Source organism: Endozoicomonas sp. ALB115 (assembly GCF_049310245.1).
Lineage (GTDB): Bacteria > Pseudomonadota > Gammaproteobacteria > Pseudomonadales > Endozoicomonadaceae > Endozoicomonas.
The window spans coordinates 1-57,671 of record NZ_JBLYZG010000025.1 but is presented as its reverse complement, the minus strand read 5'-3'; the positions used below and the strand labels follow the sequence as shown (position 1 = coordinate 57,671).

At 49.8% G+C, this 57,671-nt stretch carries 49 protein-coding genes, 6 tRNA genes and 1 pseudogene (1 of these 56 running past the window's edge); 13 read left to right on the top strand and 43 right to left on the bottom strand.

Annotated elements, in window-relative coordinates; translation table 11 throughout:
* The 17 genes from ACO6VE_RS12760 to ACO6VE_RS12680 form a co-directional block, all read right to left on the bottom strand.
* On the bottom strand, positions 1 to 561 hold the 5' end (the start) of the coding sequence (locus ACO6VE_RS12760; protein WP_422461615.1) for a hypothetical protein. Its footprint begins 984 nt before the window's first position; the window shows 561 of its 1,545 coding nt (coding positions 1-561); its start codon is at positions 559 to 561; its stop codon lies off the left edge, out of view.
* A 171-nt stretch (positions 562 to 732) separates the two neighbouring features.
* The gene (locus ACO6VE_RS12755; protein ID WP_422450307.1) at positions 733 to 2,592 is read right to left on the bottom strand and encodes a V-type ATP synthase subunit A; all 1,860 of its coding nucleotides are present in this window, start codon (positions 2,590 to 2,592) and stop codon (positions 733 to 735) included.
* A gap of 18 nt (positions 2,593 to 2,610) precedes the next feature.
* The gene (locus tag ACO6VE_RS12750; protein WP_101747255.1) at positions 2,611 to 3,300 is read right to left on the bottom strand and encodes a DUF2764 family protein; all 690 of its coding nucleotides are present in this window, start codon (positions 3,298 to 3,300) and stop codon (positions 2,611 to 2,613) included.
* Between the two features lie 242 nt (positions 3,301 to 3,542).
* Positions 3,543 to 4,235, bottom strand: a complete 693-nt coding sequence (locus tag ACO6VE_RS12745) for a hypothetical protein (protein ID WP_422461613.1) — start codon at positions 4,233 to 4,235, stop codon at positions 3,543 to 3,545.
* Positions 4,236 to 4,336: 101 nt separating this feature from the next.
* Positions 4,337 to 4,786 (bottom strand): ATP synthase subunit C, encoded by a 450-nt coding sequence (locus tag ACO6VE_RS12740; protein ID WP_209200523.1) that lies wholly within the window; start codon positions 4,784 to 4,786, stop codon positions 4,337 to 4,339.
* A 2-nt stretch (positions 4,787 to 4,788) separates the two neighbouring features.
* The gene (locus ACO6VE_RS12735; RefSeq protein ID WP_422461611.1) at positions 4,789 to 6,636 is read right to left on the bottom strand and encodes a V-type ATP synthase subunit I; all 1,848 of its coding nucleotides are present in this window, start codon (positions 6,634 to 6,636) and stop codon (positions 4,789 to 4,791) included.
* Positions 6,637 to 6,670: 34 nt separating this feature from the next.
* Positions 6,671 to 7,297 carry a V-type ATP synthase subunit D gene (locus tag ACO6VE_RS12730; protein ID WP_163369725.1) on the bottom strand — a complete coding sequence of 209 codons (627 nt, stop codon included), beginning with the start codon at positions 7,295 to 7,297 and terminating at the stop codon, positions 6,671 to 6,673.
* A 5-nt stretch (positions 7,298 to 7,302) separates the two neighbouring features.
* Positions 7,303 to 8,706 carry a V-type ATP synthase subunit B gene (locus tag ACO6VE_RS12725; protein ID WP_422450305.1) on the bottom strand — a complete coding sequence of 468 codons (1,404 nt, stop codon included), beginning with the start codon at positions 8,704 to 8,706 and terminating at the stop codon, positions 7,303 to 7,305.
* Between the two features lie 412 nt (positions 8,707 to 9,118).
* Positions 9,119 to 10,126 carry an ornithine carbamoyltransferase gene (argF, locus tag ACO6VE_RS12720; protein ID WP_422450563.1) on the bottom strand — a complete coding sequence of 336 codons (1,008 nt, stop codon included), beginning with the start codon at positions 10,124 to 10,126 and terminating at the stop codon, positions 9,119 to 9,121.
* Between the two features lie 260 nt (positions 10,127 to 10,386).
* The gene (locus tag ACO6VE_RS12715; RefSeq protein ID WP_422450304.1) at positions 10,387 to 12,177 is read right to left on the bottom strand and encodes a hypothetical protein; all 1,791 of its coding nucleotides are present in this window, start codon (positions 12,175 to 12,177) and stop codon (positions 10,387 to 10,389) included.
* Between the two features lie 246 nt (positions 12,178 to 12,423).
* Positions 12,424 to 13,194 (bottom strand): PepSY domain-containing protein, encoded by a 771-nt coding sequence (locus tag ACO6VE_RS12710; protein ID WP_422461609.1) that lies wholly within the window; start codon positions 13,192 to 13,194, stop codon positions 12,424 to 12,426.
* Positions 13,195 to 13,273: 79 nt separating this feature from the next.
* Positions 13,274 to 14,194, bottom strand: coding sequence for a biotin-dependent carboxyltransferase family protein (locus tag ACO6VE_RS12705; protein WP_422461607.1), 921 nt, complete (start codon positions 14,192 to 14,194; stop codon positions 13,274 to 13,276).
* Positions 14,191 to 14,919 carry a 5-oxoprolinase subunit PxpB gene (gene pxpB / locus ACO6VE_RS12700; protein ID WP_422450301.1) on the bottom strand — a complete coding sequence of 243 codons (729 nt, stop codon included), beginning with the start codon at positions 14,917 to 14,919 and terminating at the stop codon, positions 14,191 to 14,193. The genes ACO6VE_RS12705 and pxpB overlap by 4 nt, the downstream gene beginning before the upstream one ends.
* Complete coding sequence (locus ACO6VE_RS12695) at positions 14,916 to 15,659, bottom strand: 5-oxoprolinase subunit PxpA (protein WP_422461605.1); 744 nt, start codon at positions 15,657 to 15,659, stop codon at positions 14,916 to 14,918. The genes pxpB and ACO6VE_RS12695 overlap by 4 nt, the downstream gene beginning before the upstream one ends.
* A 4-nt stretch (positions 15,660 to 15,663) precedes the next feature.
* Positions 15,664 to 16,914 carry a valine--pyruvate transaminase gene (locus ACO6VE_RS12690; RefSeq protein WP_163369720.1) on the bottom strand — a complete coding sequence of 417 codons (1,251 nt, stop codon included), beginning with the start codon at positions 16,912 to 16,914 and terminating at the stop codon, positions 15,664 to 15,666.
* A gap of 130 nt (positions 16,915 to 17,044) precedes the next feature.
* Entirely contained in the window at positions 17,045 to 18,010 is a 966-nt protein-coding gene (locus ACO6VE_RS12685; protein WP_422461603.1) for a P1 family peptidase, read from the bottom strand.
* A gap of 284 nt (positions 18,011 to 18,294) precedes the next feature.
* A tRNA-Glu gene (locus tag ACO6VE_RS12680) sits at positions 18,295 to 18,370 on the bottom strand.
* 152 nt (positions 18,371 to 18,522) lie between these two features.
* On the opposite strand from ACO6VE_RS12680, the gene ACO6VE_RS12675 reads away from it, so the two are divergent.
* Positions 18,523 to 20,859, top strand: coding sequence for an ATP-binding protein (locus ACO6VE_RS12675; RefSeq protein ID WP_422450298.1), 2,337 nt, complete (start codon positions 18,523 to 18,525; stop codon positions 20,857 to 20,859).
* Here ACO6VE_RS12675 and ACO6VE_RS12670 read toward each other — a convergent pair whose 3' ends face one another.
* Positions 20,860 to 22,302, bottom strand: coding sequence for an adenylate/guanylate cyclase domain-containing protein (locus tag ACO6VE_RS12670; RefSeq protein WP_422450297.1), 1,443 nt, complete (start codon positions 22,300 to 22,302; stop codon positions 20,860 to 20,862).
* Positions 22,303 to 22,412: 110 nt separating this feature from the next.
* Between ACO6VE_RS12670 and ACO6VE_RS12665 the strand changes: the two genes are divergently transcribed.
* A complete protein-coding gene (locus ACO6VE_RS12665; RefSeq protein WP_422450296.1) occupies positions 22,413 to 22,979 on the top strand; it encodes a nitroreductase family protein in 567 nt (188 codons plus the stop codon).
* Positions 22,980 to 23,216: 237 nt separating this feature from the next.
* Here ACO6VE_RS12665 and ACO6VE_RS12660 read toward each other — a convergent pair whose 3' ends face one another.
* The 9 genes from ACO6VE_RS12660 to ACO6VE_RS12620 form a co-directional block, all read right to left on the bottom strand.
* A complete protein-coding gene (locus tag ACO6VE_RS12660; RefSeq protein ID WP_422461601.1) occupies positions 23,217 to 24,413 on the bottom strand; it encodes a hypothetical protein in 1,197 nt (398 codons plus the stop codon).
* Between the two features lie 99 nt (positions 24,414 to 24,512).
* Positions 24,513 to 24,962 carry a YcgN family cysteine cluster protein gene (locus ACO6VE_RS12655; RefSeq protein WP_422450294.1) on the bottom strand — a complete coding sequence of 150 codons (450 nt, stop codon included), beginning with the start codon at positions 24,960 to 24,962 and terminating at the stop codon, positions 24,513 to 24,515.
* Positions 24,959 to 25,258 carry a YcgL domain-containing protein gene (locus ACO6VE_RS12650; RefSeq protein WP_163369715.1) on the bottom strand — a complete coding sequence of 100 codons (300 nt, stop codon included), beginning with the start codon at positions 25,256 to 25,258 and terminating at the stop codon, positions 24,959 to 24,961. Before ACO6VE_RS12650 ends, ACO6VE_RS12655 begins: the two co-directional genes overlap by 4 nt.
* A complete protein-coding gene (gene rnd, locus ACO6VE_RS12645; RefSeq protein ID WP_422450293.1) occupies positions 25,259 to 26,410 on the bottom strand; it encodes a ribonuclease D in 1,152 nt (383 codons plus the stop codon).
* Positions 26,411 to 26,614: 204 nt separating this feature from the next.
* Positions 26,615 to 27,505, bottom strand: a complete 891-nt coding sequence (gene htpX / locus ACO6VE_RS12640; RefSeq protein WP_422450292.1) for a protease HtpX — start codon at positions 27,503 to 27,505, stop codon at positions 26,615 to 26,617.
* A 357-nt stretch (positions 27,506 to 27,862) separates the two neighbouring features.
* Positions 27,863 to 28,300: a hypothetical protein gene (locus ACO6VE_RS12635; protein WP_422450291.1), complete on the bottom strand. Its 438-nt coding sequence runs from the start codon at positions 28,298 to 28,300 to the stop codon at positions 27,863 to 27,865.
* 35 nt (positions 28,301 to 28,335) lie between these two features.
* Positions 28,336 to 28,713, bottom strand: a complete 378-nt coding sequence (locus ACO6VE_RS12630; protein ID WP_422450290.1) for a hypothetical protein — start codon at positions 28,711 to 28,713, stop codon at positions 28,336 to 28,338.
* 138 nt (positions 28,714 to 28,851) lie between these two features.
* Complete coding sequence (locus ACO6VE_RS12625) at positions 28,852 to 31,362, bottom strand: hypothetical protein (protein ID WP_422461599.1); 2,511 nt, start codon at positions 31,360 to 31,362, stop codon at positions 28,852 to 28,854.
* A 202-nt stretch (positions 31,363 to 31,564) separates the two neighbouring features.
* A complete protein-coding gene (locus ACO6VE_RS12620) occupies positions 31,565 to 32,779 on the bottom strand; it encodes a pyridoxal phosphate-dependent aminotransferase (protein ID WP_422450562.1) in 1,215 nt (404 codons plus the stop codon).
* Positions 32,780 to 32,937: 158 nt separating this feature from the next.
* Here ACO6VE_RS12620 and msrB point away from each other — a divergent pair, with 158 nt between their 5' ends.
* The 4 genes and pseudogenes from msrB to ACO6VE_RS12600 all read left to right on the top strand — a co-directional run bounded on the left by msrB (position 32,938) and on the right by ACO6VE_RS12600 (position 35,474).
* A complete protein-coding gene (msrB, locus tag ACO6VE_RS12615; protein ID WP_209200597.1) occupies positions 32,938 to 33,327 on the top strand; it encodes a peptide-methionine (R)-S-oxide reductase MsrB in 390 nt (129 codons plus the stop codon).
* A gap of 102 nt (positions 33,328 to 33,429) precedes the next feature.
* A pseudogene (locus ACO6VE_RS12610) lies at positions 33,430 to 33,630 on the top strand (hypothetical protein); the annotation flags it as partial.
* Between the two features lie 39 nt (positions 33,631 to 33,669).
* Positions 33,670 to 35,268, top strand: a complete 1,599-nt coding sequence (locus tag ACO6VE_RS12605) for a tetratricopeptide repeat protein (protein ID WP_422450561.1) — start codon at positions 33,670 to 33,672, stop codon at positions 35,266 to 35,268.
* An 8-nt stretch (positions 35,269 to 35,276) separates the two neighbouring features.
* Entirely contained in the window at positions 35,277 to 35,474 is a 198-nt protein-coding gene (locus ACO6VE_RS12600) for an IS66 family transposase (protein WP_422450288.1), read from the top strand.
* 369 nt (positions 35,475 to 35,843) lie between these two features.
* Here ACO6VE_RS12600 and ACO6VE_RS12595 read toward each other — a convergent pair whose 3' ends face one another.
* A complete protein-coding gene (locus ACO6VE_RS12595; protein WP_422461597.1) occupies positions 35,844 to 35,984 on the bottom strand; it encodes a hypothetical protein in 141 nt (46 codons plus the stop codon).
* Positions 35,985 to 36,053: 69 nt separating this feature from the next.
* Between ACO6VE_RS12595 and ACO6VE_RS12590 the strand changes: the two genes are divergently transcribed.
* Positions 36,054 to 37,385: a hypothetical protein gene (locus tag ACO6VE_RS12590; RefSeq protein ID WP_422461595.1), complete on the top strand. Its 1,332-nt coding sequence runs from the start codon at positions 36,054 to 36,056 to the stop codon at positions 37,383 to 37,385.
* Between the two features lie 46 nt (positions 37,386 to 37,431).
* On the opposite strand, the gene queF is transcribed toward ACO6VE_RS12590, so the two are convergent.
* The 4 genes from queF to ACO6VE_RS12570 all read right to left on the bottom strand — a co-directional run bounded on the left by queF (position 37,432) and on the right by ACO6VE_RS12570 (position 41,114).
* The gene (gene queF / locus ACO6VE_RS12585) at positions 37,432 to 38,283 is read right to left on the bottom strand and encodes an NADPH-dependent 7-cyano-7-deazaguanine reductase QueF (protein ID WP_422450286.1); all 852 of its coding nucleotides are present in this window, start codon (positions 38,281 to 38,283) and stop codon (positions 37,432 to 37,434) included.
* Positions 38,284 to 38,295: 12 nt separating this feature from the next.
* The gene (locus ACO6VE_RS12580) at positions 38,296 to 39,126 is read right to left on the bottom strand and encodes an ABC transporter permease (protein WP_422450285.1); all 831 of its coding nucleotides are present in this window, start codon (positions 39,124 to 39,126) and stop codon (positions 38,296 to 38,298) included.
* Complete coding sequence (locus ACO6VE_RS12575) at positions 39,126 to 40,073, bottom strand: ABC transporter ATP-binding protein (RefSeq protein WP_422461593.1); 948 nt, start codon at positions 40,071 to 40,073, stop codon at positions 39,126 to 39,128. The genes ACO6VE_RS12580 and ACO6VE_RS12575 overlap by 1 nt, the downstream gene beginning before the upstream one ends.
* Before the next feature lie 129 nt (positions 40,074 to 40,202).
* Entirely contained in the window at positions 40,203 to 41,114 is a 912-nt protein-coding gene (locus ACO6VE_RS12570; protein ID WP_422461591.1) for a TIGR01777 family oxidoreductase, read from the bottom strand.
* 584 nt (positions 41,115 to 41,698) lie between these two features.
* Here ACO6VE_RS12570 and ptsG point away from each other — a divergent pair.
* The 3 genes from ptsG to ACO6VE_RS12555 all read left to right on the top strand — a co-directional run bounded on the left by ptsG (position 41,699) and on the right by ACO6VE_RS12555 (position 45,197).
* Positions 41,699 to 43,132 (top strand): PTS glucose transporter subunit IIBC, encoded by a 1,434-nt coding sequence (gene ptsG, locus ACO6VE_RS12565; protein WP_422450282.1) that lies wholly within the window; start codon positions 41,699 to 41,701, stop codon positions 43,130 to 43,132.
* A gap of 109 nt (positions 43,133 to 43,241) precedes the next feature.
* Positions 43,242 to 43,913, top strand: coding sequence for a hypothetical protein (locus ACO6VE_RS12560; protein ID WP_422450281.1), 672 nt, complete (start codon positions 43,242 to 43,244; stop codon positions 43,911 to 43,913).
* Positions 43,914 to 44,588: 675 nt separating this feature from the next.
* Positions 44,589 to 45,197 (top strand): hypothetical protein, encoded by a 609-nt coding sequence (locus ACO6VE_RS12555; RefSeq protein ID WP_422450280.1) that lies wholly within the window; start codon positions 44,589 to 44,591, stop codon positions 45,195 to 45,197.
* Between the two features lie 105 nt (positions 45,198 to 45,302).
* Here ACO6VE_RS12555 and crr read toward each other — a convergent pair whose 3' ends face one another.
* The 4 genes from crr to gap form a co-directional block, all read right to left on the bottom strand.
* The gene (crr, locus tag ACO6VE_RS12550; protein ID WP_422450279.1) at positions 45,303 to 45,809 is read right to left on the bottom strand and encodes a PTS glucose transporter subunit IIA; all 507 of its coding nucleotides are present in this window, start codon (positions 45,807 to 45,809) and stop codon (positions 45,303 to 45,305) included.
* 188 nt (positions 45,810 to 45,997) lie between these two features.
* Positions 45,998 to 46,978 carry a 6-phosphofructokinase gene (gene pfkA / locus ACO6VE_RS12545; RefSeq protein ID WP_422450278.1) on the bottom strand — a complete coding sequence of 327 codons (981 nt, stop codon included), beginning with the start codon at positions 46,976 to 46,978 and terminating at the stop codon, positions 45,998 to 46,000.
* 69 nt (positions 46,979 to 47,047) lie between these two features.
* Positions 47,048 to 48,481 (bottom strand): pyruvate kinase, encoded by a 1,434-nt coding sequence (gene pyk / locus ACO6VE_RS12540; RefSeq protein WP_422450277.1) that lies wholly within the window; start codon positions 48,479 to 48,481, stop codon positions 47,048 to 47,050.
* Between the two features lie 350 nt (positions 48,482 to 48,831).
* Positions 48,832 to 49,842, bottom strand: a complete 1,011-nt coding sequence (gene gap / locus ACO6VE_RS12535) for a type I glyceraldehyde-3-phosphate dehydrogenase (protein WP_209200596.1) — start codon at positions 49,840 to 49,842, stop codon at positions 48,832 to 48,834.
* Positions 49,843 to 51,033: 1,191 nt separating this feature from the next.
* Here gap and ACO6VE_RS12530 point away from each other — a divergent pair.
* Positions 51,034 to 51,327 (top strand): hypothetical protein, encoded by a 294-nt coding sequence (locus ACO6VE_RS12530; RefSeq protein ID WP_422450276.1) that lies wholly within the window; start codon positions 51,034 to 51,036, stop codon positions 51,325 to 51,327.
* 69 nt (positions 51,328 to 51,396) lie between these two features.
* Here the strand turns inward: ACO6VE_RS12530 and adhE are convergent, their stop codons facing one another.
* Together adhE and ACO6VE_RS12520 are read right to left on the bottom strand one after the other, a co-directional pair.
* Entirely contained in the window at positions 51,397 to 54,012 is a 2,616-nt protein-coding gene (gene adhE / locus ACO6VE_RS12525) for a bifunctional acetaldehyde-CoA/alcohol dehydrogenase (protein ID WP_422461590.1), read from the bottom strand.
* Positions 54,013 to 54,060: 48 nt separating this feature from the next.
* Complete coding sequence (locus tag ACO6VE_RS12520) at positions 54,061 to 54,273, bottom strand: hypothetical protein (protein ID WP_422450274.1); 213 nt, start codon at positions 54,271 to 54,273, stop codon at positions 54,061 to 54,063.
* Between the two features lie 746 nt (positions 54,274 to 55,019).
* Between ACO6VE_RS12520 and fbaA the strand changes: the two genes are divergently transcribed.
* Together fbaA and ACO6VE_RS12510 are read left to right on the top strand one after the other, a co-directional pair.
* Complete coding sequence (gene fbaA, locus ACO6VE_RS12515; protein ID WP_422461588.1) at positions 55,020 to 56,093, top strand: class II fructose-bisphosphate aldolase; 1,074 nt, start codon at positions 55,020 to 55,022, stop codon at positions 56,091 to 56,093.
* 400 nt (positions 56,094 to 56,493) lie between these two features.
* Positions 56,494 to 56,715, top strand: a complete 222-nt coding sequence (locus ACO6VE_RS12510; protein WP_422461586.1) for a hypothetical protein — start codon at positions 56,494 to 56,496, stop codon at positions 56,713 to 56,715.
* Positions 56,716 to 56,973: 258 nt separating this feature from the next.
* Here ACO6VE_RS12510 and ACO6VE_RS12505 read toward each other — a convergent pair.
* From ACO6VE_RS12505 to ACO6VE_RS12485, 5 genes are all read right to left on the bottom strand, one after another.
* Positions 56,974 to 57,049, bottom strand: a tRNA-Glu gene (locus tag ACO6VE_RS12505).
* Positions 57,050 to 57,189: 140 nt separating this feature from the next.
* Positions 57,190 to 57,265 (bottom strand) — tRNA-Ala (locus tag ACO6VE_RS12500).
* 58 nt (positions 57,266 to 57,323) lie between these two features.
* Positions 57,324 to 57,399, bottom strand: a tRNA-Glu gene (locus ACO6VE_RS12495).
* Positions 57,400 to 57,446: 47 nt separating this feature from the next.
* Positions 57,447 to 57,535 (bottom strand) — tRNA-Gly (locus ACO6VE_RS12490).
* Positions 57,536 to 57,586: 51 nt separating this feature from the next.
* A tRNA-Glu gene (locus ACO6VE_RS12485) sits at positions 57,587 to 57,662 on the bottom strand.
* Between the last annotated feature and the right edge of the window lie 9 nt (positions 57,663 to 57,671).

The window sequence follows — 57,671 nt, the reverse complement described above, 5'->3', positions numbered from 1 at the left end:
CTTAAGAAGATGATCAGCTGTCGTTTTCCTGGAACTATCCAGCCCGGAAAAAGTGGCTCTTATCAGCTGGAAAAAAACAGTCTTCACCTCAGTGTCTTTTAATACATCACCTGCCAGCTCAAAATCGCTGTCTGTAGCAGATTCTCCTTTTGCCACAAGAGCATCGATCAAAATCCCTGACACAACAGGAAAAAATCTGATAAATCGAGGGGTAAAACTTTTGTCACAGTCAGGATTTGCTGGCTGCACAAATTGCCTGCAAAACTCAATGTCATGTTTCAGGAATGCCTGCAAAGCAGACTGAACCCTGGTTTTCACTTCTATCTTTTGTGCAGAGACTGGTTGAGTAACAGTAGCGATAGCTGAAAACCGCTCAGCCAAACGTCGCATCCTGCCATCTTCCTGCAAATTTGAGCCAGAATCAGCGCCTGAAAGGTCATCATGTTCACAGGGGGTAACATAGTAAGAGCCCATCCTGCCACCCGCACGTTCTTGTTGATAAGAGTGGTAAGTCTGAACAATGCAAGAGTCAGGCAAGCCTGAAATTTTATTGCTATCCATATAACACCAGCAGCTCTTTCCAGTGTTGATATTTAAAAACCCGAAAAGTTCAAACTAAACCAAAGATATTCAGGGGATAATGGACGAAGACGTGGCTGAAAAATTAATGGCTTAAAAAAGTACTGCCGACATCGCCGGCAGACTTGAGCAGTACGTGTTACACAACAGTCATCAGGCAGCTAAAGCACCCATGGCGTACTGGCTGCGAAGCTCCTGAATACGGTGCATATAGTTGTTGTATTCAGGTGATCCGTGATGTGCATAGTGCATGTTCTTGAACAGGCCGGTCAGCTTGATAAAGTAATCACGCACCTCTTCTTTATCGCTGAAGTTGTACTGCTGACGAATCAGGCTCACCACCAGATCAAAGTTTTCCTGCTGACGATGGATTGGACAGGAAGCGTCCACATCGTCAAAAGCGTCCTGCTGCAGATAGACCATGTCCAGCATGTAAGACTTCTGGAAAGTCACGTAGTCTTCCAGGGTAATACCCTCTTCACCGGTTACCTGCATCATCTGGTTGATGCTGTCACCGCGTACCAGCAGTTCCTGCATCTCCCGGACGTTGCTGACCCACTCTGGCGACAGGTTTTTTGAGTACCAGTCTTCCAGCTGATCCAGATAACGGGACCAGGAGATCAGAGGATCAATCGCCGGGTAGAAACGTTTGTAAGCACGATCATAAGACAGCCCAAGGAATGCCTTTACGGTACTCAGGGTGGCTTGGGTAACAGGCTCTTCAAAGTTACCACCGGCAGGTGATACAGAGCCAATCATGGTCAGGGAACCTTCGTCGCCGTCTTCGTTGCGAACCACACCACAACGCTCGTAAACCCCCTTGATGGCAGAGTCCATATAGGCCGGGAAGCCTTCTTCACCGGGAATTTCTTCCAGACGGTTAGAGGTTTCACGCATGGCCTGGGCCCAGCGGGAAGTAGAGTCCGCCAGGGCCAGCACGTTGTAACCCATCTGGCGATAGTACTCACCCAGTGTCAGACCGGTATAGATAGAGGCTTCACGGGCAGCCACCGGCATGGACGACGTATTACAGATAATAACCGTACGGTCGATCAGGGCACCACCGGTCTTGGGGTCCTGCAGGTGCGGGAACTCTTCGATGGTTTCAACCACCTCACCGGCACGCTCACCGCAGGCAGTGACAATAACGATATCCGCATCGCAGTAACGGGAGAAACCGTGCTGCAATACCGTCTTGCCAGAACCGAAAGGTCCGGGGATACAGCCGGTACCACCACGGGCAATCGGGAAGAAGGTATCAACGATGCGAGTGGTGGTGATCAGCGGCTGGTCAGGGTAAAGACGCTCGGTCTTGCCTTTTGCGGCCAGCGTTTCAGCGATTGACTTACGCACCGGCCAGCGCTGGTACATGGTCAGAGGAATTTCTTCACCCTTGTGGTTTTTCACCCGGGCCACGACGGTATCAACAGAGAAGTTACCTTCCTGAATCCAGACCACTTCCACTTCACCCACGGTATCAAACGGAATCATGATTTTGTGGGTAAAGCGACCTTCCGGCACGGTACCAAAGGTTTCACCGGCATGGAGTTTATCGCCGATTTTAGCCACGGCAGTGAATGCCCAGTTATGGGTACGATCCAGGGACTCAACCTGAACACCCCGCTGCAGGAAGCGGCCATGCAGATTCGCCAGTCGCTCCAGCGGGTTCTGCAGACCGTCGTAGATCATGCTGAGAATTCCAGGCCCCAGATCCAAAGACAGCATGTGCCCGGTCTGAATAATCAGGTCACCGACAGCAACACCACGGGTTTCCTCAAACACCTGAATATCCGCCGTGTTACCACGAACACGGAGAATCTCGGCCATCAGCTGCTCTTCCACCGCTTCATTGGCGCGACGGCTTGGCAGTACGTAGACCACCTCGTTCTTAACCAGCGGCTTTTTCGCACCATCTTTGCCACTGATGCTTTCGATGGTGATGATATCACCCATCACCGCTACCACCCGGGCAGAGGTCTGTTGCATCAGATCTGTTTTTGTCTGTTCAGTCATGTGTATAACCGTTGTCGTTTAATCCGGGGAACCCGGCAATTGGTGGGCAAATTCCCCTAATGCCTGCTGGGTCAGCTCATTAAACCGAACCACTGCCTGTTCACCATTGTAGGAGGTCCAGCGTGCCACCAGGTTCCAGCGCAGCAGATAGATCACCACGGCTTCAAAGTCGAAACGGTGTCTGGCACCAAGCTCGTTCAGCTTGTTCCACACCGCCTCCATCACTGTTTTTTCCAGCGTCAGGTAGTCTTTTTTACTCAGGCATTCAACCGCCACGGGAATCCAGGGGAATGCATGCTGCAAACCGAGGGTCGGATGATTCCAGTTGTGGCGGATGTAGGCGTAGCGGCTACCGTAACTCCATTTCGCCGATGTCGGTGCCTGAATACCATTGGCCTTTCGTCGCAAGGCAGCAGCGATGGTTCGCATATCCAGACGCCAGTTCACCAGCTCTTTCAGATCAGGACTGTCCAGCTCCTGCAACAGGCGCTCTGCCAGATTGATCAAATACGCTTCCTTGATCTCTTCGCCCAGATGGCTCCAGTGCACCAGCTGTTCCACCTTAACCAGGGTTTCACGATCTGCCGTGGACAGCATGGCCAGACGACGGTCCAGCTGAATGCGGGAGATAGGCGTAATCTTGCTGTTAAACAGTGAGTCAATATGCGGCAGCGATGTCAGCAGGGTATAGTAGGCATTTTCAGCCATTGTATTCTCCTCGGAAGCAGCCCAGAAACAGGGTCCGATGATGGGGCCTATGTCCGTTCACCCTGAGCACAGTCGAAGGGTGCCTGGCACGATCTATCTCATGGGCCTGGTGTTCATGCCCTTCAACAGACTCAGGAAGATCAGGGTTCGAGGGCCCACAATCACGGAACTTATTCAGGAACTACTCCTTAACATGAGCGTGAGGCAGACATTGAGCTGCCATCACGAACTGACACCGGCAATTATTTAATAATGCCTTCAAGCAGGGCACGGAAACGTGGCTGCAGGTGCTTCAGCAGAACCGCAGCAACGGCTTCATCGGTCAGCTCTACCTGGATATCCTTGTCCTTCAGACGAAACGCAATGCCACTCTGGCCAGCACCACCAACGGTGAACGTGACGCCATCCTGAAGCATCTCACTGGCCCGCTTCATGGCGAACTCCAGCAGACCACCGGCCTTGAGCAGCTCAGGTTTGTCACGCAGTTCATCCACACCAATAACTTTTCTGGGCAGGATCACTTCGATGTTGTTTTCGCCGCGCAGATTGTTCTGGCCAGCCACTTCCAGAATCATCCCTTCCAGCAGCTTGTCGCCTTCCATTGAGTGGCTGACCACTGCACGGATCTGGTCAGAGAATTTTTCCAGCAGATAGTCTTTCAGCTCAAGGACGGCATTTCGCTCAGCCAGTTGCAGCGCTTCTTTGCCTGCCCTGGTAATAAAATCCGCTTCCTCACGGGCCTTGCCAACAATGGCACTGGCGCGTTTTTCGGCATCCGCGATCAGCTCAGCGGCTTTGGCTTCAGCGTCAGAAATAATCTTGCCCGCTTCCTGGCGACCACTGTCGACGCCCTGGTTACGCAGCTTTTCGATCAGTTCCTGAACACCGACGGAAACGGTTTTCCCGATTTGTTTTTCAGGAGTTGCAGTACTCATTATCTAATCCTGTATTTGCTTATGGGCCAGTCAGTTTTTGTCACCACAAAGACACAGAGAAATCTTTTTTGACTTTGTGGTGCCAATCATTCACCCCATCATCAGGCGGCGATGCCCTGACCCATAACCAGTGCGAATACGAAAGCAAATACCGCAAAGCCTTCTACGATCGCCGCAGGCGCAATCGAAAGACCAAACACTTCCGGCTTGTTCTTGGAAGCATTGATGGCCGCTGCAACCGCCTGTCCCTGATAAACGGCAGAGTACATCAGGGCAACACCGGTCAGCAGACCAATACCAAACAGACCAGGAGCGCTGGCCAGAGTGACGCCGATGCCACTCAGGGTAAACATGATGACAATGCCGTAGATAACCTGGGAAGATGGCATGGCTGAGAGACCGACGAACTTACCGTAGCCGCTCTCCACATCCAGCATCGCACCACAGGCAGACTGTCCGGCGACAGAACAGCCGATTGCAGAACCCACTGCACCCAGAGCAACCGGTGCGAAAACACCTACCCAACCCAGTGCGATAATCAGTGCATCCATTGTTAATCCTCTTTACTAAAAGTTGTTTGCTGGTTAAAGGTCGTTCTTTGGTTAAAGACTTTAAATGGGTAGCCTTCGTCAGACAGTCCCCAGTTGACAAATTCAATGACGTTAAGACGCATGCCGTGAACCACACCGCTCATGATGCACAGGGCAAAATTCAGCAGGTGACCCAGCAGCAGAATGATTCCCGCAAACAGCACTCCGGTGACGGGGCTGGAATTAAGAACGTCCATGGCCAGAGAGTTAAACGTCATGGCCAGAGATGCACCGGACAGGCCGAGGGCAAACAGGCGCATGTAACTGAGCACATCACCAAAAGCACTGGTAATGTTGTAGACGGCTTTCAGGCCATCCAGCATTCTCAGAATAAGGTCCTTGAAGGATGTCACTTCACGGCTGCTGGAGAACAGGAAGACCAGCAGGGCACCGACAATCATCAGCCCCGGGCCAATGGTGGATTGAAACGCCGCTGGCAGCGTACCGGTCATCCCCAGCCACAGTGTCAGACCACCGCCCATCAACCCCGCCCAGCCCAGTGGTGCCAGGGCATAACTTGAGCCACGATTGACAATCGCCGTCATGACATTGGCAACGATCAGGTGTGCAACACCGATCACCACCGACAATTTCATCATGGCGTTGTAATCGTTGAGGTCGATAAAGGCCAGGCGGCCAAATAAGCTGCCGCTGTCGGGTGCTGCACCGAAGTAACTGCCGATAAAGACACCCCAGACAATACCCACACCGGACATAAAGTACGCCAGATTCATCAGACGACGACCGGTTTCACTCTGCCGGAGCTTGCCCCTGAGCAGGAAAATGATCAGTCCGAAAATCAGACAGTACATGGCATCGCTCATGATCATCGCAAAGAACAGCGAGAATGAGTAAAACACCACATTACCCGGATCCCAGGCGCGGTAGTTGGGTGTCTGGAAGAAACCAAGGGCATCCGCACCACCACCGGTTCCTGCCGGTTTGTCCAGTAACGTCGGAGGATTGTCGTCTACTTTCGGGTCCTCGAATATTGCCGCAACACCGTGGGCAGCCGTGAAGGCTTCAACATTGGCCTGCTCAGCCACCGGTACCCAGCCCTGCACCAGGAAGAAGCTGTCTTCATCCATAGTGCCACTGGTGGCCTGCTGCAGATCAGCGCTGTCCAGACGGGCGGCAAGCACCTGATCCAGAAGGTAGTGCCAGCGGGTCAGCGCTTCCCGCTCAGCCAGCAGATCCTCGATGGCATCCTCTGCTTCATCCAGCATCTCTTCCAGGCGGGAAAGTGGAATCTTACCCACATGAGAACGATGCACAGGCAGCAGAAAGTCTTCGGGCTCCTTGTCAGAAACCACGATAACGTAACTGTCTTTCTGGCTCTGATGAATCAGTTCCCAGGGCAGCTCGCACTGCTTAAGGGAATCCCTCAGCGCGGGCAGTTCGCCATTGGGCAGAACATAGAACCAGAGCCGTTGACCATTCAGGTCAGACAGGGCAGGAAAAGCAAACTCGCCCCAGGGGCGCACTTCCCGTATCCGTTCCTGCAGCTTGTCGCGAATATCGGACTGCTCACGGAATTTGGACTTGTTGTCCAGAATCTTATGAACAATGTCGTCTACTCGGGCAGCATCCTTGTGTTCACGAACATTGCGAACCTGCCGTCTCTGCTTTGGGCTGCGCTCCAGCCACGCTTTCGCTTCACTGGCTTCCGCCGGCTGCACCTGAACCTCAACTGGTTTATCGGTTAATGGAATCAAATGCAGACAGCCCAGGGATTGCAGCTCTTTCAGAATGCTGCTCTTCTCCTGGCTGGGCCCGTAAAGGGTGATCTTTTTCAGTCGTTTAATAGCCATAATCAATGCTTTCGCAGGTTATACCACCCGGATATCAGCCCACCTGCGAATGACCTCCTTTGGCTTCCTGGGCCAGAACCTTGCCCTTGGAGAGCTTGGCGTTCATGACGCTGGCCCGGTCCTGGTCAGACATATAGATCTGGATTTTCTGGATGTTCTTTCTGGTCTGGGGAATCAGCACCTTGGAGAACAGGTTAACCCGCTGGGAGGTGGTACGTGTCGCCTTGTCCAGCTCCCTGTGGCGCAGCTGACGAACCTGGAGTTCTATTCTCAGGCGAATCATCTGCTGCAGAAGCTCAACCAGGTAATCAACCCAGTGGGGTTTGGCCAGATCACTGTAGGGTGTCAGCGCAATTTCAATGTGCTCGACCAGAGGAACCGATGTACCGACAATATTTTCCTGGGTCAGGCGCACATCCGTTACCTTCACCAGGTTATCCACCGGAACATCCTGTCTTGCCAGCATTGGCAGCTGCTGTCTGACCAGCTGCTCCACCTCCGCCAGATGTTCCCGTGTCTGTGCCAGCGCCTCTTCGGCCTTTTTACGTTCCATCATCAGCTGCTGACGCTTGAGTTCAAGCGCCGGCAGATAACGGTTGTACGTCTTTAAACTGCGCTTCTCTTTGTTTAATGAACTTTTGTTGAGAGCTACCTTGGCCATGATAATTACGCCTCAGCTGCAGCTTCAGAAGCTTCCTCAGTTCTGTGTGAATCACTCTCTGAAGAAAGCTGCTCCGGGTTGGGCCAGTATTTTTCCAGCAGACTCTGTTTCATCAGGGTCTCTTCCGGTCCAAAGCATTCAGCCATGGTCTCCCAGCACTTATCCAGTGCTTCCTCCAGAGACATGGCAGCGTCCAGAGACATAAAGCGTCTTTTGAACAGCTTGCCGAACTTGATGGTTTTCAAGTCATAGCTGGACAGTTCGAAGGCCATGGCCTGTTTCTGGGCGGCGTTCACCGAGTCTGAGTAGAAGCGGATCATGGTGTTCATGATGGCGGGATGGTCTTCGCGGGTTTCTTTACCCTGAACCATCTGCTTCAAACGGGACAGGGAACCAAATGGATCCAGGTGCCCTTCGTGCAGGTAGAACTGACCTTCGGTGATATAACCGGTGTTGTCCGGAACCGGGTGGGTCACGTCATTGCCCGGCATGGTGGTCACCGCCAGAATGGTGACAGAACCGGCACCCTTGTAGTCACAGGCTTTTTCGTAACGACGCGCCAGCTGGGAGTACAGATCCCCCATATAACCACGGTTGGCAGGGATCTTGTCCATGGCCACACCGATCTCTTTCATGGCGTCGGCGTAAGAGGTCATGTCGGTGAGCAGAACCAGTACCTTTTTGGACTCTTCGACGGCGAAGTGTTCCGCCACCGCCAGCGCCATATCCGGCGTCAGCAGACGTTCAACCGTCGGGTCAGACGCCAGGTTGGTGAACATAATGGTACGGGCAGAGACACCGGCTTCTTCAAAGGTAGTGCGGAAGAAGTGGTAATCATCGAAGATCAGACCCATGCCGCCAAACACAACGACATCCGCCTCTGCCTGAATGGCGATACGGGCCAGGAAGCGGTTGTAGGGTTCACCGGCGACGGAGAAGATAGGAATTTTCTGGGACTCAACCAGGGTGTTGAAGACATCGATCATGGGCACATTGGTACGTACCATGCGGGAAGCCAGTACACGACGAACCGGGTTTACCGAAGGTCCGTCGATCTCCACCCTGGGATCCTGTTCCAGGGCAGGACCACCATCAATGGGCTCACCGGCACCGTTGAAGATTCGCCCAAGAATATTGGGGGAGTAGGTGGTCTTCATGGGCTGGCCCAGGAAGCAGACCGACGCTCCGGTGGACAGACCCTTGGTACCGGCAAAAACCTGGAGAGAAACCTCTTCATGGTCAATCTTGATGATCTGCGCCATGGAGTAAGTCTGTCCATCCTGCTCAATCAACGCCAGATCACCATAGTTGGCCTGGGCATTACCCTCAGCCAGGTTAGGAACGTGGACGCGAATGAGGTCACCAACGATGCTGAGAATATTGGTGTATCGCAATAGGCTCTGGGGCATTACTGCTCCTCTATACTGCTGGGAAAAAAGAGAATGGACATGGGCTCAGGAGATCATCAGTCATGCAGGTAACGCTGAGTAAGTGCGATACGCCTCATTGCACACAACATAAGCCAATTGTCGTATGTTTAAGCTAATAAGCCCAAACACTGATCTGTACTGCTGGCTCTATCCAAGCCTCCTGTAAAACAACTTTTTCGCCTCATTAACACAGTCAACTCAGTACTTTCACAGGGAAAGTACTGAGGAACCATTTCGGGTAACGAATGGAAAACGCCAGATTAAACATCTAATAGAGTAGACAATTCTACGGGTTTCGCAGAGTTCCGCCTGAGCAGCAGGTCAGACTTATTGCTTCGTGTCATTCCGGAAGGTAGCCGTCATTGACACGGACTACCGACACTCCATGAGGCTAACGACTGTTACCCAATGTTTCCACCATCACAGCCTTGATGGTATGCATCCGGTTTTCTGCCTGATCAAAGACAATGGAGGCGTCAGACTCGAACACATCCTCAGTGACTTCCAGGCCGTTCATACCAAATTTGTCAGCGACTTCTTTGCCAATCACCGTGTCATCGTTGTGAAAGGCTGGCAGGCAGTGCAGGAAACGGACATTGGCATTGCCTGTTTTTTGCAGCACTGCCTGATTCACCTGATAGGGTTTCATAAGCTTGACCCTTTCATCCCAGGCTTCCATCGGTTCACCCATGGAAACCCAGACGTCGGTGTACAGGAAATCACAACCCGCCACCGCTTCATCCACCGACTCACTGATGGTAATCTTTGCCCCGGTTTCCCGGGCAATTTCCCGACATTGCTCGATAAGCTCAGGGGCAGGGAAGAATTCTGCCGGGGCAGCAATTCTGAAATCCACCCCCATCTTCGCAGAACCCACCATCAGCGAATTAGCCACGTTGTTGCGCCCATCACCGAGATAGCAGAGTTTCATCTCACCCAGTGAACGACCATTGCCGTGTTCCTGCATGGTCAGAAAATCCGCCAGCACCTGGGTTGGATGCCAGTCATCGGTCAGACCGTTCCATACCGGAACCCCTGAATAAGCCGCCAGATCTTCAACGTGCTGCTGCAGATGACCACGAAATTCAATGCCGTCGTACATACGCCCCAGTACCCGGGCAGTATCTTTCACCGTCTCTTTGGCCCCCATTTGCGAGCCACCACCGATATAGGTGACATTGGCTCCCTGATCAAAACAGGCCACCTCAAAGGCACATCGGGTTCGGGTCGAGGCCTTTTCAAAAATCAGGGCAATATTTCGCCCGGTTAAATACTGCTCCTCAGTACCGGATCGCTTTGCCGCTTTCAGCTGTGCTGCACGCTCCAGCAAGTGGCTGATCTCCATTGGGGAGAAGTCCAGTAGCTTGAGAAAATGACGGTTCTGCAAATTCTTCTCGATATCAACAGTCACAACAGTCATATACAGTTTCCTGTGTCAGGTCATTTGTTGTTCTTTACTTACCCAATCCAGCGATCTTTAAGTAGAAAGTGACAATGTCATTACTGCCTACGGTCAGGATTCAGGGAGTCACATCATCCATAGACCGGTTATTTCTGTCCAGCTCCGAATCGAACTTCACTCGGGCATAGACTAGCGCCGGACGATACGGAAGACATTACGTAAAAATACGTTTCCAGACTTTATCCCGCTCCAGGAGGCTATTCAGCGAGACTTTTTTTGGTTTGGATCGGCGCATAAGAGATAATATTTGCCTTCAGGATTTGACAGCCGCTCATAAACACCTGACAGAAGTCACAGATATCATCAATGCTGGACGAACACTGGACAGACACCGACCTGTTTTTCATATTCACCAGGTAGAGTCTGTCGGTATCCAGGACCAGCACCAGAATCTCTTCTCGCAAAGTGGATACCTCTGGCTCAAGCTCAACAAGTATATAGTCCGTTTTGCTAGTTGCTCGCTGGTTATACATCTCTATCAAGACATCGGCTAAATCGTTCTGCAAATTGATCATTTGTCTATTCAGCTCAACATCTATCCCGGGCAGCCCGGGCATCTGCGTGGCAGGCATGTCAAAAATGAGATGTACCCCTCGCTCCTTGCGATAACCAAGCCCCAATATATGGTCAATCACATTTTTGACGGTCAGTTGAGAGTCGCGCAGATTGCCCTCAATCATGTTATTCAGCAGGGTAACCTTTTCAGCATCCTCTTTGCGGATACGCTGCAAGCCAAGACTCTGGGCGGCATAAAGCAGAATCCTCCTGTTATTTTTTGACGGATCCCCCAGTCCGAAATCCCTCGGCGGGTACTGCTGCACAAACGCCTTGACATCGATTTTATCCAGACCTTCGGCATCAGACTCTCCCTTTTTGGTCGGACGAACAAATATAGCCTGGGTTGCCTCACTGACCAGCATAAGAAACTGGAGGTATTTCACTAACTGGGTACCACTGGCAAAACTCCAATAAACCAGGCGCCCAAGGGCACGGCTCGGTACCGGCTCACCGATAGTAAATAGAAATATCAGATGAGGTTCAGTCGGGTGACGAAAAATTCGCACCACTGGTGAGACCGGTTCCGGGCAACCCGTTACCGGATTCTGCCGTGAGCAGGCGAAGGTAACAAAGAACCGGTGTTCCGGTGCCAGCTGATCAAGATGTTGCTGCATAGCGGTAAAGAACGCACGGGCACCACCGGACTTGTCAATATTCATCTGTTTGCCGCAAAGATGATCTTCTTTATCACACATTTGCTGCCATCTGGGCACCACACCGACATCCATCATCTGTCTAAGAAAGCTATACCCTCTTTGCATTGCCAGAGACTGCAGCTCGACTGGCATCCACAGTTGCCCCAAAAGCCGCTCAAATGTCTTGGTCATACTGACCATATTCAGCTTCAGTGAGGGGCGAACGATCGTTTGGGCAACTGTCGGCAGAGCAGGATGAAGATGAGGAGCCCCGGGCGGTACCAGTTCCTGAGCGACCAAATTTTGCTGTACGAAAATACCTGGCTGAGCAAGAGCTCTTTCGGCCTCCTCTACATCGACAACTTGCTGGTTGCGGGTCCCTGATAGCCCAGTTGGTCCTGAAACTGCACCAATCGCTCCAGCTTGTTCACTGACTGCTTCACTATCGAAGGCCTGGATCGGTGCACAGCTACCAGCGGCCGACGCTGGCTCAAAAAGACTCCAGTCGTACTTCTTCACCTCTTCGGCAAAATCAGTATCTCTGGTAAACTCAACAGGTGTTTTTTTACAGACTGAACACTGAGCAACCTCCCGGGTCATCACGACAGTACAGCCATAGTGGTAGTTATGTTCGCAACAACGGGAAGCCATAAAGGGAGGACGCTCAATATACTCTGCACACAGACCACAAAACCGACGCTCGATAATCTCGTTAGTTAGCGGTTGCAACTCTCTGGCCAGGCTGCTTGCACCAAGGCCTGGGATATTTGATAACTGGGCACGGCTTGGATCCACAAAGACTCTCCTCAGTAAACTGTCATCAAGTCTAGCCCGGATATTTCATAAACTGCCCCGATTCTCGCACACAACCACATGGATGTAGGAGATAGGGCGACGCTGGATGCTAAAGCCGAGGACTTTGTCGCTTGTCGCTCTAAGGGATTTTGTGAGGGAGCGCCGTACCGGGGAGTACGGTCGACTGAGCAAAACTCCCTTAGAGCGACAAAGGACAAGCGAGAGCACGTTTATGAAATATCCGGGCTAGATCCATCCGAGCGGCGTAATTCTGTCTTCTATCACTTCCCCGTTAACCGCATTTACCACCATCTTATGTCTTATATGATTGTCATCCAGAAAAATGATTTCCCTGACATTCATATTGTTTTTGACACTGCTTCGGGTTCTCAGCACAACCATCCCACGGTATTTTTTCCGTGCATTTTTGATAATCTGCTCAAGGGATATCCGCTTGCCATCCGGTTTCAGGTCATACGTTACGTCTGTGATCACTCTGCCGGTATAAGCGTCCATCGTTAACTGGCGACGCTTCACTTTAAACTGTTTGTCAGCCAGCTCTATAACATAGACCATATTACCACCCTGCCTCTCCAGCCAGGTTCGAATTCTATTTGCTCCGGGGTACTTACTTTCCACCTTTGACAAGATCTCTTCCATTGGCATGGGTACCTGCATAGGGGCATGATCAATCTGCTTGCCACTGAAAGCACCATAAACAACGCGCTCCAACCGGTTATTGGCATCAATAAAGTCGATAACAAACACCTTCTGATGCTCTTCTTCCTGCAACCGGGCTGAGTATACAACCACGTCAGTAGCCTTGACCCCGAATGTATGCCGGGTTCTCGCTATCAGCTGGTCAAGGGGCACCATGGATCTGAGCTTGCCAGGCTGCTCAAGGTACGCAGGTGTCGCAGGCACAGTACTGCCCGCAGCAAAAACCGCAGATACAGACAAAACTGCACCCGCCAATACGCCTGAAATCATCGGCACAGGGAAACTGAACATATTCATCGAGTCTCACCTCTTTTCAGACAAATGTAGAATTGTTTTGCCATAACGCAAGAACAATACCTGACGGGAAAACGGAAGGTTACAGATTAAAGAAGGAGTAGAAGCTTTTTAATTTTTGTCCTGCTGCCTGAAAAGATATCGGCTGAAAGCGTATCGGGGTTCCCGGCATTGCCTGTGCCAGCCTATTCAAATCCAACTGGGCAACACAGCCGAACTTGGGGTAGCCACCCAGTGTCTGGTGGTCGCGCATCAGAATAATTGGCTGACCATTTTCAGCTATCTGAACAGCCCCCAGGGCGATGCCTTCAGAAATCACCCCGCTGAAGGGGGGCGTAATTTGAGCCCCTGCCAATCGATACCCCATACGGTCGCTATTGGGAGAAAGCGTGAACCGGGACTGATAGAGACTTTTCCGGCTCTGCGCAGAAAAAGCCCGGGCCTGATACGACTCCATCAGATTAAGGCTCAGTGGCCCGGCATATTCCGGGATATACCGGGCTGGCACCATGCGGTTTATGCCGGGTTTAACTACCTCTTGGGAAACGGTCTTGAGATAATCCCCCTGCCTTATCAGACTACCACTGTCTTCCTTCGCAACTCTGACCCCTAACCCACCAATACCATCCCTGACCACGGTCGCCACACTGCCAAAGACGACGGGTGCAGCAAAGCCGCCGGGAATGGCCAGATAGGCTCTCAGCCCTTTTTTGGGAAACTGAAATGATAAGGTATCGCCTTTATTCAGATGCAGGGTCCGCCACCCTTCCACAGCCTGACTATTGACTCTGGCTCCCAGATCAGCCCCGGTTAACGCCAGCGTGATGGCTTGATGCGCTAAAAACCTTGCCTGTCCACCGGTTATCTCCAACTGGGAACAGAACATAGGGTTTCCCAGAAGATAATTTGCCCAGCAATAAGCATGTAAATCCATAGGGCCACCCTGGGCCAGGCCCTGGTAACCCACTCCCGTTCGACCAGTATCCTGAAGCTGCGTCATCATCCCCGGGTCCAGGACTTCCAGTGCGACCACAAAGTACCTCCAAGCGCAAAAAACTCATCCCGTGATATAGGCTGGAACTGCACAGACAAACCCACAGAGAAAGGTGACATGGGTGTTTTGTCAAAATCAATCAAAGAAACCGGACAATTCCCAATTATCTGCCAACCGCCGGGGGAGTCGGATGGATAGACAGCGGTTTGCTGGTCAGCAATCCCGACACTGCCTGCTGGCAGCATTTTTCGGGGCTCGGACTTTCTTGGCGTGGCAATCGCGAAGTCAACTGCCCCCAGGAAAGCAAAACCAGGGCTAAAGCCGATAGCACAAACGACATAAGTCGACTTACTGTGAATCTGGATAACATCTGCCACTGTGCGGTTATGAAACTGTGCAACCTCCGGTAAATCCGGCCCCGTCTCCAGGCTGTAATAAACGGGCAAGGTGATTATCTTGCTGGCCTTCCGGGCACGATCATCTTTATCATTAGACAGAAAAAAAGCATCAACCAGCCCCTGCAGCCGACTTTTTAACGCGATAAAATCCGTTTTCAGCGGGTGGTACTGAATATAGATGGTCGTATAAGAAGGGATAACTTCAATAAGCTCTGACGAACAGCTATCTCTGATATGGTCAGCCAGAGTGCCTGTTTTTATTGCCAGCTGAGTATCAATATGATCACCCAACCGTATGATCAACGCTGATTCTGACACAGGCTGGATATCCATCATGACGCAGCGTCTGGCGACTTTACAATCTGATGAATCTGCTGGATCAGCGCTATGGCGTCAGGATTATCACCATGAACACACAGACTATCGGCGTTCAGCTTCAGCCGCTTTCCGCTGATGGTGCTCACTTCCCCCGAGAGCAAGCCTCTCACCTGCTGAAGAATCGTGGCTGAATCCCGGTGAACAGCCCCTGGCAAGGTTCTTGACACCAGCAGGCCATGATCGTCATAAGCCCTGTCTGCATAGGCTTCATAAATCAGTGGTACTGAATACCTGTCAGCTGTCTTTTTTTGCAACGCATTATTGCTCAGTGCCTGAATCATAAGCGCTGGTTTGATCTCCATATTTGCCGCGGCAATCACAATGGCTTCAAACACATCCGGGTCATTCATCATCCCATGGTAAAGGGCACCATGGGGTTTAATGTACTTTACCCGGGTGCCATGCTGCTGACAGATAGCATCCAGTGCGCCAACCTGGTAAGCCACAAGGGCGGTGATACTTTCAGGGCTGTGAGGAATGGGGCGACGACCAAACCCGGCCTTGTCATGATATCCGGGGTGAGCACCAACCGTGACACCGCACTCCACCGCCTGTTGCACAGTGTCACTCATGGTATCGGGGTCAGAAGCGTGAAAGCCGCAGGCAATATTAGCCATATCAATCCATGGCATCACTGCCTGGTCATTGCCCATTTGCCAGGGGCCAAAACTCTCCCCCATATCACAATTCAGCTGCACGTGTTTACCTGTAAAGTTTGTGTACTTCTTCCGCCAGAATAGTCAGCCCCTGTTCAACGTCCTGATGATCACGGGTATACGTCAGCCTGAGGCATTCATGCTTATGAGGCCAGTCGTCGTCTATGCCCGGAAAGAAGTAATGCCCGGAAACCACCAGCACATTTCTTGCCTTCAGTCGTTCATACAATTCCAGGCTGGAGACAGGCAGGCCTTCAAACCATAACCAGAGGAACATTGCCCCTTCCGGTTTATGAACATGCCAGGGAATATCACCCAGTTTCTCTTTGAGGCAGTTCACAGCAAACTGAGCCTTCTCCTGATAGTAAGGTCGAATCACATTCTCACAAAGAGCGTTAATGCTGTCATCCCGGATCATATCCAGTGCCAGCAGGCTACCCGTACTGTTTGGTGCCAGATTCATAATGGCATTAATACCCGACAGTGCTCTGATAACCTGCTCATTGGCCACCACAATACCGGTTCTGACCGCCGGGAGCCCCAGTTTGGACAGGCTCAGGCAAAGAATGGTGTGTTCGTTCCAGCGGGGAGTCGCTTCGGTAAAGATCAACTTTGGAAACGGCGTGCCGTAGGCACCATCAATGATCATGGGAATATCATGTTGCAGGGCCAGACTGTCGAGCCGCTCAATTTCACTATCTGTCAGTACATTACCGGTTGGATTGGTAGGGCGTGACACACAAATGGCACCAATACTGTCATCAATCACCAGCTCCTGAAAATCCACCCGGTATTTGAAGGTATGCTGATCCAGATGCTCAATTTCAGGCTTATTGGCCGCAAAAAAATCATCACTCAGCCCGGCATCGGCATAACCGATGTATTCCGGTGCCAGCGGTAACTGGATACGCTTGTGCCCGCCATCCCCATAACGTCCGGCAAACATATTGAACAGCATAAAAAAAGCGGCCTGGCTGCCATTAGACAAGGCAATATTGTTTGCCGTCAGCTGCCAGCCAAACTGACGGTTAAGAAAAGCCGCCATCTCACGGACGAAGTCTTTTTCTCCCTGAGGAGGATCATAGGTACCCACCAGCCGGGTAAACTCCGCCTGACTCTCGGTAATTTGCCGCAGTCGCTGCCTGAATACAGCTTCCACTTCGGGGATATGGGCCGGATTACCGCCGCCCATCATAATCATATCTTTACCATCAGCAAGGGCATTACCCAGATCATCCATTAATGAAAGGATGCCGGAATGGCTGGTGAATTTTTCGCCAAAGGCAGAAAGCTTCATGCTTACCCCTGATTTATTCTGGTCATAGGATAGTAAAGGTGCTGTTATATAATGATGAACAGGAGCTGTCCACCATCCAGCCTGCCACGGGCCGGATATACGAGGCAGACTTATTACCAGAAAAGGATTATTATGCCCGTATATCGTGAATCGACGGTAAGCCACCCGCTGCCGATGCGGTGTTAACGGCACGATATATCGCCTGTTCCACAGCCTCCGCCCCCACAATACCCAAAACATTTACATCAGCATCCACTTCGCCGGTTGCTGCACTGAAAATGGTATCACCATCGTACATTGAGTGTGCAGGGCGAATGGCTCGCGACAAACCATCATGCCCCATTTGTGCCATCTTTAAAGCCTGGGCTTTGGTTAATTTCCCGTTAGTCACCACCACGCCGATAGTGGTATTTGCCCCGGGCAGTGCTTGAACGGCCTGGTCATTCATTAAGAGATCCATACCAGAAACAAACTGCTGTCCATCTTCGCTCCTGGTGCCGGCAATAAGCTTATCACCGGCAACAGCATCTCCCCAGGCATTGACAGCCACCACGGCACCGACAACCAACCCTCCTCTCAGCCTGATGGCGTAACAACCGATGCCACTTTTTGTCGCCCGGTCAAACCCGGCAACTTTACCAATTGATGCCCCGGTACCGGCACCGACATTACCTTCTCCAATGTCGCAGCGACTGGCCAACCTGGTGGCTTCATACCCCATTTGCTCACTGGGTCGGGCAGAGGCATCGCCGACCGACTGGTCAAATAGCACCGCACCGGTGACAACCGGAATCCTGACGAAGCCTGTGGGTAACCCAATGCCCTGCTCCTCCAGGTAACGACTGACCCCGTTCATACTTTCCAGACCAAGCGCACTGCCACCACAAAGCACAATGGCATGGACAGAATCCACCAGGTTTTCAGGCCTTAGCAACTCCGTCTCCCTGGTTCCGGGAGCGGCACCGCGCACATCAACACCCGCTGTCACGCCCTGATCAAAGCGCAGCACCGTCACTCCGGTCAACCTTTCGATATCTGATGCATGACCAATGGCCAGGCCGCTAATGGAAAAAAGCTCATGCCGCTGAGTAGTCATCTGCAGACCCTGTGACACGGATAATAAGTGGCTGGCCACCCAGAAGGCTGACCGTTTTTTCATTCGGCAACCGCAAAGATAGTCAAACAGACCAAAGCTTGCCCTGGTTTTGAAATGCATTCCTCATCATTGGAATTGATAGACCATGGAAGATATCGTTGAATACGATGCTGAACAGAAAGGTGCTGAAGAAAATTGAAATCCTGATCAAAAACAAGACGATTTTCTAGTAGATTAGCTTGCGGAGGAGGAGGCAGATAAAAGAGAAGTTTCAGGCAGGAAATTGGCGTCCCCTAGGGGACTCGAACCCCTGTTACCGCCGTGAAAGGGCGGTGTCCTAGGCCACTAGACGAAGGGGACGCAAACCTTCGTGCATTGCTGCAGCGGATGCGTATACTAATCATCACTTACCACAGAGTCAACCCCTCTTTATTTTTTCATCAATGGTTCTTGAAAAACAGCCATTTTAACGATTAGATGGGCCACTTATCGCCCGGGAAAGGCAGAGAAATATGAGGCTTAGGGACAGACTCTCTTTTAAGCAAGTCAAATACACAGTCAGCGTTGCATTTATTCTGGGATTGATTTTCAGTGTCTTCCAGGTAACTCACGATTATAAGACTCAGGACAAGAGCATCGATAGTGCCATTCAGGCTTATCTGGACATCAGCAAGGCACCCGCATCACGTATCGCCTACAACCTGGATGAAGAGCTGGCCATAGAGCTGGTGAATGGACTCATTGAGTCGCCGTTAATTCTCAGTGCAGCAATTATTGACACCGACAACCTGGTTCTGGCCAAAGCCGGAACCGCAAAAAATCCTGACGAACAAAGACAATTTACCGACCTCTTCTTTGGCACCACACGAACTTATCAGCAACAATTGTCAGTGCCTTACGACCTTGAAGAAGAGCTTGGTACTCTGACCATCACCGCTGACACGCGCCCTTCCGGTCAGGAGTTTCTGGATCGCTCAGTACTCACCCTGGTGTTTGGACTGGTCCGGACCTTGCTGCTGGCGCTGGCTCTGCAGGGCATGTTTTATCTGATGCTAACCAAACCACTCTTGAAACTGGCCCGTCACGTAAAGCAGGTTCGAACAGGCTGCGAACATAAAACACTGGCAATCTCCGGGAAACATCAAAAAGATGAAATAGGGCTCCTGACCAGCGCATTTAATGAGTTTCAGGATGATATTGAAAAACAGCTATATCATCTAAGTCTTGCCGAGAATGAGCTTAGAAAACATAGCCATGATCTTGAACTTCGCATTGCTGACAGGACGCAGGAACTGCTGGAAAACAATAACGCGCTATTCAAGGCCAATGCGGAACTTGAGAAAGCCCGGCAGGCCGCACTTCGTTCAGCCAGAATTCGTGGAGAACAGCTTTCTTACCTGAGCCATGAGATTTGCACGCCACTGAATGGCATTTTAGGCATGCTGGAGCTGACCATTAATGAAGAACTGACCGACAAACAATATGAGCGCCTCGATCTGGCTCGTCAGTCAGGCGTTCGACTGGTCCGACTGCTCAATAGCTTGCTCGACCTGGCCAGGCTGGAGTCCGGCAAAGTTGCCATTGAACATACTCATTTCAATTTGCGTGAAATCATTGAAGAATCGGTCGTGTTGTTGAGTCAGAAGAGCTACGAAAAAAATATTCCACTGACCTGTGATATTGACCCAACGCTGCCAACCACTCTGCTTGGTGATCCTACCCGCATCAGTCAGGTCATTAATAACCTTCTGGGTAATGCCATTAAATTCACCCATCAGGGTGAGATCAAACTATCACTGGACTCAAAACCGCTTAGCGAAAACCGTCTTGAACTGATCATTAACATTACCGATACCGGGATTGGCATCCCCAAAAAGGCCCTCGAAGCAATTTTCACCCCTTTTACCCAGGCCAGCAATGCGATCTATGACAGCTACGGGGGCTCCGGTATGGGGCTGGCACTGACCAAGGAGCTGGTGGAAGCAATGGATGGATCCATCAGGGTCATGTCCCGGGAAAAGCAGGGCAGTACTTTTTCGATAAAACTGCCCTTAACACAACCTGAACAGATAACCAGTGAAGCCACCATTACCCTGGAAAACCAGCCGGTATTACTGGCCTGTGAAGAATCCACACAGCAAATCTGTCACCGGTTGCTCAGCTACTGGAATGTACCCTGTCGTATTGTTGAGCCTGACGACAGCGGTCTGAACATTGATTACGACTCAACCGAATCGCTCATTATCACTGATCAACAATCCCTGGCCCTGAATATGGCTCAACACCGTCCTCAATGTAAAACGATCTTTATCAGCTATGAACAGCCCCGTGAAATGCCTGATAATCTGTTATGGCTCTCACTGCCGGTGACTCAGCAAAAGCTCTATAAAAAGTGTGCAGAAGTCATTGGCATTCCCGACAACCGGTCACCAGAAAGCATCAATCACCCACACAATGCAACGGACCATCAACAGCCAGCCTTCAGGAAGAAAAGGATCCTGGTAGTAGAAGACAATGTGATCAACCAGCTGGTGACTGAGGGTATGCTTGAACAGCTGGGGTACAATATAAACCTTGCCAACAACGGTCAGGATTGCATCACAGCTTGCACCACTGAAAAGTTTGACCTGATCCTGATGGACTGCAATATGCCCGTAATGGATGGCTACGCTGCAACAAAACAGCTGCGAAAAATGACGAATACCAGACAGACGCCCATCATCGCACTAACAGCAAACACACTGGAAGAGCACAAAGAACGATGCCGGGACGCAGGGATGAATGGCCACATTGCCAAGCCTTTCAATAAAAAAGCGTTAGATACATTACTGAACCGATGGCTTGAGTAATTACTTTACCAGGGTCTGGACAATTGTTTTTCGTCCCGGTTTTGCCGGGCTCGACAGATCATCTTTCAGTAACTTCTGTGTTGCCTCATCTAACGTCTGAATGATCTTTTTACGCTCGAACTCATCAATACTGTTGGTATCCAGACTGAAGGAAAAGCCTTTGCTGTCGAGTTCAAAATAACTTTTCTGCTGACCAAGATTGCGGCGCAGATCGATCACTTTATAAATAGGCACCGAACGACTGAAGCCTTTTACCTGTATCTCTCCCTTGGACTGACAAAGTACCACATCCTTAACCAGCGACCAGGTTTCATGGGACAGCAGAATCTGGTTGGGTTTTGCTGCGCTTTCCAGCCGACTGGCCAAATTCACCTCACGCCCCAGGAGGGTGTAATCCATACGGGACTCGGCACCGAAATTACCCACCGTACAGTAACCGGTATTGATGCCAATCCTGATTTGAAGTGGGTTCTCGACCCCTTTGGCGATCCATTGCTTGCGCAGTACTTGCATGTGTTTCTGCATTTCAATGGCCATTGAAACAGCGGCCAGGGCATCTTTTTGATAGCCCCGGGTTTTAGGGTCACCAAAGAAAATCATAATACTGTCACCGATAAATTTATCGATGGTTCCCCCATATTTCAGAGCAATACGGGACATGTCGTTCAGGTAAGTGTTCAGCAACTCTGTCAGCACCTCTGGCTCAAGTGCTTCGGCCAGATCAGTAAAGCCTTTGATATCGGAAAAGAAGACCGTCAGTTTTTTTCGCTGGCTCTCCAGTTTGGTATTGCGCTTACCGGAAAAAATGGATTCCCATACCTGGGGAGAAAGGTATTTGGCCAGACTGCTGGCAAGCCTGCTGTAACGTTGCCGCTGTTGCTGGGCACTGAGCTGAATAGCCTGAAAATGCTGCTCTCTGAGCCTGAGGACATAGGCACAGTAGGATATGAAAATAAGCATTCCAAGCAGACTGATAAACACTGCATCCTGCCCGGCTGAAATGGTGAAATCAGGTTCAATAAAGTGATGAATAGATATGGCAGCTGCTGCAGGGGGAATGATGATCATCAGCCCCCTCAGCCCTTGAAGGTAAATCGCCCAGCCTGTCAGCAGAGCCACCAGCAGCATGCCACTGACCATCGGGAAATCGGCAAGGGTGATTAAGGCTCCAACATTCAAAGAATCCAGTAAAAGGGTAACCAGAGGCTTTTTGTTGTCCACTGTCTTTTGATTGCTGGCGCGAAATACCACGTTGATCGCCAGGTTGGAAAGCCAGGGAAAAACCGATAAATAAGCGACAGCGCCCAGGAAAACAGAAGGAAGGTACTGGTTGGCCAGCCCGTAAACCATCACCGAGGCAGCGAGCCAATAGGCCAGGACTCTTGGAGAGAGCCGGGGAGCACGACTCTGGGGCGGAGATACAGTATTCTTATTGGATTGCATTAAAATTGGTTCATAGCCAGACCTGATAATACCGTCAGCAATTTGCTGTGGGCAGGTCATTCTAACATGCAGGAACGCTCAAATCTGTAATTGGTGGGAGTGAGTTATTGATGAATGGTATAGAGCTTTTGCTGGAAAGGGTATCGACCCCCATCCTGGAGGAACCAGCACCCAGCGATCAGCAACTGGATGTCATGTTCAAGGCAGCCCTGAGAGCCCCTGACCATGGCCGTATTCGCCCCTGGCGATTTTTAAAAATCAGTGGCCAGGCGCGGGAAGCGCTGGGTGAGCTGATGGCGCAGGCAGTCCTTGAGGATCAGCCTGACCTTTCAAAAGATGCGCTGGCACGTTTCAAAGGGATGCCGCTCCGAGCCCCTATGCTGGTACTGGCTATTTGCCCGGTTAAGCAGCATCCAAAGGTGCCGGAGATTGAACAGAAGATGTCACTGGCGGCCGCAGTTCATTCTCTGCTGCTGGCGGCCCATGCCCAGGGGGTCGGGGCAATGTGGCGAACCGGGGAGCTTTGTTACCACCCACGACTGGCAAAAGGGCTGGGTCTTGCCGACAACGAGCAGCTGATGGGTTTTATCTACCTTGGCAAGCCAGCTGGCGCTAAAAAGAAAGTGCCTGTATTGGATGTTAATGACTTTGTTTCCGAGTGGGTGACCAGTGCCTGATTGGGCAATAAAAAGCCCCGTTTTCAATGAAGTCTGACGTTGCTCAGGAGCCTGTCGGACTGAGAAGCCAGGAGCCTGTCGGACTTAAGCGTCCGTCTAGGCGACCCCGTAGCGAGGATTGCGAGAAATTGAGGATAAAAATTTCTGCTTCTGAGGAGAATAGCGGGGCTATTTGACGAAGAAGCAGGAATTTTTAGACCAATTTATCGCAACCGCACGACTGCATGGATGCAGGAGCTAGGGCAACGCAGGAGCAGTTGCCGCGTAGGACAGTCTTAAGTCCGACAAGCTCCTAGCAGGCGATGTTTTTTTATAATTTTCATAAGCGGATATTATTCCGCTCATCCCTCCTGCTGAGGTAAGGACCAGCAACAGTATGGGGCATGCGTACCCAGTGATAAAGGAAGCCGCTGAGGTTGTCATGGCGAACTTTGATAAGTGCGACAGGAAGTCCGCCAGCAGGGTTGCACTGGCACCGGAAAGAGACCCATAGATATAGGCTTTTCTGACACATTGGCAAAACGTTTCAGGAAGCAGGTTCATGACTGGCCTGATACATTTGTACGTACCATAACCCAGTATTCGCAGGATATTGTCAGGCTGTTGCCGATGCTCATGAAGATGCTTGCCACAGGAATAAAGACCATCAACGATGCCAATAGCCACCATGGCAGAGATAATACCTGCTGCACCTTTTGCCTGACTTATATAGTCCAGTGCATCAGCAGAAATAGTGCCTGCCGCCCCGTTACATAATACTTTGGCGGCAAACTTTTTCAGTGTGTCATCATGCTGGACGACATATCGGGAATATACTTTTTGGGGATTGAGTGTTTGCAGGACTTCAGAAAAAATATCACTGGCAAAACCGTGTTCATTTAACTGACTGATGAGCGCAGAGTCACCTTCAATAGCACTAATGGTTTCGCTGGCCGTATTGCCTGCGTTCTCTTCTGCAAGCAGGAGCGGTGATTTATTGGTGCTGCCTTCGATGTCAATAATACAACAATCGTTTTTTTTACCGGGCTTTTGCAGTGCTGAAGGCTTCCCATACACGGGGGGCTCTCTATAAGCTGAGGGCTCTCTATGCCCCAGAGTATCACCCTCCTGGCCTACCGTGGATTCGCTGTTTTCTTTGCAGTTATCTTTACGACAACATGATGCTGACAAGGTGTCATCTGCCACCTCAATGGCAAGCATAAGCGGTGGCTGTGCAGGCTTGCCTTCTACCTGTCTGGCTGCAAGCCCACAATGTTTCAGTGAATGTTCTGTGCCAGGGCTGGCGTTTTCAAAACTCTGCCTTTTCGGCTCATCAACCATGCTGATACAACGGCCTGACACGGTGGCAACAGTGCCACACCGGACACGCACTGAGCTAAATGCCGGAGAGGTCATTATTGCTGTTGTTTGAGCATGGCTAACTGAGCAAAACATAAATAACGTCCTGTCATTTGATCAAAATTTCAGGGAGGTTACCGGACTGATTCATTGTATGAATGTTGGATGAAGGTCGTATTAAATGCTGTTGATCCTTCAGCCAATCATATTGTGGGGAATGATATAGTCCTCAAGATCATCTTCTGCAATATCATTTTCTGAATGTACCCATCCTTTTACCGAGATTCCGGCCTGATGGATAGATTCACAGGAGCCGGATAACAGTGGATGCCAGTCAAACAGCGGTTTCTTTTCGCTGATCAGCCGATAGGCGCAGGTTTCGGGCAGCCAGTGGAACAGCTCAACATCTTTCAGCGTCAGTACTGTACATTCCGGCACGATGTCTTTACGGTTCGGGTAGTTTTGGCATTGACAGCTGCCGGTGTCCAGCAGTTTACAGGCTACTGACGTGTAATAAACCGTATCCGTATCTTCATCTTCCAGTTTGTGCAGGCAGCAGCGACCACAACGATCACAGAGGCTTTCCCACTCATCGGCGGTCATTTCTGCCAGGGTTTTGGTTTCCCAGAAAGGTTTTGCGGTCATGTTGGGTCGTTAAATGAAAGAAACTCATCCGGCAGTTTGATCAGGTAATCATCCTGCTCTTTGGGGGGCATTTGCAGATAGAAGCCATGATCGGAAATCCCCTGAAGGACACTGGCAGTCTCTACCCGTGCCAGCTTTTTCTCCGGCGTCAGCAACAGGTCAAAAACATGCACCGGTTTGCCAAAGGCTTGCAATAATGCCTCTGGCAGGGTCTTTTCCAATATAGCTCCCTTGTTCAGGTACAGGTACATACCTTCCCTTTTCGGGCTTTTATAGATGGTCACCAGAGACTTCATTCAATGGCCTTTTTCCTGTTGACTTAATTGATTGAGCTGCTGAATCAGCGGGGTGCCGATGATATCACGACGCCAGCCCTTGAGGGTATCCGGTAGCATAAAACGACCATGATCCAGCCAGCTGCGCAGCAGTGGTGTGGTTAATTTGCCCGGCATCAGCAGCTCCATAGGCAACTGCAATTCAACAGCCAGTTGCGACATCAGTGTTTTGATCTGCTTACCCCAATCCCTGACATTTTTTGGCAGTGGCAGAGGCAGCTTTTCAGGCCTTTGTGCTTCCGGAATCTGACTGGCCGATCTGATAATATCCACTATCTGCTCGCCATGGTTGCGGATAATACTGGCACGCATTTCTGGTATTTCCCGCAGGGCATTCATGGCTTTAGGCTGAAACCTCGCCAGTGGCCAGAGGCTGCCTTTGGGGATAACCCGGTTGCGAGGAACATCCAGACTGCGGGAGGCAACTTCCCGAAAGTGGCAGAGTGCCTTTAGTACAGCCAATTGTTGGGGGCGCAATTGCCAGCCTCGTTTTACCTCTTTCCAGGCATTTCCCGGATCAAAAGGCAGCACATTCAACGTCATGGCCAGGCACTCATCCTCCAGCCAGGCCTTTTTCGGCGTTGGCACCAACAGCTGCTCCAGGTGCTGATAAATCTCCAGTAAATGTGCAACATCCAGGCTGGCATAGCGAATCTGGGCATCCGTCAATGGTCGCTGGCACCAGTTAGACCTTGTCTCATCCTTGGGCAGATCAATGTTCAGTACTTGCCTGAGCAGGGCCTGATAACCAAGGGAAAATCCCAGGTTAGCAAACGCTGCGGCCAGCTGGGTATCAAACAGTGGTCTGGGAACGGTATCGGTTAACAGCTTGAACACTTCCAGGTCTTCACTACAGGCATGAAGGACTTTAACCACCGAGTTGTCTTCAAACAATCTGGCCAGTGGTTGCCACTGATCAATGGCCAGTGGATCGATCAGAAAAACATCCGCGCCTGTGCCCACCTGAATCAGCCCTGGCTGTGGGTAGAAAGTGTCTGTACGAATAAACTCAGTATCCAGAGCGATGGCATCAAGCCTGGACCATCGCTGGCAATAGTCTTCAAGTGACTGATTGTTATTGATCCAGACTGGCTCTGGCGACAAAAGTTGCATATCGAAAGGTTCTAACGAAAAACCCCATTATAAACAGTCAATAGCAGCTGTTGATAGACCGGAGCGGTTTTTCTCAGTCCTGTCTTTTCATCTGTCCGGCGCTGGTTGACATTTAAAGATCACAAACGGTTCGACGGAAAACCTTTTTTTGTTGTGCACTGAGTGGTTAAAAAAGGCCGGGGATTACCGGCCTTAAGGGGGAACTTAATGGTGAGCGCGTAGCGCTTCAATGCGCTGGTCTAACGGCGGGTGACTGGTAAACAGGGCTGCCAGTCCACTGCGATCACCGCTGCGGATACCAAAGGCAGTCATGGTTGCAGGCATGGCACTCGGCGCTTCATACTCGGCACGCAGGCGTTCCAGTGCGGCAATCATATCTCTGCGGCTGGCCAGTTCGGCACCGGCTTCATCTGCCCTGAATTCCCGCTGACGGGAGAACCACATAACGATAGCACTGGCCAGAAAACCAAGAATAATCTCGGCGATAAAGCTGGTTATGTAAAAACCCATACCGACGCCACCTTCGTCTTCATCATCACGACGCAGGAAGGAATCAACGGCATAACCGATAATCCGGGCAAAGAACATGACAAAGGTGTTCACAACCCCCTGGATCAGGCTCAGGGTAACCATATCGCCGTTGGCAACGTGGCCAATTTCGTGACCAATAACTGCACGGGCTTCGTTCGGGCTGAAGCGGTCCAGCAGCCCTTCGCTAACCGCAACCAGCGCGGCATTTTTATTCCACCCGGTGGCAAAGGCATTGGCTTCCGGGGAGTGGAAGATACCCACTTCCGGCATGCCGATGCTGGCCTTTTCAGAGAGTTCCCTGACCGTCTCAACCAGCCACTGCTCCCGGGCTGTTTGCGGTTGTTCAATAATCTGCGTCCCTGTGCTCATTTTGGCCATGGTTTTGGAGAGTAGCAGGGAGACAAAAGAGCCGGCAAAACCGAATACAGCACAGAATACCAGCAGGGAACCCATATTCAGCCCCTGGTGGCTCAGATAACTGCCGACGCCGAGAATATTCAGTGTGATACTGGCCAGCAACAGGACTGCCATGTTTGTGGCCAGAAACAACAGGATTCTCTTCATGAGTTAAGGTGACCTCATCGTCATCATTGTCATTAAACAGCAAAGTAGCTGGCCATATGGAATCATATATTTCTGGCTACTTGGGCAGGTGCTATGCGAGGCACAACGGAGGGAGCATAGCCGTAGCTATATGACCGGAGTTGTAACGAAGCACGACTGCATGGATGCAGGAGCTAGAGCAACGCAGGAACTGTTGCCGAGAGTGCCTGAACAAGGAGTCAGAAATATATGATTTCATATGGTTAGCTACTTATATAAAGGCGACTATTTATCCTTTCAAGAGCGTCTATAAAATGCGCTTTATTTTTACATGGTACTGACAGAAAAAGAGCCGGATACCTGCCCCCATTCTGCTCACTATTCGGTAAAAAATTGCAGCGCAGCCCTGGCAATCGCTTCACCGCCTTTATTGTTAAGGGCCTGTCGGCAATGCCAAGCCATTGTCGCCTGTTTCCGGGCAACAGACGGCGGCAGGTCGTTCTTTTTATTATCCGGATTATCCGGGGCAGTGGTGGGCAGACTTAAGCGTAAAAAGCTTTTTTCCGTGAGTACCACCTGATCCAGCGCGTCTTGCCGGATCGTATCCTGATAACGAATATAGCCTTCTGAAGCCAGCCAGAGCATAGCATCAAAACAGGCTTTGTGGCGCCGGTTAGGGATGCCGTACTCGTCGGTGCCGGCGTTGGTAATCAGATCGTCAACGTAAAGTGTTGTCAGGCGGGGGAAGCTATTATAAAGCTGAACCAGCGTTTTTACGCAGTCCTGGTAAAATTCGTCAATGTGTATGTCGTTCATAGATCATCCATAAAAACGCTGAAAGGCTGACACTTTCAGAGGTTAATGTCCAAGTCAACAGCAGCTTTTCCATTAACATAATTCGCAATTACATAATCAGATACAGTCGTCTTCCCGGTAATGTCTTCGAAGGTCTGAGCCATCCTTCCCAAAGCTGCTCCGACCACTACTACTGCGGGTATGACAACAGGGGCTCTCGTCGACATGGATCTGATGAATGGTTGGCCGGTTGCTTTCGCCATCTGTTTCGCGATGTAAACGGTATTTCTTTCTAAAACAAAAGTCCCTACGCCAACCTTCAATCCTAAGTATGCCCCGACTTTGGTTAATGTGTCCGTCTCAAATTTAGTGCCACGGCAGGTGATACACGCAAGCTGTGCAAGCTCCTTACTGGTTTCAGTTGTGCCTTTCATGAGCAATGAATCCTGTGAATTTTATATTTACTGCGTCATAACCCGGGGAAATTATAGAGTAAATCTCTGCCTGTTGTGCGAGATTCAAGGCTTTTGACAATTGCCGGTTACACCTTTTTTTTGTTGGCAACAGCGTTATTAACGCCCTTGGCTCCAGCGCTGCTGCTGATTTTTTCGCATCAGGTCATGGCGGCTATCCTGGCCTGCTTCAGAAACCGGTTTTTGATAGTCCGGCTGAAGTCGGGTCTTCGCTTCAAAGAAAAACCGGGCGCTGTCTGAGTGTTGTTTCTGCCTCGGAAATATTTCTGCCAGAAAGCCATGGATATGCCCAGCCGTACTGCCCAGGGCACAGCGCATAAAAAATTCCATCTCTTTTTTTGCTTCGGGATCTTTCAGAAGCTGCAACCATTGGACGACGGTGTCGACCAGTTCCTGGTCCGATGCCTGCTCAGGCAATGGGCTGTTCCTGCGCATGGCAAGGCAGACGGATTGCTTCAGAGATTGCCAGGATATATCCAGCAACTCTCCTTTTTCTCTGTCCGTCAGGCCTACTGCCCCGTATTCTCCGTTAACATAGCGCATAATGGTCCAGGACAACTCCAGTGTCAGGCGATAAATGCCAATGGTACCCTTTCGGGTCGGATCGGCAAGGACTCTCTGGTAGCAGGACAGCTCGCTGATGATATCACCATAGGCCCGATGGGCATTGACCTCCGTGAGCAATTGCCGAATGCCACCGTTCCAGTGATCTTTTCGCATGGTTTCCGTTGCTGACAGCGTTTTTCCATAAGGCCCCATCACCTGGTATGAGTCATCCGGCATCAGCGATTCTGGTCGGTTACGGCCCTGCCAGATTCTGATCCCGGCCTTCAGTTTTTTGCACAGTTCCTTTACCAGGGTTTTCCGGCTCCGGGGCAGTGCTGGCATGACAACATCTGCCTCTGTGTTGAGAGTATCCGGCTCTTCGGGAGGCTCTTCGACGGTTCCGGTGCCTGCCAGTGTCACCGACTCAGTAACAGTTGGCGCATACTGTGGCAACAGTGCCGCCAATTCCCCTCGTAATTGCTGAAGCACGGTATGTTCGTGCTGCGTCCAATAGGCCTGGGGATGACTAATCAGATTGTCGGCCTGTGCTTTCATGGTCTTAAGCTGTTCAAAGCTTAACCCGGGGAGTCCTGTAGCCAGTAGCTGACTGCGCAGGCTTATGCGCAGTATTTCCAGTTGCAGGCGGACATCAGGCTGCTTCTGCCCGGGCATCCGCCGACAACCGCTCTCCGTCTGGATAATGGCTTCATAGGCACGACGGTGTTCACCCTGTTTGTTCAGGATAAATGCCTTGAGCCACAGCACCGGGTAGTAGTCAGGGGCTATGGCTTCGGGTATCTGCCCATGGTTGCCTGTGAACAGGGCATCAAGCATCATTTGGGCCTGGGGATGATATTGCGCCAGCCGTTGTGAAAATCTTTCACGCCACGGATCCGATAACGCTTCAGAAGGACAACGGGCCAGGGCGTACAGCAGCGCAAACCAGTTGTGGTCAACCTTATCAACGACCAGTCTGAGGATAAACTCAATATACAGGTCGCCCTCAGGAAAATAAGGCCTGAGCGCATTCAACTGGTTCACAATCTTGTCTTTTATGCGCAATTCCATTTGGTGCGGTTCGCCATCCTGTGCCTTTGAATCAATGATTTTGTTCAGATGATCCAACTGCGCGATACATGCTTTAATGACATGACCAGCAAATATCTCTTTACCAGTAAACGACGTTTGCGGATTAAGGATACCTTTCTTATTGAGCTGGTTAAGGACGGCCAGTAAATGCAGTGAATTATCCTGACCATAAGTGCGTTTATCAAACGCGGCCATGATTGTCTTTACTGAGCACAACATCTCAGAATCCAGTTCCCGGTCATGGTCGAGTACCCTGGCCAGTGACCTGGCAAACAACTCACACCATTTGGAATATAGTTTCTGTTCGGATTTTTCGTTTTTTTTCAGTGATTTTGCTGTTGGATCAACAAAAAGTGAAAAGCATTTAAGAACTCTCTTCAGCAGAGTGACAGATTCGGTTTTATTCGCCTGATCGATATTATCCGGTAAGTTTATAACAATATCATCTGTCGTATTTTTGCTGACTGATTCGCCATCATCATCGCTATCACTGGTCACACGGTATAACTCTTGAGCGATCTGACGGTTTATGTCATCGGCGATTTCATTTATTTTTTTATAAAAATTTTCCTGGAATTCCTCATAAAAATCTGCGGATTTCATCAGGCGTTCAAAAGTTGCCAGATTTGTACAAGTCGCCATTGCCTTGACGCACTCCTGGTGCAAGTCTTTACACTTGTTCATATGCTTTAACAGTTGTCCCGTATCAACACCGTGCAGTAACTCACCTCGTTCCAATGAAGCGTCTGGATTATACGTGCGAAAATTATGTTTCATGAAGTTATTCAGTGCACCCATTTCAGCAATCATGCTTTTTAAAATAAGCTGGTGTTTTTGGGCAGGTGTTATAGATTGAACTTGCCGTCCACCCAGTTTCCCGGTTTTACGTGATGACGCCCCGGCTTTTCTGCAATCATTATTGGGTGGATCCGCAGAGAGTGCTGTATTGGATGTTGTGGGAGGCAAGTTATCCACAATGATAATCCCATTGTAATTACTTTTATTTCTTCCCTGACAAGCTCAGTTATTAAATAGAACAATGGCTTTTAAACAGAACACTGGTTTTTTAATTGGTAGACAAAAATAAATAATAAAAGTTCAACCCTTTTAAGCTGTTAACTACTTATGTTGAACCTATGGGAGCCACCCCGGCATAGCCGGGGGTTAACGGTGTTAATTACTGCCGGTATCGACTGAGGAACCGTTCAAGTTTGGTCATTACGGTTTCCAGGTCTTCTGTCCTGGGGAGCGAAATGATGCGCAGATGGTCAGGCTCAGGCCAGTTGAAAGCAGTGCCCTGGACCAGCAGTACTTTTTCCTGAAGGAGAAAATCCAGTACCAGCTGTTCATCATCATGGATCTTGTGATGTTCAGGGTCGAGCCTGGGGAACAGGTAGAGGGCTCCTTTGGGCTTGGTACAGCTGACGCCCGGTATCTGATCCAGCATTTCCCAGGCCCGGTTACGCTGCTCAAGCAGTCTGCCGCCGGGCAATATCAGGTCATTAATACTCTGGTAACCACCCAATGCGGTCTGAATGGCGTGTTGCGCAGGTACGTTGGCACAGAGGCGCATTGAGGCCAGCATTTCCAGGCCTTCAAGGTAGCTTCTGGCATTTTGCTTCGGGCCGGACACCACCAGCCAGCCCGCCCGAAAGCCGGCAACCCGGTAAGATTTGGACAGGCCGTTAAAACTGATACAAAGCACGTCGTCCGCCAGCGAGGCCAGGGCCGTGTGCTCAACCCCGTCATAGAGGATTTTATCGTATATTTCGTCAGCGAATATGATCAGGTCGTGCTCTCTGGCCAGCTGTACGATCTCTTTCAGAAGGTCGTCCGGATAAACCGCACCAGTCGGGTTGTTTGGATTGATAACCACAATCCCCCGGGTTTTGGCGGTAATTTTACTGCGGATATCGTCAATATCCGGACACCAGTCTGACTGCTCATCCTTACGATAATGAACGGCACGGCCACCGGACAGATGCACAGCGGCGGTCCACAAGGGGTAGTCCGGAGCCGGGATCAGCATCTCATCGCCATTGTTCAGCAATGCCTGCATGGTCATCACCACCAGCTCACTGACACCGTTACCGATAATAATGTCTTCAACAGAAATGGGCGGGAAGTTCTTCTGTTGACAGTACTGCATAATGGCCTTGCGGGCTGAAAACAGGCCCTTGGAATCACAGTAACCCTGCGACAACGGCAAATTGCGGATCACGTCCTGGGTGATTTCATCGGGGGCATCAAAGCCAAACGCCGCGGGATTGCCCGTGTTCAATTTAATGACACGATGTCCCTCTTCTTCCAGCCGCTTGGCTTCACGAAGAACGGGGCCGCGAATGTCGTAACAGACATTGTCGAGTTTGGTGGATTTTTCAATATCCTTCATGGATGTCTTACCGATGGTTTCAGGTTCTTTGGGCTTGCCGTGTGGCATTATGAATTGATCTTGCAAGAGTTGCACTAGTGTAGATAGTTTTTAACCGGGCGGTTATCCTAGGAAAGTCTCTGTTGACTGATGAAAGTGGAATAAGAGGGCAGTATTTGATGACCGAGAAAAAATCAGATGAACAGTGGCGGGCAACGCTTACCGATGAACAGTACTATGTGTGCCGTGAAAAGGGGACTGAGCAGCCTTTTACCGGCGAATATAACTTCTTTGAGAAAGATGGTGTTTTTCACTGTGTCTGCTGCCAGCAAAAGCTGTTTGACTCATCGGTGAAATTTGATGCCGGGTGTGGTTGGCCCAGTTTCTACCAAACCATCGACAGCGATGCGATCACCATGCAGGAAGACAACAGCCTTGGCATGGAGCGCACTGAAGTCCTTTGTTCTAATTGCGGTGCTCACCTGGGCCACGTATTTCCGGACGGGCCGGAACCTACCGGTCTGCGATATTGTATCAACTCGGTGGCGATGAAGTTTAAAGACCGGTAGTCCTGCTGGCTACTCATGAAATAGATCAGGAAATAATTTCGGCACTCTTTCGAATGGAGCTTTTTCACGGAACTTCTGGTTGATAGACAAGTCTGACAAGTTATGAACAGTATCAGTCAATCTTGTGCAATCTGCTGGGATGAAATCAGGGAAAGTCCTGGTACAAGATGCTCTCGAACTGCAGCGGCCCTGGCCCGGAAGATCCGAATCAAAGACACGGCTACGGTCGTAAGGTTACAGCCGTGCACTCATGAATACCACCACGCATGCATAAGCAACTGGGTGAAAATAACCCCACGGTGTCCAATTGACCGCCGCTTGATAACGGGCAGTACTCCCTCAATGACCTGGCCCGTAAATCTGCGGAAGGAGCTGTTCAAGTCAATTGAGGGTAACCGGGTCAGGGATGTAGAAGATATTCTGGCAACCGGGTTCAACCCCGGTCAGCGCTCGTTCCTGGATAGGAAAAACCCGCTAACCCTGTCGTTAAAGCAACAACGTTGGGAAATAGCAGCACTGCTGATCAGCGCGGGATTGACCACCAACAATAAAGTAGCGCAAAACAGACTGGGCTTGATGTACCTGTACGGTCTGGGGGTGGAGCAGAACTTCGCCGAGGCCCTGACCTGGTTCTACAAGGCCGCCGACCACGGGAATGCCAAAGCACAAAACAACCTGGGCTTAATGTACCTGATTGGTCTGGGGGTGGAGCAGAACTACGCCGAGGCCCTGAACTGGTTCCAAAAGGCCACCAAGCGTGGGGACCCCGACGCACAAAACAACCTGGGCTCTATGTACTTAAGGGGCCTGGGAGTGGGGCAAAACTACGCCAAGGCTTTCACCTGGTTCCGCAAGGCCGCCTGCCAGGGATACAGTTCCGCGCAAAACAACCTGGGCTGGATGTATGCAGAGGGCCTGGGGGTAAGGAAGAGCTACGCCAAAGCCCTGACCTGGTTTTGTAAGAGTCTCGAACAGGGAAGTGTCGCCGCACACAACAATCTGAGCTGGATCATCGGGGAGTTACCTCGGGAGACCGAGCAAAACTGCATCGAGGCCTTTATCTGGTTCCGCAAGGCCGCCAAAAAGGGAGACCCCAGCACGCAAAACATCCTGGGCTGGATGTACTTTAAGGGGCTGGGGGTGGAGCAAAACTACGGTGAGGCTCTGACCTGGTTCCGCAAAGCCGCTGACCAGGGACTCGCTGCCGCACAAAGCAACCTGGCCTGGTTGTACTATCAGGGTCTGGGGACGGAGCAGAACCACACCGAAGCCCTGACCTGGTACGACAAGGCTGCCAACCAGGGAGACACCGCATCGCAATATCAGCTGGGTCGGATGTTTCTGAAGGGGCTGGGAACAGAGCAGAATTATGCCGAAGCCCTGATCTGGTCCCGCAAGGCCGCCGACCAGGGAGACGCAGGTGCACAACACAGTCTGGGTTGGATGCACCAACACGGTCTGGGGGTGGAGCAGAGCTATACTGAGGCCCTGGCCTGGTACCGCAAGTCTGCTGATCAGGGACACGCCGGTGCACAAAACAACCTGGGCTATTTGTACCTGATGGGTCTGGGGGGGGAGCAGAACTACGCCGAAGCCCTGTTCTGGTTTTGCAAGTCTGCCGACCAGGGCGTTGCCGCTGCACAATATCAGCTGGCCTGTATGCACCTGAAGGGCCTGGGGACGGAGCAGAACTACACCGTGGCCCTGACCTGGCTGGAGAAGGCCGCCAGGCAGGGGCACATCCCTGCACAAAAAAATCTGGCCCGGCTGCATGGCAACAGCCTGGAAAGAGCTGGACATCATCCCTGCCAGGGTGAGAGTAAAAGAGATCCTACAGGAGAAGCGGGGTATTCCCGGAGTCGCAAGACGACAATCAACCAGAAAGACGAATCACCAAAGCCGCTGAGTTGCCCAGGCATCCTATTCCCAAGTCAGCAGTGACAACCTGCATGCTGGCCTACATCATTGTTGCCAGGTTCTGTGATGCCCTGCATCTATACCGGCAGGAAAAAATCCTCGCCTGCTACGGTGGTTCGGTCACCCGCACGACTATGGCTAACTGGTTGATGCGTCTGTCCCGGCAACTAACTGATCAACCTGATTGCAGTCTGCCGCCAGGAAGGCATAACGCAGCTTGGGTGTTTTGACCATGTGAGACGTAAATTTATCGATGCCAAAAAAGGCGAGGCCAAGCCAGGCAAAAAGGTAAAGGGCAATTTTAAAGAACTGCCTTATGCCGACACGGTTGAGAAACGGGAGCGGCTGCTACCTTGGACAGTGAAAGCATCTAAAGGATAAGTCGTAAAGTTTGGGCTGGCTATGACGGCGGTTTTATTGGCGCTTACGATAAACCTGAGACTTTTGTTTGACTGCTTGCAACTAATTGCTTTTTTTATTGTCTGATTGAGTACTGACAACAATAACCTTGGCGAGGTATTTAATCAGTTATGCAACCTGCAAAGCTCCAACCATCACCTCTACCGCTCAGCTCAAACGGGCAGGAACCATCTGACCAGTCAATAGAAAAACCAGAAAAGGCTGAAAGCAGCTTTTTTGGCGCTGTCGTTACCAGAATACTTCACGCTATTGGCTTCCTGGAAACCGGCACCGGCACAGATACGGCCCTTGCCGACAGAAAAATTTCTTCCTCTGATCAAGGCGGCCCTGCTGGTAAAGGCACACAATCCGAAACTGGCATAACAACCGATCCGCAGCCCGCAATTCTGATGGATCCGGAAGAGGCTCTGTCAGCTCTTAAAGAAGCTGTAGAAGCAAAAGATGCCGCAAGGGTTCAATCATTATTGGCATCGCTGAAACTGTCATCCCCGGAACAGGCTGCGCAAAAAGCCGGGGATATCCTGAAAACAGTCTTGCAGGATAACTTACCATCTATCCGTAGTTTGCACCCGGAAGAGTACAATAAGCTTAAAGCGCTTATCGACTGTTTGCTGGCAGATTGTGACCATGATGATAGTACACTGGCAAATTCAGCTCTTGAGTTGTTCTTCGACCGGAAAGATTTCGACCATGCCTGTCATATTAAAGATACCTGCAAAGCAACTGCAAATCTTGAAGCAGACCGTCTCAGGATAGCTCTCGATGAACTGGTCCAGGAATACGCACCCTACACTGAACCTGCCAAAACTATCGAAATACTGCTCCCGCAATGCAATTCAGACGCTGAACGTAGCATAGCTCTCGATGAACTGATCGAGAAATACGCATCAGACGCTGAAAGTAGCAAAGTTCTCGATAAACTGATCGAGAAATATGGACCAGACGCTGAACCTGGCGAACACTCCCTTTATGACCATGGCAAAGCAATACTGAAACTGGCAAATCTGCAAGATGCCCAATCCCTGGAGTTTGCCAAAAATACTCTGGCTAACGGGCTGGAAAAATGTTTGCAAGACGCTAAATGGCTACTAAAACTGGACGAAGAAAAGTACGAAGACATAGTGAATTTTTTTGAGGAATTTTTCAATCACGGTATCAAGGATACCAAGCTGGCTTACTCCCTCATGAATCTCTGTTTTACCAGGCTTAATTTCGATAGAGCAATAGATATTTCAAAAAAATTCAGAGTTCACCTTACCGACAAGGACCTTGTCAAAGCCCTCATGAAAGAATCTCGCCAATGCTCTTACGATGTCGATAAACTGCTGAAACTGGCAGCTCCCGAGGCAGCTGGCAAACAAATAATTAAAGACACCATTAAGGATATTTTGACAAAAAAGCATCGTGAAATCAGGTTCATGGAACCCTACGAGATTTCAAATTTCAAGGATTTTATCGCATCTTACGCTTGGCACCTTCCCGGAGAGGTCAGTGACAAATTGTTCCTGCTCAATCCGCTCATTGCGTTTTGTGTCCGCGGAAATGAAATTGACATGGCAAAAAGACTGAAAATGCGTTTTGAGGGGTGTTACCTTGAGCAGCAGGCTTACAAGGAAGCTGAACAAAACGTTACTCTGTCTTCACTCGATGAGACAAAGAAATCAAAGATATTAGACGATTTACGGGATCTGACCGAGCATACCAAGAGCAAGACCGATTAAACACCGGCCTTCCCGCTTATTGTGCTTGATGAGAAATCATTGAGACTTATTGTCTAATCAAACGCAGAGCCCCTGGTTTGCTATCTGATTTACTGCGCCAGGGGTTAATATCCAGCCCACCCCGCCGCAGATATTGGGCATAGATCGTCAGCTCTGTAAACCTGTAGTGTTTTTGCAGATCAACAAACGCTCGCTCAACACACTGTTCATGGAACTCCTGGTGGTCCCTGAATGAACAGACATATTTCAGTAGCGATGCATGATCAATCTGCTCACCACAATAACTGACCACCAGCGTTCCCCAATCAGGCTGACCGGTAACCGGACAGTTGGATTTCAGCAAATGGGTATTCAACGTCTCACTGACTAGCCCATTATCAGCCGCTGATTTATCACCTGTTGAGCTTCTGGCCAAGAGCGTTGGGTCATACTGGTAACAATCCACAATGACATCAACTTCATCAATATTGGTTCCCGGCGCAGGATCAAAAGCACGGGCCTCAAATTCATTGATGGTATATAGCCGCACTGCCACCGGTGCTTTGGCTGCTGCCGAAAGGTCCCGGGCAATACAGTCTGCAACCTGTTCAGCACTGGCAAACCGGGATTGATTAAATGAGTTGAGATACAGTTTGAACGACTTGGATTCAATCAGGCAGGGGGAGCTGCAGGGCAGCTCAAACCGGGCAACGCGGACAACGGGCTTTCCGGAAAGATTTAACCAGGAAAGCTCATAGCCATACCAGAGATCACGACCGTAAAACGGCAAATTATCCGGATCAATACCCAGCTCTATACGCTTGTCTTGCCGCTCAATGGGAAACAGCAGCGAAGGATCGTATGCCGATTTGTAGTCGCTGTTTTTACCCAGCGGTGAAGCATGCAGAACATCATTCATTGCCAACAACCATCAACTTCTCAGACCTCGACCCGTTTTCAGCAGGTGCAAGCTGTAAGCACCCAGTAACAATATCGCCAGCAACATTACCGCAAAAGCAAAGCGGGTATCAACACCACCTGCCTCCCCCAGAAGTCCATAGCGAAAGGTATTCACCTGATAGAGAATCGGATTCAGCATAGAGACTTTCTGCCAGAATTCGGGCAGGATTTCGATGGAGTAAAAGACACCACCAAGGTAGGTCATGGGCGTCAATACAAAGGTCGGAATAATGGATACATCGTCAAACTTTCTGGCAAAAATGCCATTGATAAACCCTCCCAGGGCAAACAGGGTGGCGGTCATGACCACGGCCAGTAAAGTTGCAAACACATCATGGATATCCAGCTCAACAAAAAACAGGCCCAACCCCATGACGATAGCCCCGGTAATCACACCCCGGGCCACCCCTCCCAGCACATAACCCGCCAGAATGATCCAGTTGGGCACGGGAGATATCAGCACCTCTTCAATGCTTCGCTGAAATTTATTGCTGAAAAAACTGGAGGCCACGTTACTGAAGCTGTTGGTAATCACCGACATCATGATCAACCCGGGCAAAACGTAAGTCATATAACTGAAGCCGCTCATGGTACCAATGCGCGAACCAATCACCGCCCCGAAAATAACAAAATAGAGCACCATGGAAATCGCCGGTGGTAACAGAGTTTGCGGCCAGATTCGCATAAAGCGCCGCACTTCCTTGGCAAAGATGGTGACAAAGGCAACCCAGTGATAACGAAACTCACTGTGTTGCGGCCTTTCTGGCAATCCCCGACTTCCCCCATGTTCCAAGCCTGACATCACGCTTCGCCTCCCGTTGCACTTTCACCTTTCAAGGCACCGTTGGTCATATTGACAAAAAGCTCTTCCAGTCGGTTGTTTTTATTTCGCATGCTGGCGACTTCTATTTTAAGTTCACTCAGCTGTCGGAACAGATCGTTCACGCCCGTATTCTTATCCACTTCAACTTCCAGGGAGTTATTGTCAATTTTGTTCACCTTATAGCCTGAAAACACCGGTATCTGTTCAATAGGCTGGCGCAAATCCAGGACAAAGCTTTCCTTCTGCAACAGGCTGAGCAGCCGTTTCATGCTGGTGTTTTCCACGATTTCCCCCTGATCGATGATGGCAATATTACGACAGAGTTGCTCCGCCTCTTCCAGATAGTGGGTAGTCAGAATAATCGTAGTGCCCTGGTCGTTGATCTCTTTGATAAACTCCCACAGACTTCTACGCAGCTCTATATCCACGCCTGCGGTGGGTTCATCAAGAATCAGTAATTCAGGTTCATGGATCAACGCCCTGGCAATCATCAAACGTCGCTTCATACCGCCCGACAGCATTCGGGACTGGGTAAAGCGTTTATCCCACAAGCCGAGTTTTTTCAGGTAGTGCTCAATACGGGGTCTGGCCTGCCTGGCAGAAAGGCCATAATAGCCAGCCTGACTGACCAGGATGTCTTCAACTTTTTCAAACTGGTTAAAATTAAATTCCTGGGGCACTACCCCCAGGGAACGCTTGGCCCGAACCAGGTCATGCTCAATGTCATGGCCGAAGACAGAGACACTCCCGGCAGACTTTCGGACCATTGATGAAATCACGCCGATGGTGGTTGATTTACCGGCACCATTGGGACCCAGCAAGGCAAAAAAGTCGCCTTTCTCGACCTCCAGGTCAACCCCTTTCAGAGCAACAAACCCGTCGTCGTATACTTTTTTTAAATTCTTGATGGCCAATGCCTGAGTCATGGTTCTCAGCCTTGAGATATCTATAATCAGTTATGAAATCTTATAATAAAAAAATCTTTGAGACCGTTAATTTATTTACACGGTCTGCAATGATCAGGATAAGAAACGCCCCCGGCCAGTGAGGAGCGTTTATCGCAGGTAAGCAAGCAGTGATGCCAAAGCCTTTCTGGCATTGGGGTAAGCGAAGGTAAAGCCTGCTTCCTGAAGTCGCCTGGGCGTCACCGCCTGCCCTTCCGTTAGCAACTGTGCAGACTCTCCAAGCATCAACGCAAGAGCACTTTCTGGCGTGGTCAAGATGGCCGGTCGGCGAACCGCACGCCCAAGCTCTTTGGCAAATGCCTTGTTGGTCAGAATCTCCGGGGAAACGGCATTAAAAACCCCTTTTGTTTCCGGATGGTTTACCAGATAGAGCAATGCATTGAGCATATCGTCCATGTGTATCCAGGACATGATCTGTCGGCCATTGCCAATTGGCCCCCCCAGCCCCAGACGGAAAACAGGTAGCATCTTCTGCAACGCTCCGCCACTGGGGTGCAACACCACACCGATTCTGACGATACAGGTGCGAACCCCCAACGTCTCAACGCGCCTGGCCACCTGTTCCCAGCGATCACAAAGGGTTGCCGCGAAGTCACTGCCCACTTCTGCGGACTCATCCAGCTCCTCGCCGGGACGGGAGAAGCCATAATATCCGATTGCAGAAGCACTGATGAAACAGCCCGGTTTATTTTCCATCCGCTCAATCAGGTCCACCAGCTCTGACGTTACCCCAATACGGCTATCCAGCAGGGTCTTTTTGCGAGCCTGGCTCCATCTTTTATCGAGAATGCCCTCCCCGGCGAGATTAATCACCGCATCAAAATACGAGGCTGGATTAACAGCGGATAGCGAGGAAACAGGCTTTACCCGGGTAGAGAGTTGCAGACGAACTTCTTTAGCCGGTTGACGACTCAACACGACCACCTGATGCCCTTCATTAAGCAGACGATGAACCAGTCGGCGCCCAATAAACCCGGTACCACCGGTAATCAGATATTGCATGAATCCATCAGCTCCATTGCTCAGCCCCAATCTGACTTATTGCCAACAGGGGCAGGGAAACTACATTTGATTAATAATACTCACATCCGTTAATAATCGTAACATTTTCTGGAAAGATAAAAAAAAGCCCAGGTCCCCTCAAACCTGAGCTTTATTGACTGCCACCCTGATGCTCCCGCTTCTATTCTAATTTCCATGCTGTGGTGTTGACTACCCAGACCCGGAGCAGGGCATTTCTTGTTGTTTGACCTGCTCTCGTTGATCCAGTGCACGCTTTGAATTATACGTAAAAGCCGCACGCGATCACTTGATCCAGATCAAGTTATTTCGAGATATACCTACCCGTCTGTTAATAGCTTCATCTACGAACCAACAGAATCTGACAAGCTCCTTAGTAAAGCATCCAGTTGGTCTATTCTTATGGACTATTGTTTTTCTCCTCCAACACTAACCGAGACTGACTCAATCTGATTGCAGCAGGGTATCTGTACTCCGTCGCCATTTATAACGGGCAGGTGTTGCAGTTGACCGGTTACTATCCAAGAAGCGGTCTGACCGGTTAATCCCTTTCCGGAGCCACCCTCATGATCAAAAGTACTTTCGGTACGCTGCAAAAAATTGGTAAAGCATTAATGCTGCCAGTTGCCGTACTGCCTGTAGCCGGGATTCTTCTGGGCGTGGGCAGTGCAGGGTTTTCGTTCATACCGGACCTGATTTCCAGCATTATGGCCCATGCCGGCGGTGCCGTATTCAGCAATCTGCCGCTGATTTTTGCCATTGGTACGGCCATAGGGCTGGCGGGAAACGACGGTGTTTCTTCAGTAGCTGCTGTCGTTGGCTTTGTCATTATGCTCGGCACCATGGGTATCATGGCCAATCAACTGGGCTTTGAACCCTCATCGGTGATGGGCATTAGTACCATTGATACCGGCGTCTTTGGTGGCATCATTGTCGGGATACTGGCTTCAGTGATGTTTAACCGATACTACAAAATTCAGTTACCGGAGTATCTTGGTTTCTTTGCCGGTAAACGGTTTGTCCCCATTGCTACCGGCATTGGTGCCATTTTCCTTGGTATTCTGCTGAGCTTTATCTGGCCTCCAGTCCAATCCGTTATCAATAACTTTTCCCATTGGTCAGTGAATGAAAACCCGGAGGCGGCAGGGTTTGTTTACGGTTTTGTCGAAAGGCTACTCATCCCTTTTGGCCTGCACCACATCTGGAACGTGCCTTTCCATATGGAAATGGGTGAATTTATTGACGAGTCCGGTACGGTATTTAATGGCGATATTGCCCGCTTCTTTGCCGGAGACCCAACCGCCGGTTTTCTGGCCGGCGGCTATCTGTTCAAAATGTTTGGTTTGCCTGCTGCTGCCATTGCCATGTGGCATTGTGCAAAACCGGAAAACAGGGCAAAAGCTGGCGGTATCATGATCTCTGCAGCACTGACCTCGTTACTGACAGGCATCACAGAGCCCATTGAATTTTCTTTCCTGTTTGTTGCTCCGCTGCTCTATGGTATGCACGCGTTGCTGGCTGGCATGGCTTACACCATCACCAACTATCTGAACATCAAGATGGCCATGTCCTTTTCCAATGGCCTGATCGACTATGTGCTCTATTTCGGCATTGCCACCAAACCTGTCTGGATCATTATTCTCGGGGCACTCTATGCCGTTCTTTACTATGTTATTTTCCGGGTATTGATTCTGGCACTTAACTTGAAAACGCCCGGGCGCGAAGATGAAAGTGACAGCGAAGTCAATGTCGGGCCATCCAGCGAGCTGGCCGTTAACCTGATTAATGCGTTTGGCGGTCAAGGCAATATTAAACACCTGGATGCCTGCATTACCCGCCTTAGAGTCACCGTTAACAATACAGAAAATGCCGATATTGACCGGATAAAACAACTGGGCGCAACCGCAGTTGTGGTAGTTGGCCATAATATGCAGGCGATCTTCGGGCCCAAGTCCTGCAATATCCGTACCGAAATGCAGGAGGCAATGAAAACCATGTGATAAGGGAATCACGCCAGAAGCATCCTGGCCTCAGGACTTCTGGCGGTGCTTATGAATGACAGGAATCAGCCGATAGAAAAATTTTCATAATTATCGCGGAGATAAGCGCATGCATGGAGTAGGAGGCACTCAGCAGCTCGCCAATCTGGCACCAGCAAACGACAGCAATGCCCAGACTGACAAAGGCTTTTTTGGCCAGCTCAAAGTCACCGTTGTTAAAGGTGTAAGAAATATTCTCTCTGCAAATTATTCATCAATCCCCGACAACGCCAAGCTTGCTTCACGAAATATCACCGTGCTCGCCTCCGCCCTGCACCCCTTGTTTAATGAGAGGGATAACGACGGCATCAAAGACATCAGCCAGGATTTTGAGCAGGCTTTGAAAAAGGCAAGTAATAACCCAAAGTCCATGAAACTCTTTTCTCAAATCAACCAGGAATTGGAGAAAATACAACAGTTACAAGAAGAACTGTCAGAGCTTTATAGCACTAACGACAGGCTTCTGAGGATTCCCGGGGCAGTCAATGGCCCGCGACACACGGAAGTCAAGGCACAGATCACTGAATGTCAAAATGTCATGGCTGGTGCCAAACAAAAGGGTACCCGTGCCCAGCAAAAATTCAATAAAACGGTGGGCCCTCAACTGAAAATTGATATTGACGCATTACAGGTGCCGGAGGAAAAACGCTCGCCTGAATCTGCTAAAGACTTAGCCAAGTTTGAAAAAATGAAAACTGATCTACTTAAGCGCCAGGAGCCTGTCGGACTTAAGCGTCCGTAGCGAGGATTGCGAGAAACTGAAGATAAAAAGTCGGAAATTTTTAGTGAATAGTGGCTCTATTTGCTAAAAATTTCTGACTTTTTAGGCCAATTTGCTGCCACCGCACGACTGCATGGATGCAGGAGCTAGGGCAACGCAGGAGCAGTTGCCGCGTAGGGCAGTCTATTCTCGGTCAGCCTCCTAGCAAACACGGGATTCGAAACATCCTTTATGGGAACATTCATTCCGTCAAAGATACCTTCTGGCTTGCACTCATTCATTAGCCATACAAGCCGACAAATAGACTATATTTCACTATCTTCTTAATTGTGCTGGGGAGACACTGCGATGCATGGAGTCGGCGGCGGCCATCAACCTGTCAACCTGACACCGACAATCAACGACGTTAAAACTCCGGAAACCAATAAATCAGAGGGAGACTTTCGCGGGTTTAAGGTCACAACAACAAATACATTCAAGTCATTCCTGTCATCCCTGTTATCCCGTTTTTCGTCAACACCCGAAAAAACCAGCATCCGGGACAGACACGCCCAAAAGTACAAGCCAACACAGCAACACGGCCCAACCATCAGTGACAAACCAGCAAGAGGCAAGAATGTTGAGCAGCCAGCAAAGCAGGCCAATCCAGCCACCATCAAAAGGAATTTTGACACCCTTTGCTCTACCTTGGAGCGGATGCAATCTTATAAAAATGACTTACAAAACCTGACACGCGGTACGGAAGAATTCCGAGTGTGCAGTCTTGAAGTTCAGCTGGTTAAAGCAGACTATAAAGCGGCGGTCAAAAGCTTCAATAAATCCGTCAGTGCGGATAAACAAATTGACGCATCAGACCTTGAGATGGCAATGGCAAATAAACACTCGCCAGAATTTGCTGAAGACGCAGCGAAATATAAACAAATGAAAATCCCTGCATTTATGTCAAGCACGGAGAGAAAAGAGAGTGTTGAGCAGCCAATAGATCTGGCCCTCAAAAATCCAGACACTGAGAAAAAATTCACCAACCTTTGCGATACCCTGAAACAGATGCAAAAGTGTAAAAATGAGTTACAGGACCTGAGTCATAGAAGTAATACTCACATAGCGTTTGAATCTGACCTTAATGTGGCTAAAGCAAACTTTAAACAGGCAGTAGAAAGCTTCAACAGTGTCGTTGGTGATGATCTGAAAGTTGACGCTTTCGACCTTGAGATGGCAATGGCTAATAAGGACGCACCAGAATTTGCTGAAAACATAGCCAGGTTTCAACAAATGAAAATCCCTTCATTTATGCCAAAAAACTGACTTTGTCGTGTTTCTGCGCGACACTTTTCCTGCCTGAACGGTTTTTGTATAAGCGGACTTTTGTCAATGGCCAAACCAGTCTGGCTGGCCATCATTGAAAGCGACTCACTTCATATATACAGTCAACAGCGTATCAATCCCAGCCTGCACATTCCCTGTGGACTTCTCCAGATGACTGACATCATCCATATTGGAGATCACAATGGGCGTTACCACACTTCTCGCCTTTTCCTTCAGCAAAGTAAGATCCACTTCAACCACAGGATCACCCGCTTTAATCCGCTGCCCTTCTGTCGCTATCCGTTTAAAGCCCTCCCCTTTCAGCTCCACGGTGTCAATGCCAAAATGGACAAACAGCTCAACGCCCGAGGGGGTTTCCATACTGAAAGCATGATTGGTTTCAAAAATCTTGCCAATCACACCATCACAGGGCGCGACCATAATATGCCCGGTTGGACCAATGGCCAGACCATCTCCCACCACCTTGTCGGCAAACACCGGATCCGGAACGTCCTCTATGGGAACAATCTTACCCGTCAAAGGTGCCTTCAGGACTGTTCCCTCATTCGAGCCAAAGCCCAGACTTTTTTTGAGAGAGTCAAAGATAGCCATAACTGTTACCTGCGGCTGTTACAACAATCTTCTGTGAAGCTTGCTCGTGGCATGAGATCGCTTCACAGATGCGGGACCGGCTGATACCGGCTGGGAGGAAAGCAAAAAGCCTCTTGTTCAGAGGCTTTTCCGACTTAAAGAACTTTAGTCATCTGCTGATCAGCATTCAACCATTGGACACCAGAGAATCAAACCGAAACGATTTCAGCCACTTTCATCAGGTGATTGTCAATCTGGTTGTGCTTACTGATTGCTCTTTCCAGCGGGGTTTTCACCACCTGCTGGTCACGAACGCCGACCATAATACCACTGTCGCCATTGCGCAGCGCTTCTACAGCAGCAACACCAAGACGACTGGCCAGAACACGGTCAAAGCAGGTAGGCTTGCCACCACGCTGGATATGCCCCAGCACGGTAACCTTCACTTCATATTCAGGAAAGTTTTCTTCCACAGCGCGGGACAGTTCAAAAACACCGCCACTGCGATCACCTTCAGCAACCACAATAATGCTGGAGGTTTTGCCCGCACGGCCACTCTTCTGCAAAGATTCCATGAACACTTCAACCGTCTTTTCCTGCTCAGGAATCAGGATATCCTCTGCACCGGAAGCAATACCCGTGTTCAGAGCAATAAAGCCGGCATCACGGCCCATCACTTCAATGAAGAACAGGCGGTTGTGAGAAGTTGCAGTATCACGAATCTTATCGATGGCTTCGACAACGGTATTCAGGGCTGTGTCATAACCGATGGTGAAGTCTGTCCCGTAAATGTCATTATCGATGGTACCGGGAACGCCAATACAGGGCAGACCATGCTCTTCTTCCAGCAGCATGGCACCGGTGAATGAACCATCACCACCGATCACCACCAAACCATCCAGCTCAGCAGCCCGGGCATTTTCGTAAGCCTTTACACGGCCTTCTTTGGTGCGGAACTCCTGACAGCGGGCTGATTTCAGGAAGGTCCCCCCCTGATTAATGATATTGGCAACCGTCCGGGCATCCGCCACTTCCATACGGTTTTCAATCAACCCTTTGTAGCCTTCCTGAATCACTACGGGAACAATACCGTAGTAAATGCAGGCACGAACAGCGGCACGGATGGCCGCATTCATACCGGGAGCGTCGCCCCCGGAAGTCAAAACTCCGACTCTCTTTAATTCGGTCATGCCAGGCTCTTCTCCTTCCAAGTGCCTAACTGCTGGTAAAGCAATTAGAAATAAATAGGTTCTGTTGACTCAGCTTACGCTGATAATCTGCATGGTGTTGGTACCACCTTCGATTTCCTGACTTTCGCCTTTGGTCAGAATAATCTTGTCGCCTGCTTCCAAAAGACCAAGCTCTTTGAGGACATTAATTGCACGTCCATTGACTTCCGGGCCGTACTCAGTACCACTGTCAAAAGCCACCGCTTCCACGCCACGATACAGGGCAACCCGGCGCTCGGTAGTCTGGTAACGCGTCAGGGCAAAAATAGGAAGGCGGGTATTGATTCTGGACATCCACAGCGGTGTGGCACCACTTTTCGTCAGACAGACGATGGCCTTAATGTCACTCTGATGGTTAGCTGCAAACAGGGTTGCCTGAGCGATGGCCTCATCAATATTGGTAAACTGACCAATGCGGCGCTCCGTCATGTACTCAACGGACTGTTTTTCAGCACCGAGACAAATGCGACTCATGGCCTTGACCACTTCATCCGGGCGCTTACCGGTGGCGGTTTCACCGGATAACATCACGGCATCAGTGCCATCCAGTACCGCATTGGCGACGTCAAACACTTCTGCCCGGGTTGGTTGCGTGTTGTGAATCATGGACTCCATCATCTGAGTGGCGGTAATGACCGGTTTATTCAGACGACGGGCTTCACTGATCATGTGCTTCTGGGCACCAATCAGCTCAGGATCACCAATTTCGACACCCAGGTCACCACGGGCAACCATCACGGCATCGGATGCGGAAATAATTTCAGCCAGCAGGTCATGGTCGTTCACCACCTCGGCCCGCTCAATCTTGGACAGTATAGCGGCGGTTCCGCCAGCTTCATGGAGTAGACGACGGGCTTCTTCAACATCGCTGGCATGACGGACAAAAGATACTGCCAGATAGTCCACTTCCAGCTCAGCCGCCAGAAGAATGTCCTGCTTATCTTTTTCCGTTAATGCCGCCGCAGAAAGACCACCACCCTGAAGGTTAATGCCCTTGTTGTTGGACAGCTCACCGCCATTGATCGCTTTGGTCTTTATGCTCGGACCATCAATAGCCATGACTTCCAGGCTGATCCGCCCGTCATCAAGCAGCAGTATGTCACCAACCTTGCAGTCGTTTGGCAGATCTTTATAACCGAGCCCCACCTGGGTTTCATCGCCGTCATCAATGGGAAGGCTGGCATCCAGGTGAAAGGTTGCGCCATCCGGAAGGTGAATCTTGCCATTCTGGAAACGGCCAATGCGAATCTTTGGCCCCTGCAGATCACCCAGGATAGCAACCGGACGGTTCAGCCTTGCAGCAATTTCACGAATGGTTTTGGCACGGGCTTTGTGATCTTCCGGATCACCGTGGGAGAAGTTGAGGCGAACAACGTTGACGCCAGCTTCAATAAGCTTTTGCAATTGTTCTTCAGATTCTGTTGCAGGTCCCAGGGTTGCGACAATTTTTGTGCGTCTGAGCATAATAATCCTCTCGCTTGTGAACCCGCCGCTGTCGTGGGAGCCTTCAGCCTCCACCGGAGTCATTACAGCAAGCGACAGGCCTTAAGTAGTTAACCAAATGAAATTTGGCCAACTACTTAATGGATTAATGATGTGCATGGCAGCCGTTCACAACCTGTACACCTCTGCTCTGCAGGACAAATGTATTGAACGGAGTGCAAACAAAAGAAGAAAGTGCCGTTAGAGTATAGGAGCCATCTTGCCCCGTAGCACTGTCTTCTCTTTGTTTACCAACAGCCAACGTATATCATTTATCGTAACCAGCACAGGCCCGTTAAACGAGCCTGTGTTGAGTTCACTGGGTGAATGCCTTACGCGTTCATCAGGGCCTTGGCCGTATCCAGCATACGGTTGGAGAAGCCCCACTCGTTGTCGTACCAGGACATAACCTTAACCAGGTTGCCCAGAACACGAGTCTGAGTAGCATCGAAGTTGGAAGAGAACGGACTGTGGTTGAAGTCCATGGAAACCAGCTCTTCGTTGTTCACAGACAGAACAGTTGCCATGGCCGGGTTGGACTTGGCAGCAATAGCAATGATTTCGTTCACTTCTTCAACGGTGGTTTCACGTGCAGCAACGAAGCTCAGGTCCACCAGAGAGACGTTGATGGTCGGTACGCGAACCGCCATGCCGTCGAACTTGCCTTTCAGTTCAGGAACAACTTCACCCACAGCAGCAGCAGCACCGGTAGCGGTTGGAATCATGTTCATGGCAGCGGCACGGGCACGGTACAGGTCAGAGTGGTATACATCGCTCAGACGCTGGTCGTTGGTGTAAGCGTGGATAGTGGTCATCAGACCCTTATCAATGCCCAGAGCATCGTTCAGAGGCTTGGCGATAGGAGCCAGACAGTTAGTGGTGCAGGATGCGTTAGAAATAACGGTCATATCTGCAGTCAGAGTGTCGTGGTTCACACCGTAAACGATGGTAGCGTCAACGTTTGAGCCAGGCGCAGAAATGATAACTTTCTTGGCACCAGCATCCAGGTGTGGCTTGCAGGAATCTTTGGAACGGAAAACACCAGTACATTCAAAGACAACGTCAACACCCAGCTCGCCCCATGGCAGCTTGGAAGGGTCACGCTCAGAGAAAGTCTTGATTTCATCACCGTTTACGAACAGAGCACCTTCGCCTTCTTCAACCTGTGCGTTGAAACGGCCATGAACGGTGTCGTACTTAGTCAGGTGAGTATTGATTTTGGTGTCACCCAGATCATTAATGGCAACAATCTGGTATTCATCGCGACGGCCAGCTTCGTAGAGTGCGCGCAGTACGTTGCGACCGATACGGCCGTAGCCATTAATAGCAATCTTGATCATGATGTCTCCAATACCGTTAATCAAAGCGGAATTACCGCCCTGCCTCTAGTAAAAAGGATTTCGTCAGCGAATGCAGCACAGTAAATACACCTATCGCAAACCCCAAACACCTAACTACAGGGTTTAACGGCAGATCACAGATTTTACCCAGTCACAGCACCACTAAAAACAAACAACAACATTGATTAGCTGTCGCATTTCGAAATCCACTCCACAGGACTTGTATCCCTGAAGCACATAAACTTACGGACAAGGGTTGACTTCTTGGTGGTACGAAGTTACAAATATGCAAAATAAAACAATACATAACACATAATTTCACACCGCTTCTCATCCGGGATCAACCGATTGTCGAAGCCACTGGTTAGCTTCATAGGTCACCAGTGTGATATAGAGTTTGATCGAAAAACCGGAATTCAGCAAAGCCGTCACAGTTTTGATTGATTCCGAATTCTTATATGTACTCCCAACGAACCACGCTATTACGCTGTCTTAGCCAGTCAGCAAGATCCGTTGTCATCATACATTCAGATCAGCACCTTTACCTAAATGGATAATGCGGACTGTAATCCCCCTAGTCAAGCCCGTTACAGGCCCACTCACCGCTACACCAATGCAAGATCTTATTTATCGACATTATCAAATATGAACATGAATCGGTGACCACAGAGTTCTAATCACAAGACTCTGACGAACTATTCAACAATAAAAAAACGACAGAAACCACCTACGTATCTGAAGAGATACGCTTAAAATATCTCAAAGCTGCCGTAACTCAGGGTTGAAAGCAAAAAAACAAAAAAAACCAATTTTAAGCAATATAATCCATTAACAAGCACACCAACAGAGACAACTGTTCCATCCCATCAAAAAACAACAACCAAAAAAACATAGTTACAAGACAGAAAGCAAGACATCAGTAAATGTATGATCCTTTCACCACCAGAAAAATGTAATTTTTTTGTAATCAGTCATTTTTAAACGCCAGGCAATCTGACTGGTTATGATTAGATTCATCAAATATTTCATTTTTTATAAATAAAAAATATAACCGCAGAAACAGGCCCAAAAAAATTAAACACTCAATAACATCACAGAACACAACAAATCGATTTTTCTGCTGATACCCAGACCCTCAACATCAAGTAAACTGGTAATATCATTCTTCTTATCGTTTATTAATATTGGTCTTTTATGAAACAGCTATTTATTGTCGGGATGCTGATTTTTTCTTCCACGATCACCGCCGAAGTGCTGAATTGCGAGCAAAAGCAATCGGTTTGTGCAGCCAAATGCAAGGCATCGAGTCTTATCAATGAGCAGGACAACAGCACTTGCAAAGCACAATGCCTGGGAGAGCGAACTGCCTGTGAACTGGAACAAGGCAAGGAGTCAGCGGGAAAACTTGCCACACAGGCAAAAGATGCAGGCCAGTCTCTGATGGACAAAATGAAAGCCTTCTGGGATGGACTAACCCACAGCCAATAACAACTACTTAAAAAAAAATGCCTCTAACCAAGCTCTGATTAGAGGCATACGACCTATTTCAGACGAAGGTTATTTGCCGTAATAAGCCTTGGTGAGCAGTGCCTCAAGCTCGGAAATCAATGGCAAACGAGGATTCGCCGTTGTGGTCTGATCTTCAAAGGCGTGGTTAGCCAGCATGCTGATTTTACTCTTGAACAGCGACTCATCCACACCAATCTCCTGAAGGGACGCAGGCATATCCAGGCGCTTCATCAAATCACGAACCGCATTGGCCAGGGATTTAACGCCCTCTTCCGGCGTCTTGGCGGGCAGGCCCAGCATTTTGGCAATCTCAGCATACTTCTCGTGGGCAATGTAATACTGATATTTCGGGAATGATGCCACCTTGGTGGGATTAGGGCAGCCGTTATACTCAATCACGTGAGGCAATAATACCGCATTGGCCTGGCCGTGAGAAATATGCAATTCATTACCCAGCTTATGGGCAATCGCATGGTTGACGCCCAGGAAGGCGTTGGCAAATGCCATGCCGGCAATACAGGACGCATTGTGCATTTTCTCGCGGGCTTTTCGGTCAGCGGTTTCATAAGACTGCGGCAGATAATCGAAGACCAGCTGAATCGCTTTCATCGCCAGAGCATCGGTGTAATCTGAAGCCATGATCGACACATAAGCTTCCATGGCGTGAGTCAGCACATCCAGGCCGGTATCTGCTGTCACTTTCTTCGGAACAGTCAGTACCAGGTTAGGATCAATAATGGCCACATCCGGAGTCAGCTCATAGTCAGCCAGTGGGTACTTGGCCCCTTTTTCCTTATCGGTAATAACAGCGAAGGACGTTACCTCAGAACCGGTACCGGAAGTGGTCGGAATCGCAACCAGCTTCGCCTTCTTACCCAGATGCGGGAACTTGTAGACGCGCTTGCGGATATCCAGGAATTTCTGGGCCATACCGGCAAAGTCAGCATCCGGCTGTTCATAGAAAAGCCACATTCCCTTGGCTGCATCAATGGGTGAACCACCGCCCAGGGCAATAATCACATCCGGATTAAACCGTGCCATTTCCCGGGCACCATTGCGGACGGTTTCCAGACTTGGATCAGGCTCAACCTGATTAAAAATTTCAACCTGAACCGGCGTTGTACGCTTTCTCAGGTGGTAAAGGATTTTATCGACATAACCCAGGGACTGAATAATCTCATCAGTAACAATAAATACACGAGAGATGTCCTGCATCTTTTCAAGGTACTGAAGAGAGTTGGCCTCGAAGTAAATCTTTCTGGGAAGCTTAAACCACTGCATGTTGACCCGGCGCTTGGCAACACGCTTGACATTGATCAGGTTTACCGCAGATACGTTGGAGGTGGTACTGTTACCACCGTAGGTACCACAACCCAGAGTCAGGGAAGGCATATTGGTGTTGTAAATATCACCAATGGCACCGTGGGTACTGGGTGAGTTGATAATGATACGACCGGCTTTCATGGCCAGAGAGAACTCATCAATCACCTGGTTATCCTGGGCATGCAACACGGCAGAGTGTCCAAGACCACCAAAATTGAGCATTTGATCCGCCAGCTCAACAGCATGATGGTTATCTTTCGCCTTAAGCACTCCCAGAACCGGAGAGAGCTTTTCCCGGGACAGCGGAAACTCAGGACCGACACCTTCAATTTCTGCAGCCAGAATACGAGTATTCCCAGGCACCTTGATACCGGCGAGTTCGGCAATATAAGACGGCTTCATACCGACAATCTTACTGTTGACATGCCCGTCATGAATGACAACTTCAGCCAGTCGACTGGTTTCCTCTGGCGTAGTGAAGTAAACATTCTGGGACTTCAGCTCTTTGACCACCGCTTTATAGACCGCCTGATGCACAATCGCGGCCTGCTCAGAAGCGCAGATCATGCCATTATCGAAGCTCTTGGACATCACCAGGTCATTACAGGCCTGCTTGATATCTGCAGACTGGTCAATAATGCAAGGTACGTTACCAGAACCTACGCCCAGGGCAGGCTTACCGGAAGAGTAGGCTGCGCGCACCATGCCGGAGCCACCGGTCGCCAGAATAACGGCGACTTCAGGGTGCGTCATCAGCTTCTGAGTCGCTTCAATGGAAGGGTACTCGACCCACAGCACACAGTCTTCAGGGGCACCGGCCGCAACCGCCGCATCGCGAACAATCCGGGCAGCTTCACTGGAACATTTCTGAGCGGAGGGGTGGAAGGCAAAAATAATCGGGTTACGGGTTTTGGTAGAAATAATGGACTTGAACATGGTGGTGGAGGTCGGGTTAGTCACCGGAGTCACCCCACACACAATGCCTACAGGCTCAGCAACCAGCATGAAATCTTCTTCGGCGTTGTCTTCAATAACGCCTACGGTCTTATCGTATTTGATGGAGTGGTAAACATATTCGGTGGCAAAGATGTTTTTGGTCACCTTATCTTCCAGGATACCACGACCGGTCTCCTCAACAGCCATTCGAGCCAGCTCCATATGAGCTGCCTGACCCGCCAGAGCCATAGCCCTGGTGACCCTGTCGACATCTTCCTGAGTCAGCTTGAGAAACTTCTCCCTTGCCACCATTGCCCGCTCAATTAACGCATTAATCTGAGCATCAACATCCTGAACAACTGCATCTTTATTTACAGTTTTTCCAGCCTGCTTTTTTCCGGCCATGATTATCGCCCTCTATCTAGTAGTTAACCAAGATAACCTTTAAAAAAACTATCTATTATTCCGAGGCTGTTTTTTTATATCTTTGCCCAGAATAGAAATGCTGTTTAATAAGCTGGCAATCATCAGGTCTCCGTCTTCTATTTCAACCTCCTCAAGATAGTGCATCCTGAGTATTAATGCCTGACCATTGCCATTTATTGGTAAACTCTCAACTTCGATAAAATTGCCTGCGTTAGGCTTTGCAAGTTCATTGGGTATCACAAAATTTTTATTCCAAATAATTATTTAAAAATATTTTTTATTTGACTTAAGGTATATATCGCTCTCTGTCTTCAGCATTACAACACAAGAAAACCTCAAAAAAACTGATTCAAATCAAAAAACCACTATTGATTTTTTTTGCCAAAAGAGGACCAAAATAGATCAACAGCATTCATACATTGACATGCTTTTTTCCAGACTAAATCTTCGGAAAAACTGTTAAAAAACGGCCTTCTCAATAAAAACCAATAAACTGAAACAACACTTTCAAAATCCGGCCACTGAAAAAAACACAACCACATTGAAAAAAACAGAAACAGACAACAATAAACAACAGTTATAAAATCCCCCCGCCATAGTTTTTTATTAATCAGGAAAAAAGGCTTTACCTGTTGTAACCTTTCCGTATCATTAGCAAGGATTTGAAGTGTCTAATCCGGAATTTCTCAGCCCTGATGACAAAATGCCGAACGATTCGGTTATGTCGCTAAGTAGTTGGCCAAATGGAATCGTATATTTCTGGCTAAGTGGGCAGTTGCTATGCAAGGCGCAACGTAGGGAGCATAGCCGTAGCTATGTGACCGGAGTTGCAACGCCGCAGAGTGACTGACAACTTAGTCAGAAATATATGATTTCATTTGGTTAACTACATATGTTCAGGCAGCTGCAAGAATAGAAGTCCTGACCAGACACGGTACTCAAACTGAAACACACTGTTAACCCCTGATCGAGGAAGAATCAGCCACATGTCCCAAAAAATCCTGGACCTGGTAAAGCCAGGCGTAGTTACCGGCGATGACGTTCAGAAAATCTTTGAAGCTGCCAAGGCCGGTGAGTTTGCGCTGCCAGCAGTGAACGTTGTTGGTACCGATTCAATCAACGCAGTTCTTGAAGCTGCGGCAAAAGTGAAGTCTCCTGTTATCATTCAGTTCTCCAACGGTGGTGCGTCCTTCTTCTCAGGTAAAGGCCTGAAGACTGACCCTGCCGGTGCCCTGGGTGCCATTGCCGGTGCAAAATACGTCCACGCAGTTGCTGAAGCTTACGGCATCCCTGTAATCCTTCACACTGACCACGCCGCACGCAAACTGCTGCCATGGATCGATGCTCTGCTGACTGCGGGTGAAGAGTTTTACGAGCAGCACGGCAAGCCACTGTTCTCTTCGCACATGATCGACCTGTCTGAAGAGTCTCTGGAAGAAAACATTGCCACCTGCGCCGAATACCTGACGCGTATGGCCAAGATGGACATGACACTGGAGTTCGAACTGGGCTGCACTGGCGGTGAAGAAGACGGCGTTGACAACTCTCACATGGACAGCTCCATGCTGTACACCCAGCCAGAAGACGTAGCCTACGCTTACGAAATTCTGAGCAAGATCAGTCACCGCTTCACCATCGCCGCTTCTTTCGGCAACGTTCACGGCGTATACAAGCCAGGTAACGTTCAACTGACACCGAAGATTCTCGACAACTCCCAGAAGTACTGCTCTGAGAAGTTCGGCATTCCAGCCAAGTCACTGAACTTCGTATTCCACGGCGGCTCTGGCTCTACCCTGGAAGAGATCCGTGAATCCGTCTCTTACGGCGTAGTAAAGATGAACATCGACACAGACACCCAATGGGCGTGCTGGGAAGGCGTTCTGAACTACTACAAGAAGAACGAAGCTTACCTGCAGGGCCAGCTGGGCAACCCTGAGGGTGCCGACAAGCCAAACAAGAAGTTCTACGACCCACGGGTTTGGCTGCGAGCTGGCCAGGAGTCCATGATCTCCCGTCTTGAGCAAGCCCATAATGACCTGAACAGCATCGACGTGCTGTAATCAGAGCTAGGAGCCTGTCCGAGAATAGCGCCCGTCTAGGCGACCCCGTAGCGAGGATGGCAGAAAATTAAGGATAAAAAGTCGGAAATTTTTAGTGAATAGCGGTTCTATTTACTAAAAATTTCCGACTTTTTAGACCAATTTGCTGCCACCGCACGACTGCATGGATGCAGGAGCTAGAGCAACGCAGGAGCAGTTGCCGGTAGGGCAGTCTATTCTCGGACAGGCTCCTAGGCACCGGCATTTGCCGGTGTCTATCACCTTTCGCCAGAACCTCTCAAGCCAAAATCACCCCTCTCAAAACATCAAAAGCAGCGAAATCCCCCGTTTCTTCTAAACTCTTTAGTACTTTTGACGATAAATCCACACAACTCTAAACAAAAAAGAATGGGGGAAGACCATGCCCAGACAGAAAGCACAACCCAAAAGCACCACCACAAAAACTAAGCAGCAAGCCAAATCATCCAATGATGAATGGGTCGGGCTCAGCTTCCGAGTATCCCCTGAGTTTTCCAGGGAATTCAAGGTGTATGCGGCCAAGAATGACTTTAAGCTGGTTGATTTACTGAAAGAAGGCTTTAAAGCTCTGAAAAAGCAGAGACGTCAGTCCCAGACTCGTTAAGGCTCACTTAAGCCAGAGATCGATCCAAGTCAGAGTAAGACAAAGGATTGGTGGGTAAAGGGGAACAAGAAAATTCACACAAAAAAAATCAGCCATCAGGCTGATTTTTTTTGATTGGATGTTTAAATGAGGCTGACTCTTGTAACAAGTAAGTTCTACCTCAACGCTGGCAAGCGCTGTATTCTGCCAACTGAGCTATTCTGACTGCGAAGGTGATTTTAAGATTTTTTCAGCCCCGACTCTCTGAAAGAGAATAAGTGGCGTCCCCTAGGGGACTCGAACCCCTGTTACCGCCGTGAAAGGGCGGTGTCCTAGGCCACTAGACGAAGGGGACGCAAAACCTCCTGACTTAAATGATGCAGTCATCACTTAAGCTCTAGATTTGGAAAAAAGCATGCACTCTTGTCACAAGAAAGCGTGACGCCACCCTGGAAAAAGCGTGGTCTAACAACCGAGTAATTACCGCAATAGAAATGGTGGAGCTAAGCGGGATCGAACCGCTGACCTCAACACTGCCAGTGTTGCGCTCTCCCAGCTGAGCTATAGCCCCATATCAACCTGTCGCATTATGCCATTCTGGATAACAAATACAACATTTTGATAATAAGTGGCGTCCCCTAGGGGACTCGAACCCCTGTTACCGCCGTGAAAGGGCGGTGTCCTAGGCCACTAGACGAAGGGGACGCAATCCTTCTGATCCAAGCAACATCAAGCCACTTGAACTCTAGATTTGGAGCGGGAAACGAGGTTCGATCTTGTCACAAGAAAGTGCGACCTCAACCTTGGCAAGGTTGCGCTCTACCAACTGAGCTATTCCCGCAGTGAAGATATTAAGGATTCTTCAATTCCTGCTCTCTGGTCAGAGAATAAGTGGCGTCCCCTAGGGGACTCGAACCCCTGTTACCGCCGTGAAAGGGCGGTGTCCTAGGCCACTAGACGAAGGGGACGCAATCCTT

Bases quoted from the DNA above. Each gene is read 5' to 3' on its own strand.
- ACO6VE_RS12755 (WP_422450307.1), bottom strand. From the start codon at position 2,592: ATGACTGAACAGACAAAAACAGATCTGATGCAACAGACCTCTGCCCGG.
- ACO6VE_RS12750 (WP_101747255.1), bottom strand. From the start codon at position 3,300: ATGGCTGAAAATGCCTACTATACCCTGCTGACATCGCTGCCGCATATT.
- ACO6VE_RS12745 (WP_422461613.1), bottom strand. From the start codon at position 4,235: ATGAGTACTGCAACTCCTGAAAAACAAATCGGGAAAACCGTTTCCGTC.
- ACO6VE_RS12740 (WP_209200523.1), bottom strand. From the start codon at position 4,786: ATGGATGCACTGATTATCGCACTGGGTTGGGTAGGTGTTTTCGCACCG.
- ACO6VE_RS12735 (WP_422461611.1), bottom strand. From the start codon at position 6,636: ATGGCTATTAAACGACTGAAAAAGATCACCCTTTACGGGCCCAGCCAG.
- ACO6VE_RS12730 (WP_163369725.1), bottom strand. From the start codon at position 7,297: ATGGCCAAGGTAGCTCTCAACAAAAGTTCATTAAACAAAGAGAAGCGC.
- ACO6VE_RS12725 (WP_422450305.1), bottom strand. From the start codon at position 8,706: ATGCCCCAGAGCCTATTGCGATACACCAATATTCTCAGCATCGTTGGT.
- ACO6VE_RS12710 (WP_422461609.1), bottom strand. From the start codon at position 13,194: ATGAATATGTTCAGTTTCCCTGTGCCGATGATTTCAGGCGTATTGGCG.
- ACO6VE_RS12705 (WP_422461607.1), bottom strand. From the start codon at position 14,194: ATGATGACGCAGCTTCAGGATACTGGTCGAACGGGAGTGGGTTACCAG.
- pxpB (WP_422450301.1), bottom strand. From the start codon at position 14,919: ATGATGGATATCCAGCCTGTGTCAGAATCAGCGTTGATCATACGGTTG.
- ACO6VE_RS12690 (WP_163369720.1), bottom strand. From the start codon at position 16,914: ATGAAGCTTTCTGCCTTTGGCGAAAAATTCACCAGCCATTCCGGCATC.
- ACO6VE_RS12685 (WP_422461603.1), bottom strand. From the start codon at position 18,010: ATGACTACTCAGCGGCATGAGCTTTTTTCCATTAGCGGCCTGGCCATT.
- ACO6VE_RS12675 (WP_422450298.1), top strand. From the start codon at position 18,523: ATGAGGCTTAGGGACAGACTCTCTTTTAAGCAAGTCAAATACACAGTC.
- ACO6VE_RS12670 (WP_422450297.1), bottom strand. From the start codon at position 22,302: ATGCAATCCAATAAGAATACTGTATCTCCGCCCCAGAGTCGTGCTCCC.
- ACO6VE_RS12665 (WP_422450296.1), top strand. From the start codon at position 22,413: ATGAATGGTATAGAGCTTTTGCTGGAAAGGGTATCGACCCCCATCCTG.
- ACO6VE_RS12660 (WP_422461601.1), bottom strand. From the start codon at position 24,413: ATGTTTTGCTCAGTTAGCCATGCTCAAACAACAGCAATAATGACCTCT.
- ACO6VE_RS12655 (WP_422450294.1), bottom strand. From the start codon at position 24,962: ATGACCGCAAAACCTTTCTGGGAAACCAAAACCCTGGCAGAAATGACC.
- ACO6VE_RS12650 (WP_163369715.1), bottom strand. From the start codon at position 25,258: ATGAAGTCTCTGGTGACCATCTATAAAAGCCCGAAAAGGGAAGGTATG.
- rnd (WP_422450293.1), bottom strand. From the start codon at position 26,410: ATGCAACTTTTGTCGCCAGAGCCAGTCTGGATCAATAACAATCAGTCA.
- htpX (WP_422450292.1), bottom strand. From the start codon at position 27,505: ATGAAGAGAATCCTGTTGTTTCTGGCCACAAACATGGCAGTCCTGTTG.
- ACO6VE_RS12635 (WP_422450291.1), bottom strand. From the start codon at position 28,300: ATGAACGACATACACATTGACGAATTTTACCAGGACTGCGTAAAAACG.
- ACO6VE_RS12630 (WP_422450290.1), bottom strand. From the start codon at position 28,713: ATGAAAGGCACAACTGAAACCAGTAAGGAGCTTGCACAGCTTGCGTGT.
- ACO6VE_RS12620 (WP_422450562.1), bottom strand. From the start codon at position 32,779: ATGAAGGATATTGAAAAATCCACCAAACTCGACAATGTCTGTTACGAC.
- msrB (WP_209200597.1), top strand. From the start codon at position 32,938: ATGACCGAGAAAAAATCAGATGAACAGTGGCGGGCAACGCTTACCGAT.
- ACO6VE_RS12605 (WP_422450561.1), top strand. From the start codon at position 33,670: ATGACCTGGCCCGTAAATCTGCGGAAGGAGCTGTTCAAGTCAATTGAG.
- ACO6VE_RS12600 (WP_422450288.1), top strand. From the start codon at position 35,277: ATGCTGGCCTACATCATTGTTGCCAGGTTCTGTGATGCCCTGCATCTA.
- ACO6VE_RS12590 (WP_422461595.1), top strand. From the start codon at position 36,054: ATGGATCCGGAAGAGGCTCTGTCAGCTCTTAAAGAAGCTGTAGAAGCA.
- queF (WP_422450286.1), bottom strand. From the start codon at position 38,283: ATGAATGATGTTCTGCATGCTTCACCGCTGGGTAAAAACAGCGACTAC.
- ACO6VE_RS12580 (WP_422450285.1), bottom strand. From the start codon at position 39,126: ATGTCAGGCTTGGAACATGGGGGAAGTCGGGGATTGCCAGAAAGGCCG.
- ACO6VE_RS12575 (WP_422461593.1), bottom strand. From the start codon at position 40,073: ATGACTCAGGCATTGGCCATCAAGAATTTAAAAAAAGTATACGACGAC.
- ACO6VE_RS12570 (WP_422461591.1), bottom strand. From the start codon at position 41,114: ATGCAATATCTGATTACCGGTGGTACCGGGTTTATTGGGCGCCGACTG.
- ptsG (WP_422450282.1), top strand. From the start codon at position 41,699: ATGATCAAAAGTACTTTCGGTACGCTGCAAAAAATTGGTAAAGCATTA.
- ACO6VE_RS12560 (WP_422450281.1), top strand. From the start codon at position 43,242: ATGCATGGAGTAGGAGGCACTCAGCAGCTCGCCAATCTGGCACCAGCA.
- ACO6VE_RS12555 (WP_422450280.1), top strand. From the start codon at position 44,589: ATGCAATCTTATAAAAATGACTTACAAAACCTGACACGCGGTACGGAA.
- crr (WP_422450279.1), bottom strand. From the start codon at position 45,809: ATGGCTATCTTTGACTCTCTCAAAAAAAGTCTGGGCTTTGGCTCGAAT.
- pfkA (WP_422450278.1), bottom strand. From the start codon at position 46,978: ATGACCGAATTAAAGAGAGTCGGAGTTTTGACTTCCGGGGGCGACGCT.
- pyk (WP_422450277.1), bottom strand. From the start codon at position 48,481: ATGCTCAGACGCACAAAAATTGTCGCAACCCTGGGACCTGCAACAGAA.
- ACO6VE_RS12530 (WP_422450276.1), top strand. From the start codon at position 51,034: ATGAAACAGCTATTTATTGTCGGGATGCTGATTTTTTCTTCCACGATC.
- adhE (WP_422461590.1), bottom strand. From the start codon at position 54,012: ATGGCCGGAAAAAAGCAGGCTGGAAAAACTGTAAATAAAGATGCAGTT.
- fbaA (WP_422461588.1), top strand. From the start codon at position 55,020: ATGTCCCAAAAAATCCTGGACCTGGTAAAGCCAGGCGTAGTTACCGGC.
- ACO6VE_RS12510 (WP_422461586.1), top strand. From the start codon at position 56,494: ATGCCCAGACAGAAAGCACAACCCAAAAGCACCACCACAAAAACTAAG.